Raw genomic sequence first — 53,953 nt, 5'->3', positions numbered from 1 at the left:
TGATCCGCTGGCCTTGCAGGCCTGCCGCGCCAATGCCCGGCTCAACGACGTAACTCTGGGTTACAGCGAGGATTTTTTCGCCGAGGCCAACCGCTTCGATCTGATCCTGGTGGCCGACGTGCTCTACGACCGTGCCAACCTGCCGCTGCTCGACCAGTTCCTCGGCCGCGGGCGCCAGGCACTGGTCGCCGACTCGCGGGTGCGTGACTTCGACCACCCGCTATACCGTCCCCTCGGGGTGCTGCACGCCCTGACCCTGCCCGACCTGGCCGAACCCCACGAATTCCGCCGGGTCAGCCTGTACCACGCGACGCGCCAGCCTTTATAGTGGCGCCATACCGCCTTGCGAGAACCATGATGAGCGCTACCGACACGCCGTACATCTTCGATGCCACCGATGCCGACTTCCAGCAGTCGGTGATCGAGAACTCCTTCCACAAACCGGTACTGGTGGATTTCTGGGCCGAATGGTGCGCGCCCTGCAAGGCACTGATGCCGATGCTGGCGAAGATCGCCGAGGCGTATCAGGGCGAACTGCTATTGGCCAAGGTCAACTGCGACGTCGAGCAGCAGGTCGTCGCCCAATTCGGTATCCGCAGCCTGCCGACCGTGGTGCTGTTCAAAGACGGCCAGCCGGTCGACGGCTTCGCCGGCGCGCAACCGGAGTCGGCCATCCGCGCCCTGCTCGAACCGCATGTGCAATTGCCCGCGCCCGCCTCGGCGTCCCCGCTCGAACAAGCCGAGGCGCTGTTCGCCGAGAGCCGCTTCGGTGAGGCCGAGGCGCTGCTCAAACAAGTGCTGACCGAAGACAACGGCAATGCCGCGGCGCTGATTCTCTATGGGCGCTGCCTGGCCGAGCGCGGTGAGTTGGGCGAAGCCGAAACGGTGCTCGACGCGGTCAAGTCCGACGAGCACAAGGCCGCCCTGGCCGGTGCCAAGGCGCAATTGACCTTCCTGCGCCAGGCTGCCAGCCTGCCGGAGGCCGCTGAACTGAAAAGCCGCCTGGCGCAGAACCCGGGCGACGACGAAGCGGCCTACCAGCTGTGCATCCAGCAGCTGGCACGCCAGCAGTACGAAGCGGCGCTCGATGGCCTGCTGAAACTGTTCCAGCGCAACCGCAGCTACGGCGAAGGCTTGCCGCACAAGACCTTGCTGCAGGTGTTCGATTTGCTGGGCAATGCGCACCCCTTGGTGGGCATGTACCGCAGCAAGTTGTTCGCCGCGATGTACTGAGGTTCGGCGGGGCATGGGCACAAGCACCAGGCTTCGTCCCTGCCCCGCTCCATGGACGTCCCATGGGTTCCCCGCGCGGTGCTTCAACCGGTTCTTCACGATACCGCTGGCGTATCCCACACGTAGACCGGCGCATCGCCCTGGCTGACCACCCGCACCTGTGCGCTGTGACGCAAGCGCACCAGCAGACGCTTGGCAGCGGCGAAACTGCCGGTTAGGCCTTCCAGCCGCTCCAAGAGCTCCGGCCCTTCCAACTGCCCTGCCGCTTGCAGCAGATCACAGGCCGCACGCAAGGGCTCATCGTCCCGCACTGCGGCAACCAAAGGTTTCGCAGGTACTGGCACCGGGCTTTCGGCACTCGATGCCGCATCGACAGGGCGGCTCAAGTGCGCCCATTCTTCCGGCGTCAGTTCGATGCTCAGGTCCACCGGCCAGTCGCCAATCTGTCCACGAATTCTCACGCGCTACCCTCGCTCTCAAGTCAGTGTCGGCATGCTACCGCAACATGAAACCTGCGCCACGAAGACTGGCCTGGCAAATAAAATTTGTTATAACATTACCAAATCATTCAGCCTGGTCCCGGAGTCCACCCATGCGTCGTCTGTTGCTCGTCCTGCCCTTCGCCCTGCTGCCCCTGGCCGTGGCCCATGCCCACGACGAACATGACCATGACCACGCCCACGGCACCCTCGGTGCCCATGAGCACGGCGTCGCCAAGCTCAACGTGGTGCTTGACGGCAATACCCTGGAACTGGAACTGGACAGCCCGGCCATGAACGTCGTCGGTTTCGAACATGTTGCCGCCAGCGAAGCCGACAAGGCCAAGGTCGCCGCCGCCCGTCAGCAGTTGGAACAACCGCTGAAGCTGTTCGGCCCGGCTCAGGCCGCTGGTTGCGCGGTCGACAGCCAAGAACTGGAAAGCCCCCTGTTCGGCGATGCGGCCCACGCCGACGATGACGATGATGGCGACGAGCACGAGCACGGCCATCAGCACGCCGATGTGCACGCGCATTATCAGTTCACCTGCGCCACGCCGGCCAAGCTCACCCAGCTCGACCTCGGCCCGCTGTTCAAGACCTTCCCGCAAACCCAGAAGGTCAACGTGCAACTGATCGGCCCGAACGGCCAGAAAGGTGTGGAAACCACCCCTGGCAAGGCCGTGGTCGTCTTCTGAATGGGCCAGGCGCTGATCGAACTGAGCGACTTGCGTTTCGCCTGGCCGGGCCAACCGACGCTATTGGACATCCCGCACTTCCAACTGCAGGCCGGTGAGACGCTGTTCCTCAAAGGCCCAAGCGGTAGCGGCAAGACCACGTTGCTAGGCCTGCTCGGCGGCGTCAGCCGGCCGCAGCACGGCAGCGTGCGCCTGCTAGGCCAGGACCTGGGCGAGCTGGGCCAGGGCGCGCGCGATCGCTTTCGGGTGGACCACACCGGCTACATCTTCCAACAGTTCAACCTGCTGCCGTTCCTCTCGGTGCGGGAAAACGTCGAACTGCCCTGCCGCTTCTCCGCCAGCCGTGCGCAGCGCGCCAGCCAGCGCCACGGCAGCATCGCCCAGGCGGCAGCGGCGCTGCTAAACCACCTAGGCTTGGCCGATCCGGCCTTGCAGGCCCGCCGCGCCGACACCCTGTCGATCGGCCAGCAACAGCGTGTGGCGGCCGCCCGGGCCTTGATCGGCCAACCGGAGTTGGTGATCGCCGACGAACCCACCTCCGCGCTGGACGCCGACATCCGGGTAAGTTTCCTGCACCTGTTGTTCGAAGAGTGCCGCAGCGCCGGCGCCAGCCTGCTGTTCGTCAGCCACGACCAGAGCCTGGCCACGCTGTTCGACCGTCGCCTGTCGCTTGCCGACCTCAACCGCGCCAGCATGCCCCAGGAGGCTTGATGTACCTGCTCCGTCTTGCCCTGGCCAGCCTGGCCAACCGGCGCTTCACCGCCCTGCTCACCGCCTTCGCCATCGCCTTGTCGGTGTGCCTGCTGCTGGCTGTGGAACGGGTGCGCACCGAGGCGCGCGCCAGTTTCGCCAGCACCATCAGCGGCACCGACCTGATCGTCGGCGCCCGTTCCGGCTCGGTGAACCTGCTGCTGTATTCGGTGTTCCGCATCGGCAACGCCACCAACAACATTCGCTGGGACAGCTTCGCGCACTACGCCAACGACCGCCGGGTGAAGTGGGCCATCCCCATCTCGCTCGGTGACTCGCACCGCGGCTACCGGGTGATGGGCACCAGCGAGGCGTATTTCGAGCATTACCAGTACGGCCATCGCCAGCACCTGCAACTGGCCGACGGCCGCGCCTTCGCCGACGATCCGTTCGAGGTGGTGCTGGGCGCCGAAGTGGCCGAGGCGCTGCATTACAAGCTGGGCGACCAGTTGGTGCTGGCCCACGGCATCGCCGCGGTGAGCCTGGTCAAGCATGACGACAAGCCCTTCACCGTCGTCGGCATCCTCAAACGCACCGGCACCCCGGTCGATCGCACGCTGCACATCGGCCTAGCCGGTATGGAAGCCATTCACGTCGACTGGCACAACGGCGTACCGGCGCGCGGACGGGTCAGCGCCGAGCAGGCGCGTGGCATGGACTTGCAGCCCACGGCCATCACCGCCTTCATGCTCGGGCTGAACAACAAGATCGCCACCTTCAGCCTGCAACGGGAGATCAACGAGTTCCGTAGCGAGCCGTTGCTGGCGATTCTGCCGGGGGTGGCGTTGCAGGAGCTGTGGAGCCTGATGGGCACGGCCGAGCAGGCGTTGTTCGTGGTTTCGCTGTTCGTGGTGCTGACCGGGCTGATCGGCATGCTCACCGCCATCCTCACCAGCCTCAACGAGCGCCGCCGGGAAATGGCGATCCTGCGTTCGGTGGGCGCCCGCCCGTGGCACGTGGCGGGCCTGCTGGTACTCGAAGCGCTGGCCCTGGCCGTGGCGGGAATCGTGGCCGGGCTCGGCCTGCTGTACGCCGCCATCGCCCTGGCCCAGGGCTACGTGCAGGCCAACTACGGCCTGTACCTGCCGCTGGCCTGGCCCAGCGCGCACGAGTGGAACCTGCTGGCGATCATCCTCGGCGCCGCCCTGCTGATGGGCAGCGTGCCGGCCTGGCGCGCTTATCGGCAGTCGCTGGCCGACGGCCTGTCGATCCATCTATGAGGCGCTCGACCGCTGTATGTGCCAGGCCCTGTGGGCGGTTGCGGCTATCAGCTGCCCGCCTGTGCTTGTTGCTGCTGGTGTTGTTGGTCAGCACGGCCTGGGCGGGCGAGCCCCGCGAGCTGGACTGGCCCGCGTTGATTCCCGAAGGCGCGCCAGTGGTCGAACCGCAACTGGCGCCGCTGCACGACCTGTCGCAGCTGAGCGACGCGCTGTCGGCCGAATCGGCGCCCGCCGCCCAGCAACCGGCACCGGACGCGCCGGTGGTGCAAGCGCTCGACGGCCAGGCGATCAAGCTGCCGGGCTACATCGTGCCGCTGGAAGTCAACGAGGAAGGCCGCACCACCGAGTTTCTGCTGGTGCCCTACTACGGCGCGTGCATCCACGTGCCGCCACCGCCGGCGAACCAGATCGTGCACATTTTCAGCGAGATGGGCGTGCGTGTGGAGGACCTTTACCAGCCCTACTGGATCGAGGGCACGCTCAAGGTCGCCCACTCCACCAGCGAACTGGCGGCATCGGGCTACCAGATGGAGGCCGAGAAGATCTACGCGTACGAATTGAAGTGAGAAGGTTCCCGGACACCGCCGTTTCGTTGAGCTGTGTCAAACCTTGGGCTAGAGCCGCTCCGTAACATGGCGCCACTCTTTTCTCACGTCCTTTCGGAGCACCCATGAACAAGTCCTTGCTCGGCGCCTCGCTCGTTGCCCTGGCATTGGCAGCGCCGGTGGCCAACGCCCACCAGGCTGGCGATTTCATCCTGCGCGCCGGCGCCATCACCACCGCGCCCAACGAAGACAGCGGCGAAATCAAGCTCGACGGCGCCCGGGTCTCCGGCACCAAGGCCACCTTGAACAGCGACACCCAACTGGGTCTGGCCTTCGCCTACATGCTCACCGACCACGTCGGCGTCGAGCTGCTGGCCGCCACACCGTTCCAGCACACCGTGGGCGTCAAAGGCCTGGGCGCGGGCCTGGACGGCAAGCTGGCCGACATCAAGCAACTGCCACCGACCCTGTCGCTGCAGTACTACCCCATGGAACCCTCCTCGAAGTTCCAGCCCTACGCGGGCGTCGGCGTGAACTACACGCTGTTCTTCGACGAAGAGCTGAGCGGCACGCGCAAGCAGCAGGGCTTCAGCAACATGAAGCTGCAAGACTCCATCGGCCTGGCCGGGCAAGTGGGCATGGACTACATGCTGACCGACAACCTGCTGTTCAACGCCGCGGTCTGGTACGTCGATATCAACACCAAGGCCACCATCGACGGCCCGAGCGCCCTGGGCGTGGGCACCACCAAGGTCAACCTGGAAGTCGACCCTTGGGTGTACATGGTGGGCCTGGGCTACAAGTTCTGACCGACCCCTTACAGCACAACGCCCCACCCTGGTCTGCCAGGCGTGGGGCGTTGTCGTTTCGGCCAGGGCGCGTGTCAGGCCTTGCCGAGTAGCTGGCGCAGGCCGTCCACCAAGGTCGTGGGCCGGTCGAGGGTGAAGCGTTGCAGCAGGCGCGTGTTGTCTGCCCGTGAGTGGCGAATATCGCCTGCACGTGCCGCACGGTGGCTGACCGGCGGCAAGCTGCCGATGACCTCTTCGAGCGCTGCCAGCAACCGATTCAGCGACGTAGCTTGATTGAGGCCGATGTTCACCGCCCCTTCTTGCACCGCCGGCTGCATCAGCGCCTGCACCATCACCCGCACCAGGTCGCCCACGTAAAGGAAGTCGCGGGTCTGCTCGCCATCGCCGAACAGCGTGATGGGCTGCCGGTGCAGCGAACGCTCGGCGAAGATGCTGATGACGCCGGAATACGGCGAGGACGGATCCTGGCGCGGCCCGAAGATGTTGAAGAAACGCAGCACCACCGGTTCCAGACCATGCTGGCGGCGGTAGAAGTCCAGGTACTGCTCGCTCGCCAGCTTGTCCACGGCATAGGGCGTCAAAGGCGCCTTGGGCGTGTCTTCGCCGATGGCCTGGCCTTCGCCGTTGTTGCCGTACACCGCCGCGCTGGAGGCGTACAGCACACGGCGGATACCGTGCACGCGCATGGCTTCGCAGACGTTCAGGGTGCCGATGAAGTTGCTCTGGTGGGTCTTCACCGGATCGTCGACCGACGCCTGCACCGAGGCCACGGCGGCCAGGTGCACCACCGCGGCGCAACCGGCCGCAGCGCGCAGCAGCAACGCCGCATCGGCCACATCGCCTTCGATCAGTTCCAGGTGCGGGTGCTGTACTTGCAGGTTGCTGCGCTTGCCGGTGGAGAAGTCGTCGAGGATGCGCACGCGATGGCCGCCCTTGAGCAAGGCGTCGCACAGGTGCGAGCCGATGAAGCCGGCGCCGCCGGTAATCAGAATGGGAGCATCAGACATTTCGGTAGAAGCGCTCCAGTAGAGGTGGCAGACCGGAGCGCCAGGCGCGCGGTTTGATGCCGAAGGTATGCAGAATCTTCTTGCAGGCCAGCACCGCGTTTTGCGGCTCTTCGCTGGCGTCGGCGCTGGCGGCGTGGGCTTGGGCGGTGGGCGCCTGCACGGCGAGCGGGTGGCGCTGCGCCGCCTCGGCGAGGATGGCCTGGCCAAGCACCAGCGGCGTGGTGGCCTCGTTGCCGGCGTAGTGGTAGGTGCCCCACAGCGGCGATGCGCAATCGAGCTGCTTGAGCACCGAGAGGATCACCCGCGCCGCGTCGTCCACCGGGGTCGGATTGCCGCGGCGGTCGTCGGCCAGGAACAGTTCGCGGTGTTGCTCGGCGCGGGTCAGAAAACGCCCCAGCAGGCCATCGACACTTTCGTCCAGCAGCCAGCCGAAGCGCAGCAGCACGTGCTGCGGGCACGCCGCGCGCACGCTCTGTTCGATGCGCCACAGCGCCTGGCCACGTTGGCCCAAGGGGATGGGATCGTCCTTTTCGCTATAGGCCGTGGCCCGCGAGCCGTCGAAGACCCGGTAGCTGGACGGTTGCACCAAGGTGATCTGGTGGTGCTGGCACAGTTGCGCCAGGCGCTCCACGCCCCGCTCCTGCTGCGCCAAGCGTTCTTCGCTGACGGTCTCGGCCTGGAACCAGTCGAAGTAGTAGGCCAGGTTGACCAGCGCGTCGGGGCGGTGGTCGTCGAGCAGTTGCGTCAGGCTGGCGGCATCCCAGCCCTGATCCGGGGGACGCGGCGCCAGGAACCCGATGTTGTCCTCGGCCCCGAGACGAATCAACGCTTGCCCAAGGGCATTGCCACCACCCAACAGCATCAAGCGCATTCGCATAGAGTCAGCAGATCCGAACAGATGAAAGGAAAGCGAACATTGTGAGGCGTCCATCCAGGGAAGTACAACCCCCGGTGCCGGCGATTGCCGTCACGATCAAGGCCGATGCCCGCCACTGCTGGAAATTGCGCCTGTCGTGTCCAGCATGAGCGCCGATGTTTGATGCCGACGTGCTTGCTGCGGGTGCATCATTCGATTTCGAACAACCCATGGCTGATCGGCCCGACGCTGAGCCGTTCGCGCACGTCGTCGTCGATGCGAGGGTCGTCCGGCTGGTACAGCTTCACTTGCCGGTAGGCATTGATGCGGTTGATGTCTTCGCCCAGGTATTCCCAGACCACGCGGGTGCAGGCCGGATTGCGCCGGTCGCCGCTGGAAACGCCGGTCTTGAGGCCATTGAGGCGCGTCACCCGGCTCTTGAAGCTGGGGATCAGGATGGTCTGGCTGATTTCGTTGAAGGTGAGCGACTCGTAGTCGACCAGAAACAGCCGGTCTTGCAGCTGGAACGCCGCCCCCAGGTAGCGGCAACGTACCCAGTCTTCGGCCTGCACGTTGCTGCTGCTGGTGCGCTCCTGGCGCTCCTGGCGCTCGAACAGGAAACGCCCGCGTTCTTCGCGCAGGTGCACCAGCGACAGCAGGATCGTGCCCGGCACCGACATGCAGTTGGCGTATTCGAAGTAGTAGCCGCAATAGCGCGACAGGTTGCCGCCATGCTCGTGCAAAGGCTGGAACAGTTCGGCGATCGGGTCGCCCTGCGCACTTTCGGCGTCGGCGCCATTGCGTGCGCCGATCAGCCGGGCGAACTGGTCGGGCGGCAGGCCCAGCTCGTAGTCCTCGACACCGAAGAAGTCGCCGATGCGTTTGAGGTTGTAGCTCGTCGGATGGCTCTGCCCGCTGAGGTACTTGTTGAACTGTGCGCGATTCATCGCCAATTTCCGGCAAACCTCGGAAATAGAGCGGTAATGGCTGCACGCCAGCTTGAGATTGAGGGCGAAATGCTCACTCATGGCGGGTTCCATCTGATGCGAAGCGCGCCAGTATAGCATCAAGTCGCATCAATTCGGACCAAGCCGCGAAATTGTAACCCTTCTTGTCATAGCCAACCATGCGCCCCATTGAGTAGCGCTGCCCCTGGGCGGCCTGCTGGTGTCCAACGCGAAAAATAAGAATCGAGGTTCTTTTCATGCTCGAAGCACTCAACGATTTCCTCTCGGGGAAGCTTCTCATCGTGCTCATCGTCGGCCTGGGTAGTTACTTCACGATCCGCTCGCGGTTCGTGCAGTTCCGTCACTTCGGCCACATGTTCGGGGTCTTCAAGGAATCCCTTCGCGGCCAGGCAGGCCAACTCAGCTCGTTCCAGGCCCTGATGCTCAGCCTCGCCGGCCGCGTCGGCGCCGGCAACATCGCAGGCGTCGGTATCGCCGTGACCCTGGGCGGCCCAGGCGCGGTGTTCTGGATGTGGGTCACCGCTCTGGTGGGCATGGCCAGCAGCTTCTTCGAGTGCACCCTGGCCCAGGTCTACAAGCGCGCCGACGGCGATGGCCTGTACCGCGGCGGCCCGGCGTACTACATCCTGCACGGCCTGAAATTCAAGGGCATGGCGATCGTCTTCTCGCTGCTGCTGCTGGTCACCTACGGCTTCGCCTTCATCGGCCTGCAGTCCTACACCGTGACCCACTCGCTGCAAAACGCCTTCGCCTTCGAGCCGACCCACACCGGTATCGTGCTGGCCGTGCTGCTGGCCATCACCTTCATCGGCGGCATCAAGCGCATCGCCAAGGTGTCGGACCTGCTGGTACCGATCAAGACCATGGCCTACATCGGCGTGACCCTGTACGTGATCGGCACGCAGATCGAACATGTGCCAGCCATGCTGGAAACCATCTTCAAGAGCGCCTTCGGCCTGGACCCTGCCTTCGGCGGCCTGCTGGGCAGCGCCATCGTCATGGGCGTCAAGCGTGGCGTGTTCGCCAACGAAGCCGGCCTGGGCAGCGCCCCGAACGTGGCTGCTGTGGCCGCCGTCAAGCACCCTGGCGCGCAAGGCGTGGTACAGGCGTTCAGCGTGTTCCTCGACACCTTCGTGATCTGCACCTGCACCGCGTTGCTGATTCTGCTGTCGGGCTTCTACACCCCGGGCTTCGAAGGCGACGGCATCGTGCTGACGCAGAACTCGCTGGCCGCCGTGGTCGGTGACTGGGGGCGCATCTTCGTCAGCGTCGCGCTGTCGCTGTTCGTCTTCACCTGCATCCTCTACAACTACTACCTGGGCGAGAACAGCCTGCAGTTCCTGACCCGCAACCGCGTCGTGCTGATGGGCTTCCGCGTGCTGGTACTGGTGCTGGTGATCTGGGGCTCCACACAGGACCTGTCGACCGTGTTCGCCTTCGCCGACATCACCATGACCTGCCTGGCGTTCGTCAACCTGATCGCCCTGACCCTGCTGTTCAAGGTCGGCCTGCGGGTGATGCGCGACTACGACGCCCAGCGCCGCGCCGGCGTCAAGCAGCCGGTGTTCGACTCCAGCCAGTTCACCGATCTGGACCTGGACCGCGCCGCCTGGCCGGCCAACCCGCAGCAGACCGTCGCCACCGACGCCACGGTCGGCCAGGCGCAACCCCTGCGCTGAGCCCTGTGCCAGCCGCCCCGTCCGCGGGCGGCTGACGTAAGCTTCGTCCCCAATGCACCCGCCCGACGATCCAGCGCCTAGCCGCGCCGGGTCGCCGCCGGCATGGGCTGCGCTCGAGTCCGATCTCGCTAAGGAATGCGCCATGCGTGCAGTCAACAACCTTCTCGTCCTCTACACCGGCGGCACCATCGGCATGCTGGAAACCCCCGAGGGCCTGGCCCCGGCCGGCGGTTTCGAAGCGCGCATGCGCGATCATCTGGCGCAATGCAGCGATGCCCCGCAACTCCGCTGGGCGCTGCGCGAACTCGATCCGCTGATCGACAGCGCCAACATGCAGCAGGCCAATTGGCTGGCGATGCGCGAGGCCATCGTCGAAGCGGTCGAGCGCGACGGCCATGACGGTGTGCTGGTGCTGCACGGTACCGACACCTTGGCCTACAGCGCCGCTGCCCTGTCGTTCCTGCTGCTGGGCCTGCCGGTGCCGGTGCTGCTGACCGGCTCCATGCTGCCGGCCGGCACGCCGGACAGCGACGCCTGGGAGAACCTGATCGGCGCCCTGCGCCAGTTCGAGCAGGGTTTGCAGAATGGCGTACAGCTGTTCTTCCACGGCCAGTTGCTGCACGGCTGCCGGGCTTCGAAGCTGCGCAGCGAGGCGTTCGACGCGTTCACCGCGCCGGCCCGCCATCGCCAGGGCGAGCGCGCCGCCGAGCTGCCCGCCACGCTGACCTATCGCCAGGCGCGCCAGCCGGTGAAGCTTGCGGTACTGCCGGTGTTTCCCGGCCTTGGCGCCGAGCACCTGCACGGGCTGCTGGCCAGCGGCATCCGCGGGCTGGTGCTGGAGTGCTACGGCAGCGGCACCGGGCCGTCCGACGACCTGGCGCTGCTCGACGCGCTGCATACGGCGCGCCAGCAGGGTGTGTTGGTGGTCGCCATCAGCCAGTGCCCCGAAGGTTCGGTGGTGTTCGACACCTATGCGGCCGGCAGCCGCCTGCGCGATGCCGGGCTGCTCAGCGGTGGCGGCATGACCCGCGAAGCGGCGCTGGGCAAGTTGTTCGGGCTGCTGGGTGCGGGGTTGGACATGGAAGCGGCCGGGCATTGGTTCCAGTTGGATCTGTGCGGCGAGCGTGCCTGACCGGATGGGATGACCCTGCTTCGTGCATACGCGAAACGGCGCCCGCTCTCTCTGAGCAGGCGCCGTTTTTCATTGTCGGCCCATGACCTGAATGCGGTCGAAAAGACAGTTCAGAGCATGACTTAAAGGCCGTGGGTGACGCCACCGTCGACCTTGAGGTTCTGCCCGGTGATGTAGGTCGCCCCGTCGCTGGCCAGAAACGCAATGGTCGCTGCGACCTCCTCGCTCGTCCCATAGCGCTTGAGCGGCACGCTGTCGCGTCGTTCGTCGGTCGCCGGCAGGCTGTCGATCCAGCCGGGCAGCACGCTGTTGATGCGCACGTTATCGGCGGCGAAGTGATCGGCGAAGATCTTGCTGAAGGCCGCCAGGCCCGCGCGGAACACGGCCGAGGTCGGGAACAGGGCGTTGGGCTCGAAGGTCCAGGCGCTGGAGATGTTGATGATGGCGCCGCCCTTCTGCCGCTGCATGATCGGCGCCACCAGCCGCGTGGGGCGGATGACGTTGAGCAGGTAGGTGTCCATGCCGGCGTGCCAGTCCTCGTCGCTGATCTCCAGGATCGGCGCGCGCGGGCCGTGGCCGGCGCTGTTGACCAGCACATCGATGCGCCCCCATTCGGCCATCACTGCATCGACCAAGCGTTGCAGGTCGGCGGTCGATTGATTGCTGCCGGTGACGCCGATGCCGCCCAGTTCGTGGGCCAGCGCCTCGCCTTTGCCCGACGACGACAGGATGCCCACCTTGAAGCCATCGGCGGCCAGGCGCCGCGCCGCCGCTGCGCCCATGCCGCTACCGCCGGCTGTGATGATCGCCACTTTTTCTACCGTCATGTTGCCTCCAGGGCTGTGTTCGTTCAGATGCAGTGACGGTAGCAGCGCGGCACGGCGCGGGGGAGGCAGCCAGGCTTTGCCGAGACGATAGTTCAGCTACTGTCTGCCTGATCTTTGAGCCACTGCGCCACCTGCAGCAGCAGCGGCGCATTGCGCGACTTGTGCGGCCAGATCAGGTAGAAGCCTTGCTCAAGGCCGAGGCTTTGCTCGAACACCTGCACCAGCCGACCTGCCGCGATGTCCTGGGCCACGAAGGCCGCAGTGGCCAGGGCGATACCCTGCCCGCCGATGGCAGCCTCGATCGCCAGGGAGGTCTGGTTGAAACGCATGTGCTTGGTGATGAGCGACGCATGTTCCGGAAACAGCCTGGCGGTGAAGGCCGGCCAATGGTCGTGGGCGTCGTGCAGCAAGGCGAAGCGTTGCAGGTCTTCGAAACGGCCGGGCATGGCCTTGTCGTGGAACAGTATCGGGCTTGCCACCGCGACGATGCGCTGTTCGAACAACCGTTCCACGTGCAAGCCTGGGCCGAAGCCGGGCACCCCATAACGCACGGCGAGGTCCACCCCATCGGTCTGGAAGTGCGAAAGCCGTTCGGTCGCCAGCACCCGCAGGTCGATCTCGGGGTGGCAGTGGGCAAAGCTGCCTAGCCGCGGGATCAGCCATTTCGAAGCGAAGCTCGGGGTGACGCTGACCGTGACATGCAGTGGCTCGGGCTTGAGCAGGCGGGTGGCCTCGTCGATCATCGACAAGGCACTGCGCACGCTGCCGCTGTAGGCGCGCCCGGCATCGGTCAGCGCCAGGCCCCGTGGCAAGCGCTCGAACAGGCGCACCGCCAGCTTGGCCTCCAGCCCCCTGACCTGTTGGGCCACGGCCGCCTGGGTGACGCCGAGCTCTTCGGCGGCCAGGCGGAAGTTCAGGTGGCGGGCGACCACTTCGAAGATGCGCAGGGCGTTGAGCGGTGGGAGAGCTGGAAAACCTTCGGACATGGGGCGCATTCGTCAGTGTTTGGGCATGGCCGAGCGATACCCGGCGCTGTTGCAGGGAGGTTAGGCCAAAGCGTGGAGCATGACGCACCTGTTCGTCGGTGTTGGCCTGCACCTTGACGCGCTGACAGCAGCGTTGGCGGTGACCGGAGAGTGTCGCTGGGTCGCTTGCCATTGGCGAGGGTCGATGCCGAGCGGCCGAGCGGAACCTTTGCAGTTAAAACGCGAAACCCCCGCAGTGCGGGGGTTTCTGGACCTAAACCTTGCAAGAAGGTCCTGGGTAAGCCTTAGAACGGAATGTCGTCATCGAAGCTGTCGAAATCCGCCGCCGGCTGCTGTTGCTGCTGTTGCGCCGGCTGCTGCTGTTGCTGCTGCGGACGCTGCGTTGCCTGCTGCGGGCGCTGGGCCTGCTGACGTGGCGCTTGGTTGTATTGCTGCTGGCCGCCGTCCTGGTTGTACTGCTGCTGACCGCCACCCTGGTTGTAACCGTCGTTGCCGCCCTGCTGGTTCTGCGGACGGCCGCCCAACAGCTGCATGGTGCCGTTGATGTCGACGATGATTTCGGTGGTGTAGCGCTTGATGCCGTCCTTTTCCCACTCGCGGGTTTGCAGCTTGCCCTCGATGTAGCACTGCGAACCCTTGCGCAGGTATTCGCCAGCGATCTCGGCGACCTTGCCGAACAGCGACACACGGTGCCACTCGGTACGCTCGACCTTCTGCCCGGACTGCTTGTCGGTCCACTGCTCGCTGGTAGCCAGGCTCAGGTTGGTCACGGCGTTACCGTTGGGCAGGTAGCGGACTTCGGGATCCTGACCGCAGGTGCCGACCAGAATGACTTTGTTAACCCCACGGGCCATAACGTTCTCCTAGGCTTCGCACGCCGATGAAGCTGGGTTGACCAGCCGTTCCAAGGTCGTGCGATCCAAAATTTTCGTATCCAGTTTGATGTAGATGGCAGCTTCGTCTGCCACCACCACGGCGTCGGTCACACCCGGCACAGCCATGAGACGTTCAGCCAGCCCGGCGTTGCGCATCGCCTCGGGCATCAGCGGCAGGCGCAGGCTGGTCACATAGGGTGGCTCGTTCATGCCCACGGTGCCCACCAGCCAGACCACGCACAACGCTGCGCATCCGAGGAACACCACGCCCAAGCCGCCGTGCTGGTACAACCATCCACCGAGAATGCCGCCCAGCGCCGCACCGAGGAACTGGCTGGTGGAATACACCCCCATGGCCGTGCCTTTGCCGCCCGCAGGCGACACCTTGCTGACCAGGGAAGGCAGCGACGCCTCGAGCAGGTTGAACGCCGTAAAGAATATCACGGTGCCGATGACCAGTCCGCGCAAGTTGTCAGCCCATTGCCAGAAGAACACCTCCACCAGCAACAGCACGCCGACCGCCCCAAGCAACACGCGCTTCATCTTGCGCTTCTTCTCGCCGTAGATGATGAACGGCACCATTGCGAAAAATGAAATGAGCAAGGCGGTCAGGTATACCCACCAGTGCTCTTCCTTGGGTAGCCCCGCACCGACGTAGGCCAACGGCAAGGCGATGAAACTGGCCATGAGGATGGCGTGCAGGACGAAGATGCTCAGGTCCAGCCGCAGCAGGTCCGGATGGCGCAGCGTGGGGCCTAGGGCCTGGCGGGCGACGCCCGATTCGCGGTGCGACAGCGTGCTGTGCGCACTGGGCACGACGAAGGCCACGATGGCCAGCCCCACCACCGCCAGCGCCCCTGTGGCGAGGAAAAGGCCTGACAGGCCGAAGGCACTTGTCAGCAGCGGGCCGACGACCATCGCCACGGCGAACGACAGGCCGATGCTCATGCCGATCATGGCCATGGCCTTGGTGCGGTGCTGCTCGCGGGTCAGGTCGGACAATAGCGCCATGACCGCTGCGGAAATCGCGCCCGCCCCTTGCAGCACCCGCCCCAGGATCACGCCCCAGATGGAGTCGGCCTGCGCCGCCAGCACGCTGCCCAGGGCGAACACCAGCAGGCCGAGGTAGATCACCGGGCGGCGGCCGATGCGGTCGGAAATCATCCCGAACGGGATCTGCAGCACCGCCTGGGTTAGGCCGTAGGCGCCGATGGCCAGGCCAATCAGCGCCGGCGTGGCGCCCGCCAGGTCCATCCCGTAGGTCGCCAGCACCGGCAGCACCATGAACATGCCCAGCATGCGAAAGGCGAAGACCAGGGCAAGCCCGCCTGCGGCGCGCGTTTCAGTGCCACTCATGCGTTCGCTATGGGTGTCGTGCATGGATAAACCTCGTGTGAACCGGCGGCGATTCTATCAGTCGGACCGCTTATGGGCATATACGCGACGCTTTGCCGCGTGATGGCAGAGGGCCGTATACTTTTTCGTTTATGCCCGCCAAGCGAGGCTGCAGTGGACAAAATCCTGATCCGTGGGGCACGTACCCACAACCTGAAAAATATTGATCTGACCCTTCCACGGGACAAGCTCATCGTCATTACCGGGCTGTCCGGTTCCGGCAAGTCCTCACTGGCCTTCGACACCCTCTACGCCGAGGGGCAACGCCGCTACGTGGAGTCGCTTTCGGCCTACGCGCGGCAGTTCCTGTCGATGATGGAAAAGCCCGACGTCGACACCATCGAAGGTCTGTCGCCGGCCATTTCCATCGAACAGAAATCCACCTCGCACAACCCTCGCTCCACCGTCGGCACGATCACCGAGATCTACGACTACCTGCGCCTGCTCTACGCCCGCGTCGGTACGCCGCGCTGCCCGGACCACGACATCCCGCTGGAAGCCCAGACCGTCAGCCAGATGGTCGACCTGGTGCTCGAGCAACCCGAAGGCACCAAGTTGATGCTGCTCGCCCCCGTGGTGCGCGAGCGCAAGGGCGAGCACCTGGCCGTGTTCGACGAGCTGCGGGCGCAAGGCTTCGTGCGCGCCCGCATCAACGGCAAGCTGTACGAGCTCGACGAAGTGCCCAAGCTCGACAAGCAGAAGAAGCACAGCATCGATGTGGTGATCGACCGCTTCAAGGTGCGCAGCGACCTGCAACAGCGTCTGGCCGAGTCCTTCGAGACGGCGCTGCGGATGGCCGACGGCATCGCTTTGATCGCGCCCATGGACGAAGAAGGCGGCGAAGAGACCATCTTCTCGGCGCGCTTCGCCTGCCCGATCTGCGGCCATGCCATCAGCGAGCTGGAGCCCAAGCTGTTCTCCTTCAACAACCCGGCCGGCGCCTGCCCGACCTGCGACGGCTTGGGGGTCAAGCAGTTCTTCGACATCAAGCGCCTGGTCAATGGCGAGCTGACCCTGGCCGAAGGCGCGATCCGCGGCTGGGACAGGCGCAACGTCTATTACTTCCAGATGCTCGGATCGTTGTCCAAGCAGTACGGCTTCAGCCTGGACAAGCCGTTCGGCGAGCTGTCGGCCGACCACCAGAAGGTCATCCTGCAAGGCAGCGGCAAGCAGAACGTCGACTTCAAGTACCTCAACGACCGGGGCGACATCGTCAAGCGCTCGCACCCCTTCGAAGGCATCGTGCCGAACCTGGAGCGGCGCTACCGCGAGACCGAGTCGTCGACCGTGCGCGAAGAGCTGGCCAAGTTCCTCGGCACCCAGCCCTGCCCCGATTGCCGCGGCACGCGTCTGCGCCGTGAGGCGCGGCACGTCTGGGTGGGCGAAAAGACCTTGCCTGCGGTCACCAACATGCCGATCGGCGATGCCAGTGGCTATTTCTCCGACCTGACCCTGACCGGACGTCGCGGCGAGATCGCCTCGAAGATCCTCAAGGAAATCTGCGAACGCTTGCAGTTCCTGGTCAACGTCGGCCTCGACTACCTGACCCTGGACCGCAGCGCCGAGACTCTGTCCGGTGGCGAGGCGCAGCGTATCCGTCTGGCCAGCCAGATCGGCGCGGGCTTGGTGGGGGTGATGTACATTCTCGACGAACCGTCCATCGGCCTGCACCAGCGCGACAACGACCGTCTGTTGGGCACGCTCAACCACCTGCGCGACCTGGGTAACACCGTGATCGTGGTCGAACACGACGAAGACGCCATCCGCCTGGCGGACTACGTGGTCGATATCGGCCCGGGTGCCGGTGTCCACGGTGGCGCCATCGTCGCCGAGGGCACGCCGGCCGAGGTCATGGCGCATCCGGATTCGCTGACGGGCAAGTACCTGTCCGGGCGCAAGAAGATCGTCGTGCCGGCCAAGCGTACGCCGCGCAACAAGAAGCTGTCGCTCAAGCTCAAGGGCGCGCGCGGCAACAACTTGCAGAACGTCGATCTGGAGTTGCCGATCGGTTTGCTGACCTGCGTGACCGGGGTCTCGGGGTCGGGCAAATCGACGTTGATCAACAACACCCTCTACCCGCTCGCCGCCGCCGCGCTCAACGGCACCACCAGCCTGGAGGCCGCTGCGCACACCAGCATGGACGGCTTGCAGCACCTGGACAAAGTGGTCGATATCGACCAGAGCCCTATCGGCCGCACGCCTCGCTCCAACCCCGCTACCTATACCGGGCTGTTCACACCCATTCGCGAGCTGTTCTCGGGCGTACCGGAATCGCGCTCGCGCGGCTATGGGCCAGGGCGCTTCTCCTTCAACGTCAAGGGCGGTCGCTGCGAGGCTTGTCAGGGCGACGGTCTGATCAAGGTGGAGATGCACTTCCTGCCTGACGTCTACGTGCCGTGCGACGTGTGCAAGAGCAAGCGCTACAACCGCGAGACGCTGGAAGTGAAGTACAAGGGCAAGAACATCCACGAGGTGCTGGAGATGACCATCGAGGAAGCCCGGGGCTTCTTCGACGCCGTCCCTGCCTTGGCGCGCAAGCTACAGACCCTAATGGACGTAGGCTTGTCCTACATCAAGCTCGGGCAGTCGGCCACGACGCTTTCAGGCGGTGAGGCGCAGCGGGTGAAGTTGTCGCGTGAGCTGTCCAAGCGCGACACCGGCAAGACCCTGTACATCCTCGACGAACCCACCACCGGCCTGCACTTCGCCGACATCCAGCAACTGCTGGACGTACTGCACCGTCTGCGCGACCACGGCAATACCGTGGTGGTGATCGAGCACAACCTGGATGTGATCAAGACAGCCGACTGGCTGGTGGACCTGGGTCCCGAAGGGGGTTCCAAAGGTGGGCAGATCATTGCCAGCGGTACACCGGAAGAGCTGGCCAAGGCGAAACAGTCCTATACGGGGCATTATTTGAAACCCTTGCTGGAACGCGATAAGGCATAAGTTTCAAGCAGCCAAACAAAAAGCCCCGCCAGGTCGACCTGGCGGGGCTTTTTCATGTTTGCGCAATGGCCATCACATCTGCGATTGCAGGTAGTTCTGCAAGCCAATGGATTTGATCAGGCCTTGCTGCTTTTCCAACCAGTAGGTGTGGTCTTCTTCAGTATCGGCCAACTGCACGCGCAGGATGTCGCGACTGATGTAATCCTGATGCAGTTCGCACAGCTCGATGCCTTTGCACAATGCGGCGCGGACTTTGTACTCCAGGCGCAGGTCGGCTGCGATCATCTCCGGTACCGTGGTACCCACGTCGAGATCGTCGGGGCGCATGCGCGGCGTGCCTTCGAGCATCAGGATACGACGCATGAGCGCGTCGGCGTGTTGTGCCTCTTCTTCCATCTCATGGTTGATGCGCTCGTAGAGCTTGGACAAGCCCCAGTCTTCGTACATGCGCGAGTGGATGAAATACTGATCGCGTGCTGCCAGTTCGCCCGTCAGCAACGTGTTGAGATAATCGATTACGTCCGGGTGACCTAACATCGACGTGATACTCCCTGAGTCATAGCGGTATGCACATAGTGTGAACCACGATCCGTCGGAGGTCACTGAAAAAGAGGAAGATCCTTGCAAAAAAGTCGGCAAACAGTAGTGATATTCATTGAAAAACCGCCCAAATGAGGGCGGTTCTTCTTAGCATTAAGAGTTAGGCGAGATTGCGCCCCAAGGCTCTGACGATCCCTTCGCCATAGTGCGGGTCCGCTTCGTAGAAGTAGCCCAGTTGGCGTTCGACGACATCGTCGCTCACACCGGCCATGCTGCCGGCGATGTTGTTGACCAACAGCGCCTGCTGCTCGCTGCTCATCAAGCGGAACAGCGCACCGGCCTGGCTGAAGTAATCGCCATCTATGCGGTGGTCGTGGCGATCAGCCGCACCGCTAAGCGGCAGGGCTGGTTCCGCATGGCGCGCAGACTGCTTGGGTGCGTCGCTGTAGCTGTTGGGCTCGTAGTTCGGTGCCGCTCCATACGTGCCTTGGGCCATGGCGCCATCACGCTGGTAGCTGTGGACGGCGCAGCGTGGGGCATTGACCGGCAATTGCTGGTGGTTGGTCCCTACACGGTAGCGATGGGCATCGGCATAGGCGAACACGCGACCTTGCAGCATGCGGTCAGGTGAGAGCCCTACCCCAGGCACCATGTTGCTCGGCCCGAATGTGGCTTGTTCGACTTCGGCAAAGTAGTTGAGCGGGTTGCGGTTGAGCTCCAGCACACCGACTTCGATCAGGGGGAATTCTTTTTGCGACCAGGTCTTGGTCACGTCGAACGGATTCTCTTCGCGGTTGGCCGCTTGCGCTTCGCTCATGACCTGGATGCAAGCGGTCCACTTTGGATAGTCGCCGCGCGCGATGGCTTCGAACAGATCACGCTGGGCATAGTCCGGGTCGGTACCGGCCAAACGCGCGGCATCGGCCACGGACAGGTTCTTGATGCCTTGCTGGGTCTTGAAGTGCCACTTGACCCAAGTACGTTGACCCGCAGCGTTCACCAGGCTGTAGGTGTGGCTGCCAAAACCGTGCATGTGCCGGTAGCCGTCCGGGATGCCACGATCCGAGAACAGGATGGTGACCTGGTGCAGGGCTTCGGGCGAGTGCGACCAGAAATCCCACATCATTTGCGCATTCTTCAGGTTGGTCTGCGGATGACGTTTTTGGGTGTGGATGAAATCGGGAAACTTCAGTGGGTCACGGATGAAGAACACGGGTGTGTTATTGCCGACGATGTCCCAGTTGCCTTCTTCGGTATAGAACTTGAGGGCGAAGCCGCGAGGGTCGCGCTCGGTGTCGGCCGAGCCCCGCTCGCCACCCACGGTGGAGAAGCGCAGGAAGGTTTCGGTCTGCTTGCCGACCTGTTCGAACATACGTGCGCTGGTGTAAGCACTGATATCGCGGGTCACCGTAAAGGTGCCAAAGGCGCCCGAACCCTTGGCGTGTACACGGCGCTCGGGAATGTTCTCGCGGTTGAAGTGGGCGAGCTTTTCGATCAGGTGGAAGTCGTCCAGCATCAATGGCCCACGTGGGCCAGCGGAGCGGGAGTTCTGATTGTCGGCGACGGGGGCGCCGCTGGCGGTAGTGAGGATCGTGGTCATGGGCTCTCCTGAACGAATGGCATTGCCAACTGTGTGGCTTGGCGAGGAGTATGCCGACCAGCGGTCTATTGCTCTAATTGATTGATGCTTTGATATCGATAGCCTTCGACAATATTCCAGGCACAAAAAAACCGGACACTGGGTCCGGTTCTTTCGTGATCAGACTGACGTCTTATTCAGCAGCTTCTACAGCGCCGCCGACAGGACGATCAACCAGCTCGACGTACGCCATTGGCGCGTTGTCGCCAGCGCGGAAACCGCACTTGAGGATGCGCAGATAGCCGCCTTGACGGGTGGCGTAGCGCTTGCCCAGATCGTTGAACAGTTTGCCAACGATGGCTTTCGAACGAGTACGGTCGAAGGCCAGACGACGGTTGGCAACGCTGTCTTCCTTGGCCAGGGTGATCAGCGGCTCGGCAACGCGACGCAGTTCTTTGGCTTTCGGCAGGGTAGTTTTGATCAGCTCGTGCTCGAACAGCGACACCGCCATGTTCTGGAACATAGCTTTACGGTGAGAGCTGGTACGGCTCAGGTGACGTCCACTTTTACGATGACGCATGATTCATTCCTTACCAAACACTACGTTCGGTGGTTACGACGATCAGGCAGTCGCCTTGTCGTCTTTCTTAAGACTTGCAGGCGGCCAGTTGTCGAGGCGCATGCCGAGAGACAGACCACGCGAAGCCAGCACGTCCTTGATTTCAGTCAGGGACTTCTTGCCGAGGTTAGGAGTTTTCAACAGCTCTACTTCGGTACGCTGAATCAGGTCGCCGATGTAATAGATGTTCTCCGCCTTCAGGCAGTTGGCCGAACGTACGGTCAGTTCAAGGTCGTCTACCGGGCGCAGCAGGATCGGATCGATCTCGTCTTCCTGCTCAACCACTACCGGCTCACTGTCACCTTTGAGGTCGACGAACGCAGCCAACTGCTGTTGCAGGATGGTTGCAGCGCGGCGAATGGCCTCTTCAGGATCCAGGGTACCGTTGGTTTCCAGATCGATGACCAGCTTGTCCAAGTTGGTACGCTGTTCAACACGGGCGTTCTCGACCACGTAGGCGATACGACGCACCGGGCTGAACGAAGCGTCCAGCTGCAAACGGCCAATGCTGCGGCTTTCGTCTTCGTCGGTTTGACGGGAGTCGGCCGGCTCGTAACCGCGACCACGAGCTACGGTGAGCTTCATGTTCAAGGCGCCGTTGGACGCCAGGTTCGCGATTACGTGATCGGGATTGACGATCTCGACATCATGATCCAGCTGAATATCGGCAGCGGTAACCACCCCCGAACCCTTTTTCGACAAGGTCAGCGTAACTTCGTCACGACCGTGCAGTTTGATAGCCAGGCCTTTCAGGTTCAACAGGATTTCAATGACATCTTCCTGTACACCTTCGATCGCGGAGTACTCATGGAGTACGCCCTCGATCTCGGCCTCGACTACTGCACAGCCAGGCATGGAGGACAACAGGATGCGGCGCAGCGCGTTGCCCAGGGTATGGCCGAAACCACGCTCGAGAGGCTCGAGCGTAATCTTGGCGCGGGTAGGACTGACAACCTGCACATCGATGTGGCGGGGTGTCAGGAACTCATTTACCGAAATCTGCATGGATGCACCTATTTTCTAGCCCTTACTTGGAGTAGAGCTCGACAATCAGGTTTTCGTTGATGTCGGCGGACAGGTCGCTGCGAGCAGGAACGTTCTTGAAAACGCCCGACTTTTTAGCAGCATCCACGTCGACCCACTCAACTCGGCCACGCTGGGCGCACAGTTCAAGGGCTTGAACAATGCGCAGCTGGCTCAGCGATTTCTCGCGAACCGAGACCACGTCACCCGGACGAACTTGGTAGGATGGAATGTTCACAGTCTTACCGTTGACGCTGATCGCTTTGTGCGAAACCAGCTGACGGGACTCGGAACGGGTAGAACCGAAGCCCATACGGTAGACGACGTTATCCAGACGGCACTCGAGCAGTTGCAGCAGGTTCTCACCGGTGGCGCCTTTTTTCGAGGCTGCCGCTTGGTAGTAACCGCGGAACTGACGCTCCAGAACACCGTAGATACGACGGACTTTTTGTTTCTCGCGCAGCTGGGTACCGTAGTCGGACTGACGGCCACGGCGCTGGCCGTGGATACCTGGGGCTGCTTCGATGTTGCACTTCGATTCCAGAGCGCGAACGCCGCTCTTCAGGAACAGGTCAGTGCCTTCACGGCGAGACAGTTTGCATTTTGGACCAATGTAACGTGCCATTTATCTGTCTCCTGATTACACGCGGCGCTTCTTCGGCGGACGGCACCCGTTATGCGGGATTGGCGTCACGTCGGTGATGCTGGCGATCTTGTAGCCGCAGCTGTTCAAAGCACGAACGGCGGACTCACGACCTGGACCTGGACCCTTGACGTTGACGTCAAGGTTCTTAAGACCGTATTCCAGCGCAGCTTGACCAGCACGTTCGGCAGCGATCTGAGCTGCGAACGGAGTGGATTTGCGCGAACCACGGAAACCGGAACCACCGGAGGTCGCCCAGGACAAAGCATTGCCCTGACGGTCGGTGATGGTCACGATAGTGTTGTTGAAAGACGCATGGATGTGGGCGATGCCATCAACCACTGTCTTTTTGACTTTCTTACGAGGACGAGCAGCAGGTTTTGCCATGTCTATATTCCCGGGCGGTTACTTGCGGATCGGCTTACGCGGGCCCTTACGGGTGCGTGCGTTGGTCTTGGTGCGCTGACCGCGAACCGGCAGACCTTTACGATGGCGCAGACCGCGGTAGCAGCCCAGGTCCATCAAGCGCTTGATCTTCATGTTGATGTCACGACGCAGGTCACCTTCAGTGGTGAACTTCGCGACTTCGCCACGCAGGGTTTCGATTTGCTCGTCGCTCAGATCCTTGATCTTTGCGGCTGGATTTACGCCAGCGTCTACGCAGATTTTCTGCGCAGTGGTGCGACCAACACCATAGATGTAGGTCAGCGAGATAACAGTATGCTTGTTATCTGGAATGTTTACGCCTGCAATACGGGCCATTCAGTGGGACTCCAATTGACAGCTACCTACGCCCCGGAAGCCAAGAAATAGGGCGCGAGATAATATCGCTGTAGAAACGATTAATCAACCCAGCAGCGCACTAGCTGCTGGGCTTAAAGCACAATCACACTCAGCCTTGGCGCTGTTTGTGACGCGGTTCCGCGCTGCAGATCACGCGCACGACACCTTCGCGGCGAATAATCTTGCAGTTACGGCACAGCTTTTTCACCGATGCACGAACTTTCATTACCGACTCCTCGACCTTAGGGGCGTATCAGCGCAGCAGGCTGCTGCCACCGTAGCCTTTCAGGTTGGCTTTCTTCATCAGGGATTCGTACTGGTGCGAAACGAGGTGCGATTGTACTTGGGACATGAAGTCCATCACAACCACTACCACAATCAGCAACGAGGTCCCGCCAAGGTAGAACGGCACGTTTGCAGCCACCACCAGGAACTGGGGCAGAAGGCATACGGCCATCATGTATAGAGCACCGAACATGGTCAAACGGGTCAGAACGCCATCAATGTAGCGAGCCGACTGTTCACCAGGACGGATGCCCGGAATAAAGGCACCGGACTTCTTCAGGTTTTCCGCTACGTCTTTCGGATTGAACATCAGCGCTGTGTAGAAGAAGCAGAAGAAAATGATCCCTGCACTAAACAGCAAGATGTTCAACGGCTGACCAGGAGCGATCGACTGCGAGATGTCCTGCAGCCAGCCCATACCTTCGGACTGACCGAACCAGGCACCCAGCGAAGCCGGGAACAGCAGAATGCTGCTGGCGAAAATGGCTGGGATGACCCCTGCCATGTTCACCTTGAGCGGCAAGTGGCTGGTCTGCGCAGCGAAGACCTTGCGGCCCTGCTGACGCTTGGCGTAGTGAACGGCGATACGACGCTGACCACGCTCAATGAACACCACAAAACCGATGATCGCTACTGCCAGCAACCCGATTGCGACCAAGGCGAAAATGTTGATATCGCCGGTACGCGCAGACTCGAAAGACTGCCCGATTGCTCTCGGAAGACCGGCAACGATACCTGCGAAGATCAACATCGAGATACCGTTGCCCACACCGCGCTCGGTGATCTGCTCACCCAGCCACATCATGAACATCGCGCCTGCCACGAAGGTGGAGACGGCGACGACATGGAAGCCGAGGCCAACAGAAAACGCCACGCCCTGGTTGGCCAGGCCAATGGACATGCCAATCGCTTGAACCAATGCCAGGATTACAGTGAGGTAGCGGGTGTACTGGCTGATCTTGCGACGGCCAGCTTCACCTTCCTTCTTCAACTGTTCCAGCTGTGGGCTGACAGCGGTCATGAGCTGCATGATGATCGATGCCGAAATGTACGGCATGATCCCCAGTGCAAAAATGCTCATGCGCTCCAGCGCACCACCGGAAAACATGTTGAACAAGCTAAGAATGGTCCCCTCATTCTGCCGAAACAGATCCGCCAGACGGTCGGGATTGATGCCAGGCACCGGGATATGCGCGCCGATCCGGTAGACGATGATCGCCAGAAACAGAAAGCGCAGACGAGCCCAGAGTTCCGACATCCCGCCCTTACCGAGCGAAGAGAGAGCACCTTGCTTAGCCATTTATTCCTCGAACTTGCCGCCAGCTGCTTCGATAGCCGCACGCGCACCTTTGGTGGCTGCGATACCCTTGATGGTGACTGCACGGGTGACTTCGCCAGACAGCATGATTTTCACACGCTGTACGTTCTGGTTGATCACGTTGGCATCCTTCAAAGATTGCACGGAGACGATGTCGCCTTCCACTTTGGCCAGCTCGGACAGACGCACTTCGGCGCGGTCCATGGCTTTCAGGGAAACGAAACCGAACTTCGGCAGGCGACGGTGCAGCGGCTGTTGGCCACCCTCGAAGCCTGGAGCAATGGTGCCACCGGAACGGGAGGTCTGACCTTTGTGGCCGCGGCCGCCAGTCTTACCCAGACCGCTACCGATACCACGACCCGGACGATGCTTCTCGCGACGGGAACCCGGCGCTGGACTCAGATCATTGAGTTTCATCGATTAACCCTCAACGCGCAGCATGTAGTAAGCCTTGTTGATCATCCCGCGGTTCTCGGGAGTATCTTGGACTTCTACGGTGTGACCGATGCGACGCAGACCCAGACCTTTAACGCACAGAATGTGGTTAGGCAGGCGGCCGGCGGTGCTTTTGATCAGCGTTACTTTAACGGTAGCCATGATCAGAAGATCTCCTCGACGCTCTTGCCGCGCTTGGCAGCAATGGATTCAGGAGATTGCATGGCTTTCAGACCCTTGAAGGTGGCGTAAACCACGTTCACTGGGTTGGTCGAACCGTAGCACTTGGCCAGAACGTTCTGAACGCCAGCAACTTCCAGGACGGCACGCATGGCGCCGCCGGCGATGATACCGGTACCTTCCGAGGCAGGCTGCATGTAGACCTTCGAGGCGCCGTGGGCGGCCTTGGTGGCGTACTGCAGGGTGGTGCCTTTCAGGTCAACCTGAATCATGTTGCGACGAGCAGCTTCCATGGCTTTCTGGATCGCAGCCGGTACTTCGCGCGATTTGCCACGGCCGAAACCAACACGGCCCTTGCCATCACCTACCACGGTCAGCGCGGTGAAGGTGAAGATACGGCCGCCTTTGACGGTTTTGGCTACGCGGTTAACTTGAACCAGCTTCTCGATGTAGCCTTCGTCGCGCTTTTGATCGTTATTTGCCATAACTTAGAACTCCAGCCCGCCTTCACGAGCAGCATCAGCCAGCGCTTTGACGCGGCCATGGTACTTGAAGCCGGAACGGTCAAAGGCAACTTGAGATACACCAGCGGCTTTCGCACGCTCAGCGACCAGCTTGCCAACCTTAGTGGCCGCGTCGATGTTGCCAGTGGCGCCATCACGCAGGTCTTTGTCCAAGGTCGAGGCGCTTGCCAGAACCTTGCTGCCGTCTGCCGAAATGACTTGGGCATAGATGTGCTGCGACGAACGGAACACGCAGAGGCGCACGACTTCGAGTTCGTGCATTTTCAGGCGTGCTTTGCGAGCGCGACGCAGTCGAATAACTTTTTTGTCGGTCATTTGCTAGGCCCTACTTCTTCTTGGCTTCTTTACGACGGACTACTTCGTCCGCGTAACGCACACCTTTGCCTTTGTACGGCTCTGGCGGACGGAAACCGCGGATTTCAGCGGCCACCTGACCCACCAGCTGCTTGTCGATACCCTTGATCAGGATGTCGGTCTGGCTTGGGGTTTCAGCGGTGATGCCGGCTGGAAGTTCGTAGTCCACTGGGTGCGAGAAGCCCAGGGCCAGGTTCAGGACGGTGCCTTTTGCCTGGGCCTTGTAACCAACACCGACCAGCTGGAGCTTACGCTCGAAGCCTTGGCTTACGCCTTGGACCATGTTGTTCACCAGAGCACGGGTAGTACCGGCCATGGCGCGAGCTTGCTGATCACCGTTGCGAGCGACGAAACGCAGCTCACCAGACTCTTCGGTAACTTCAACAGACGAGTGAACGTTCAGTTCGAGAGTGCCCTTGGCACCCTTCACCGAAAGCTGCTGACCGGCGAATTTGACTTCGACGCCCGATGGCAGCTTAACGGGGTTCTTAGCGACGCGAGACATGCCTATCCCCCCTTAGAACACAGTGCAGAGCACTTCGCCGCCGACACCGGCAGCCCGCGCAGCACGATCCGTCATCACACCCTTGTTGGTGGAGACGATGGATACGCCCAGACCGCCACGAACTTTCGGCAGATCAGAAACGGATTTGTACTGGCGCAGGCCTGGACGGCTGGAGCGCTTCAGTTCCTCGATGACCGGACGGCCTTCGAAGTACTTCAGTTCAAGGGAGAGAGAAGGCTTGGCTTCAGCGCTGACTTCGTAGCCAGCAATGTAACCTTCGTCCTTCAGAACTTTGGCAACCGCAACCTTCAACGTCGAAGAAGGCATGCTCACGACTGACTTCTCAGCCATCTGGGCATTACGGATGCGAGTTAGCATGTCCGCTAACGGGTCCTGCATACTCATGGGCTAGATGCTCCTGATACAAGAATTATTAGCCTTGCGGCTATCACAACCACCTGAGCAGGCAGGGCAAAAGGCCCGGACCCAGGTGAGCCGGTCATTCTAGACACAAGACAAAAACGAAACAAGCCCCATGAAGGGGCTTGTTTCGTTGCAGAGTCACCGGCGGTCGGAAGGTTCCCCTTCCGACGCGGCGTCCTGACTTGCCGAGCTTACCAGCTGGCCTTGACCAGACCCGGTACGTCACCGCGCATTGCAGCTTCGCGCAGTTTGTTACGGGACAGGCCGAACTTACGGTATACACCGTGCGGACGACCGGTCAGGCGGCAGCGGTTGCGCAGGCGCGCAGCGCTTGCGTCGCGTGGCTGCTTCTGCAGAGCGACAACGGCGGCGAAACGGTCTTCCGGAGAAGCGTTCAGGTCGACGATGGTCGCTTTCAGCTCAGCACGCTTTTTGGCGAACTTAGCTACCGTGAGCTGACGCTTCAGCTCGCGGTTTTTCATGCTCTTCTTGGCCATTTTCCTACTCCAATCAGTTGCGGAACGGGAATTTGAATGCACGCAGCAGAGCGCGGCCTTCGTCATCCGAACGAGCAGTGGTGGTCAGGGTAATGTCCAAACCGCGCAGAGCATCGATCTTGTCGTAATCGATTTCCGGGAAGATGATCTGCTCTTTCACGCCCATGCTGTAGTTGCCACGACCATCGAAGGACTTGGCATTGAGGCCGCGGAAGTCGCGGACACGTGGCAGGGAGATCGCCAGCAGGCGGTCCAGGAACTCGTACATACGGTCGCTACGCAGAGTCACCTTGACACCGATCGGCCATCCTTCGCGGACTTTGAAGCCAGCGATGGATTTGCGAGCGAACGTCACGACTGGCTTTTGACCAGTGATCTTTTCCAGGTCGGCAACCGCGTGCTCGATGACTTTCTTGTCACCGACCGCTTCGCCAAGACCCATGTTCAGGGTGATTTTGGTAACGCGTGGAACTTCCATCACGTTCGAAAGCTTAAGTTCATCCTTAAGCTTGGGAGCGATTTCGTTCCGGTAAATCTCTTTCAGTCGTGCCATGGTCTTCTACCTAGCAGTGTTCAAGCATCAACCGCTTTTTGGGTCGACTTGAAGACACGAATTTTCTTACCGTCTTCAACCTTGAAACCAACGCGGTCAGCTTTGTTGGTTTCGCCATTGAAGATGGCAACGTTGGAAGCGTGCAGAGGCGCTTCTTTCTCGACGATACCGCCTTGTACGCCCGCCATCGGGTTAGGCTTGGTATGGCGCTTGACCAGGTTCACACCACCGATGACCAGACGGTCGTCAGCGAGCACCTTCAGCACCTTACCGCGCTTACCTTTGTCTTTGCCGGCGATCACGATGATCTCGTCGTCACGACGAATCTTTTGCATGTCGGATCTCCTTAGAGCACTTCAGGGGCGAGCGAGACGATCTTCATGAACTTCTCGTTGCGAAGTTCACGGGTCACTGGCCCGAAGATGCGAGTGCCGATCGGCTCTTGCTTGTTGTTCAGCAGAACAGCAGCGTTACCGTCGAAACGAATGATGGAACCGTCAGCGCGACGTACACCGTGACGGGTACGGACAACAACGGCGGTCATCACTTGGCCTTTTTTGACCTTACCGCGAGGAATCGCTTCCTTGACGGTAACCTTGATGATGTCACCGATGCCGGCGTAACGGCGGTGGGAACCGCCGAGCACCTTGATGCACATGACGCGACGAGCGCCGCTGTTATCGGCCACATCGAGCATGGATTGAGTCTGAATCATAAAATTTCTCCGACCCCTAGCCCTTAGACTTCAACAGCGCGTTCGAGGACTTCAACCAGTGCCCAGGACTTGGTCTTGGCCAGCGGACGCGTTTCGGTGATCGAAACCTTGTCGCCGATCTTGCACTGGTTGGTTTCGTCGTGCGCGTGCAGCTTAGTCGAACGCTTAACGTATTTACCGTAGATCGGGTGCTTGACGCGACGCTCGATCAATACGGTGATGGTCTTGTCCATTTTGTCGCTGACGACACGGCCAGTCAGCGTACGGACGGTTTTTTCAGCTTCAGCCATGATCACTTACCTGCCTGCTGGTTGAGCACAGTTTTCACGCGAGCGATGTCACGCTTAACTTGCGAGAGCAGGTGCGACTGCCCCAACTGGCCAGTTGCTTTCTGCATACGCAGATTGAACTGGTCGCGCAGCAGGCCGAGCAGTTGCTCGTTCAGCTGCTGTGCCGATTTTTCACGAAGTTCATTCGCTTTCATCACATCACCGTCCGCTTAACAAAGGAGGTGGCGAGAGGCAGCTTTGCAGCAGCCAGGGCGAAAGCTTCGCGCGCCAGCTCTTCAGAAACACCCTCGATCTCGTACAGGACTTTGCCTGGCTGGATCTGGGCAACCCAGTACTCCACGGAACCTTTACCTTTACCCATACGAACCTCGAGAGGCTTCTTGGTAACCGGCTTGTCCGGGAAGACACGGATCCAGATCTTGCCGCCACGTTTTACGTGACGGGTCAGCGCACGACGCGCGGACTCGATCTGACGGGCGGTAAGACGACCGCGAGCAACAGCTTTCAGGGCGAACTCGCCGAAGCTGACTTTGCTACCGCGCAGTGCCAGACCACGGTTGTGGCCAGTCATCTGCTTGCGGAATTTTGTACGCTTAGGTTGCAACATTTGGCGTACCCCTTACTTAGCAGCTTTTTTACGAGGCGCTGGTGCTTGTGGTTTCAGCTCTTCTTGGCGACCACCAATAACTTCGCCTTTGAAGATCCAAACCTTCACACCGATCACACCGTAAGTGGTGTGAGCTTCGTAGGTGTTGTAGTCGATATCGGCACGCAGGGTGTGCAGAGGCACACGACCTTCGCGATACCACTCGGTACGTGCGATCTCGGCACCGCCGAGACGACCGCTCACCTGGATCTTGATGCCCTTGGCACCAATACGCATGGCGTTCTGAACGGCGCGCTTCATGGCGCGACGGAACATAACGCGGCGCTCCAGCTGCTGAGCTACGCTTTGCGCAACCAGCATGGCGTCGAGTTCCGGCTTGCGGATCTCTTCGATGTTGATGTGCACAGGCACACCCATCTGCTTGGTCAGGTCCTGACGCAGCTTCTCGACATCCTCACCCTTCTTACCGATAACGATACCGGGACGAGCGGTGTGGATGGTGATGCGTGCAGTTTGGGCCGGACGATGGATATCGATACGGCTTACGGACGCGCTTTTTAATTTGTCTTGGAGGTACTCACGTGTTTTCAGATCCTTCAACAGGTAATCTGCGTAAGTAGCACCGTCTGCGTACCAGACGGAGGTGTGCTCCTTGACGATTCCCAGGCGAATGCCAGTGGGATGTACTTTCTGACCCATCTGATCGACTCCGTTACTTGTCCGCAACCTTGACAGTGATATGGCAAGACCGCTTGACGATGCGATCAGCGCGGCCTTTGGCACGCGGCATGATGCGCTTCAGCGAACGCCCTTCGTTGACGAAAACGGTGGAGACCTTCAGGTCATCAACGTCTGCGCCTTCGTTGTGTTCGGCGTTGGCTACGGCCGACTCGAGGACTTTCTTCATGATTTCAGCGGCTTTTTTGCTGCTGAAGGCCAACAGGTTGAGCGCTTCGCCCACCTTCTTCCCGCGGATCTGGTCGGCGACCAAGCGGGCTTTCTGGGCGGAGATTCGAGCGCCCGACAACTTAGCGGCTACTTCCATTTCCTAACCCCTTAACGCTTGGCTTTCTTGTCAGCCACGTGCCCACGATAAGTGCGGGTACCGGCGAACTCGCCCAGTTTGTGGCCGACCATGTCTTCGTTCACCAGAACGGGGACGTGTTGACGACCGTTGTGTACAGCGATGGTCAGACCGACCATTTGTGGCAGGATCATCGAACGGCGCGACCAGGTTTTCACCGGTTTGCGATCGTTCTTTTCCGCCGCCACTTCGACCTTCTTCAACAGGTGAAGATCGATGAAAGGACCTTTTTTCAGAGAACGTGGCACTGTCGTATCCCTCTAGTTACTTGCGACGACGGACGATCATATTGTCGGTACGCTTATTACCACGGGTTTTCGCACCCTTGGTTGGGAAGCCCCATGGCGATACCGGATGACGACCACCGGAGGTACGACCTTCACCACCACCATGCGGGTGGTCAACCGGGTTCATGGCAACACCACGAACGGTTGGGCGAACGCCACGCCAGCGTTTGGCACCAGCTTTACCCAGCGAACGCAGGCTGTGCTCGGAGTTCGAGACTTCGCCCAGGGTCGCACGGCACTCGGCCAGTACTTTACGCATCTCACCAGAACGAAGACGCAGGGTCACGTAGACACCGTCACGAGCGATCAGCTGTGCCGAAGCACCTGCGGAACGAGCGATCTGGGCACCTTTGCCAGGCTTCAGTTCGACACCATGAATGGTGCTACCAACTGGAATGTTGCGCAGCTGCAGCGAGTTGCCGGCCTTGATTGGGGCCAGGGCACCTGCGATCAGCTGGTCGCCTGCACTCACACCTTTCGGCGCGATGATGTAGCGACGCTCGCCATCTGCGTAGCACAGAAGGGCGATGTGAGCAGTACGGTTTGGATCGTATTCGATACGCTCGACAGTGGCAGGGATGCCATCTTTGTCGTTGCGACGGAAGTCGACCATACGGTAGTGCTGCTTATGACCACCACCGACGTGACGCGTGGTGATGCGGCCATTGTTGTTACGACCACCAGACTTCGATTTCTTCTCGAGCAGCGGTGCGTGAGGAGCGCCTTTATGCAGCTCCTTGTTGACCACCTTGACCACGAAACGGCGGCCAGGGGAAGTCGGTTTGCATTTAACGATTGCCATGATGCACCCCTTCCTTACTCAGCACTGCTGCTGAAATCGAGATCTTGGCCGGCTTGAAGGGAGACGATCGCCTTCTTCCAGTCATTACGCTTGCCCAGACCACGTGCGGTACGCTTGGTTTTACCCAGAACGTTGACAGTCGACACGTTTTCAACTTTTACGTTGAACAGGCCTTCGACAGCTTTCTTGATTTCCAGCTTGGTTGCGTCAGTAGCAACCTTGAATACGAACTGGCCTTTCTTCTCAGCCAGAACGGTAGCCTTCTCGGAAACGTGCGGGCCAAGGAGGACTTTGAATACGCGTTCCTGGTTCATCCCAGCAGCTCCTCGAATTTCTTCACGGCCGAGACAGTGATCAACACTTTCTCGTATGCGATCAGACTGACCGGATCGGAACCTTGAACGTCACGAACGTCGACGTGCGGCAGGTTGCGGGCAGCCAGGTACAGGTTCTGATCAACATCATCGGAAACGATCAGTACGTCGTTCAGACCCATGCCGTTCAGCTTGTTCAGCAGGTCTTTGGTTTTCGGGGCTTCAACAGCGAAGTCCTGAACCACGACCAGACGATCGCTACGCACCAGCTCAGCGAGGATGGAGCGCAGAGCTGCGCGGTACATCTTCTTGTTGAGCTTTTGCGAGTGATCTTGAGGGCGAGCTGCGAAGGTGACACCACCGCCGCGCCAGATTGGACCACGCGAAGTACCGGCACGAGCACGGCCAGTACCCTTCTGACGCCATGGGCGCTTACCGCCACCGGAAACGTCGGAACGAGTCTTCTGCTGCTTGGTGCCCTGACGGCCGCCGGCCATGTAGGCCACGACTGCTTGGTGTACCAGCGTCTCGTTGAATTCGCCACCGAAGGTCAGTTCGGAAACTTCGATCGCCTGAGCGTCATTTACATTGAGTTGCATGTCAGTTTCCCCTTAACCGCGAGCCTTGACAGCCGAACGTACAACCACGTCGCCGCCAGTAGCGCCTGGAACGGCACCTTTGACGAGCAGCAGGTTGCGCTCAACGTCTACGCGAACAACTTCCAGGGACTGCACAGTCACGCGCTCGGCGCCCATGTGACCGGACATTTTCTTGCCCTTGAACACACGACCAGGAGTCTGGCACTGGCCGATGGAACCTGGGACACGGTGCGACACGGAGTTACCGTGGGTGTTGTCCTGACCACGGAAGTTCCAGCGCTTGATGGTACCGGCAAAGCCTTTACCTTTGGACTGACCGGTCACGTCTACCAGCTGGCCTGCAGTGAAGAGTTCAGCTTTGATCGAGTCGCCAGCCTGGAACTCGCCTTCTTCAAGACGGAACTCCCAGACACCGCGACCAGCGGCAACGTTTGCTTTGGCGAAGTGACCCGCTTGAGCTGCGGTCACGCGCGAGGCGCGACGCTCGCCGACAGTGACTTGCACTGCACGGTAGCCATCGGTTTCTTCGGTTTTGAACTGGGTGACGCGATTCGGTTCGATCTCAATGACCGTGACCGGAATGGAGACACCTTCTTCGGTGAAAACGCGGGTCATGCCGCATTTACGACCGACTACACCAATAGTCATGTTGTAACCTCATGAGTGTACGGGGCTTTCACCCGCTATGGCCGCCCATTTCAGAGCGTTACACGGACAAGACCGAAGTCTTAGCCGAGGCTGATCTGTACTTCCACACCTGCCGCAAGATCAAGCTTCATCAGCGCGTCAACGGTTTTATCCGTTGGCTGGACAATGTCCAGAACACGCTTATGAGTGCGAATCTCGTACTGGTCACGCGCGTCTTTGTTGACGTGCGGGGAAACCAGAACGGTGAAACGCTCTTTACGGGTAGGCAGTGGAATTGGACCACGCACTTGTGCACCAGTACGTTTCGCGGTTTCCACGATTTCCTGGGTGGATTGGTCGATCAGGCGATGGTCGAAAGCCTTCAACCTGATACGGATTTGCTGATTTTGCATTGGATTTCAGACTCCAGGCTGTTCCCAACGGGCGCAATAGGCCCGCTAAAAGGAGGCGTGATTCTATAGACGCCCCCATTTAGTGTCAACCCAATAAAAAAAGCCCCCGCTGAGCGGGGGCTTTTTCAATCGGTCGAGTGATTACTCGATGATTTTGGCTACGACGCCGGCGCCGACGGTACGACCGCCTTCACGGATGGCGAAACGCAGACCGTCTTCCATTGCGATGGTCTTGATCAGAGTGACAGTCATCTGGATGTTGTCACCTGGCATTACCATTTCAACGCCTTCCGGCAGTTCGCAGTTACCGGTCACGTCAGTGGTACGGAAGTAGAACTGAGGACGGTAGCCTTTGAAGAACGGAGTGTGACGACCGCCTTCTTCTTTCGACAGAACGTAGACTTCTGCGGTGAACTTGGTGTGCGGCTTGACCGAACCTGGCTTGACCAGAACCTGGCCACGCTCAACGTCGTCACGCTTGGTACCACGCAGCAGAACGCCGCAGTTCTCGCCAGCACGACCTTCGTCCAGCAGCTTGCGGAACATCTCAACACCGGTGCAGGTGGTGGTGGTGGTGTCACGCAGACCAACGATTTCCAGCGAATCTTGAACGCGGACGATACCACGCTCGATACGGCCGGTTACCACGGTGCCACGACCCGAGATCGAGAACACGTCTTCGATCGGCATCAGGAACGGCTTGTCGATAGCACGCTCTGGCTCTGGGATGTAGCTGTCCAGGGTCTCGACCAGCTTCTTGACAGCGGTGGTGCCCATTTCGTTGTCGTCTTTGCCTTCCAGCGCCATACGAGCCGAACCGATGATGATCGGGGTATCGTCGCCTGGGAAGTCATAGGTGGACAGCAGGTCGCGAACTTCCATCTCGACCAGTTCCAGCAGCTCAGCGTCGTCTACCAGGTCAGCCTTGTTCAGGAAGACCACGATGTACGGAACGCCAACCTGACGGGACAGCAGGATGTGCTCACGGGTTTGTGGCATCGGACCATCGGCGGCCGAGCAAACCAGGATCGCGCCGTCCATCTGGGCAGCACCGGTGATCATGTTCTTCACGTAGTCAGCGTGACCTGGGCAGTCGACGTGAGCGTAGTGACGAATGGTCGAGTTGTATTCGACGTGAGCGGTGTTGATGGTGATACCGCGCGCTTTTTCTTCTGGAGCCGAGTCGATTTTGTCGAACTCAACGGCGGCCGAACCGAAAACTTCGGAGCAGACGCGGGTCAGAGCTGCGGTCAGGGTAGTTTTACCGTGGTCAACGTGGCCGATGGTGCCAACGTTAACGTGCGGAAGGGAACGATCAAATTTTTCTTTAGCCACGACAGTGAACCTCTTGCCTAAAGGGGATTAGCCTTGTTTTTTAACGAGTGCTTCGACGATGTTCGACGGAGCTTCGGCGTATTTGGAGAATTCCATGGAGTAGCTTGCGCGACCCTGAGACATGGAACGAACGTCGGTCGCGTAACCGAACATCTCTCCGAGCGGAACTTCAGCGCGGACGACGCGGCCGGAGACCGACTCATCCATACCCTGTACCAGACCACGACGACGGTTCAGGTCACCCATCACGTCACCCAGGTAGTCTTCCGGGGTTACAACTTCGACCTTCATGATCGGCTCCAGCACCACGCCACCGCCTTTTTGGGCCAGTTGCTTGGTTGCCATGGAAGCAGCGATTTTGAACGCCATTTCGTTGGAGTCGACGTCGTGGTACGAACCGTCGAATACCGTGGCCTTGAGGCCGATCAGAGGATAACCGGCAACGACGCCGTTTTTCATCTGCTCTTCGATACCTTTCTGGATCGGGGCGATGAATTCCTTAGGAATCACACCACCAACGACTTCGTTCTTGAATTCCAGACCTTCGGTGATGTTGCCTTTCGCATCGACTTCCGGCTCCGAGAAACGGATCCAGCAGTGACCGAACTGACCACGACCACCCGACTGACGAACGAACTTGCCTTCGATCTCGACGTTGGACTTGGTGATCTTCTCGCGGTACGAAACCTGCGGCTTACCGATGTTGGCTTCGACGTTGAATTCGCGCTTCATGCGGTCAACGAGGATGTCCAGGTGCAGCTCACCCATACCGGAAATGATGGTCTGGCCGGTTTCTTCGTCGGTCTTGACGCGGAACGACGGGTCTTCCTGGGCCAGCTTACCGAGAGCGATACCCATCTTCTCTTGGTCGGCCTTGGTTTTCGGCTCGACGGACAAGGAGATGACCGGCTCTGGGAAGTCCATACGCTCGAGGATGATTGGCTTGTCGGCGTTGCACAGGGTTTCGCCCGTGGTCACGTCTTTCATGCCGATCAGGGCGGCGATGTCGCCAGCGCGCACTTCCTTGATCTCTTCACGCTGGTTGGCGTGCATCTGCACCATACGACCAACGCGCTCTTTCTTGCCTTTGACCGAGTTGATGACCGAGTCACCGGAGCTCAGAACGCCGGAGTAGACGCGAACGAAGGTCAGCGTGCCGACGAACGGGTCGGTCGCGATCTTGAACGCCAGGGCCGAGAACGGCTCGTCGTCGTCAGCGTGACGCTCGTCTTTACGGATGGCCGGATCTTCTTTGTCCAGGTCCTTGTCGTCCGGGTTGATGCCCTGGATTGCAGGGATCTCGGTCGGCGCAGGCAGGAACTCGATGACGGCGTCGAGAACCAAGGGAACACCCTTGTTCTTGAACGACGAACCGCAGACAGCCGGAACGATTTCGCTGGCCAGGGTGCGCGCGCGCAGGCCTGCCTTGATTTCGTCGACGGTCAGCTCACCACCTTCGAGGTACTTGTTCATCAGTTCTTCGTTGGCTTCGGCGGCGGCTTCAACCATGTTGTTGCGCCACTCTTCAGCCAGCTCCAGCATATCGGCAGGAATTTCTTCCTCGCGATAGGTGGTGCCTTTGTCGTCGTCGTTCCAGTAGATAGCCTTCATCTTGATCAGGTCGACCTGACCTTGGAAGTTATCTTCCGAACCGATGGCCAGCTGGATCGGAACCGGGGTGTGACCCAGACGGTTCTTGATCTGACCTACGACGCGCAGGAAGTTGGCACCGGCACGGTCCATCTTGTTCACGTAGACGATACGTGGAACGCCGTACTTGTTGGCCTGACGCCATACGGTTTCGGACTGCGGCTCAACGCCGGAGGTGCCGCAGAATACGACGACCGCGCCGTCGAGTACACGCAGCGAACGCTCTACTTCAATGGTGAAGTCAACGTGGCCGGGGGTATCGATGACGTTGACACGGTAGTTGTCGTACTGACCAACGGAGCCTTTCCAGAAGGTGGTAACCGCAGCGGAGGTAATGGTGATACCCCGCTCCTGCTCCTGCACCATCCAGTCGGTGGTCGCGGCGCCATCATGCACCTCGCCCATCTTGTGGCTCAAACCTGTGTAGAACAGGATCCGCTCGGTAGTGGTAGTTTTGCCCGCATCGACGTGCGCGCAAATACCAATGTTACGGTAGCGGTTGATTGCTGTAGTACGAGCCATAAAGCCCTCGCAAAAAGTGTAATGCTTGAATTAGAAGCGGTAGTGCGAGAACGCCTTGTTGGCTTCGGCCATGCGGTGCACGTCTTCACGCTTCTTGACTGCAGCACCTTTGCCTTCAGCGGCATCCAGCAGCTCACCGGCCAAACGCAGGGCCATGGACTTCTCGCCGCGCTTGCGGGCGTAGTCTACGAGCCAGCGCATTGCCAGCGCGTTACGACGGGACGGACGAACTTCAACCGGGACCTGGTAAGTGGCACCGCCTACACGGCGGGACTTTACTTCGACCAGCGGAGCGATGGCGTCGAGAGCTTTCTCGAAGATTTCCAGGGGGTCGCTGTTCTTGCGTGCTTTGACGGTATCCAGAGCGCCGTAAACGATGCGCTCGGCTACAGCCTTCTTGCCGCTTTCCATCACGTGGTTCATGAACTTGGCGAGGATTTGGGATCCGTATTTAGGATCGTCCAGAATCTCACGTTTTGCTGCTACACGACGTCTTGGCATGATAAGCCCTCAAACGGTCTTCAGGTTAGCCCGGGACGTGGGTCTTCGACCCCTGCCCGACCTTACTCTTATCGACTCAAAAAAATGATTGTCTGCAAACGGCCGATTACTTCGGACGCTTGGTACCGTACTTCGAACGACCCTGGTTACGACCTTTAACGCCGGAAGTGTCCAGAGAGCCGCGAACGGTGTGGTAACGCACACCTGGCAAGTCTTTTACACGGCCGCCACGGATCAGGACGACGCTGTGCTCTTGCAGGTTGTGGCCTTCACCGCCGATGTACGAGGAAACCTCGAAACCGTTGGTCAGGCGCACACGGCATACTTTACGCAGTGCCGAGTTAGGTTTTTTCGGCGTGGTGGTGTACACACGGGTGCACACGCCACGACGCTGCGGGCAGTTCTGCAGCGCAGGTACGTCGGATTTCTCGACGGTACGCTTACGCGGCTGACGTACCAGCTGGTTGATAGTTGCCATCTACTAGCTCCACTGATTGTCTTGCGACGCTATTGTCTTGCAAGAAAGCCAAAAATTGGCGAGACGGAGCCTCACCAAATTTAAGGGTACAAAAGTCTAAAGAGGATCTTGCGGCCAGTCAAGACAAAGGCCTCGCCCCTCCTGCCCGATCATCGGTGACATTTGGTGTCACCGCGATGCGGGAAGGAGGGCCGAGGCCCCGCCTTCGACTTAGTTGCCGCTGGAATTCAGCGCTTCGGTCAGAGCTGCTTCCACTTCACTGGCGCTTACGCGCAGTGGCTTGTCGGCATCACGGCGACGCTTACGCTCGCTGTGGTAGGCAAGGCCGGTACCCGCCGGGATCAGACGACCCACGACCACGTTCTCTTTCAGACCGCGCAGGTAGTCACGCTTGCCAGTGACGGCCGCTTCGGTCAGCACGCGCGTGGTTTCCTGGAAGGAAGCCGCGGAGATGAACGATTCGGTCGACAGCGAGGCCTTGGTGATACCCAGCAGTACGCGCGAGAACTTGGAGATGAACTTGTCTTCGCCAGCCAGACGCTCGTTCTCTACCAGTACCTGGGTCAACTCCATCTGGTCGCCTTTGATGAAGGTCGAATCACCCGACTCGGCGATCTCAACTTTACGCAGCATCTGACGCAGGATCGTCTCGATGTGCTTGTCGTTGATCTTCACGCCTTGCAGGCGGTAGACGTCCTGGATCTCGTTGACGATGTACTTGGCCAGTGCGCTGACGCCCAGCAGACGCAGGATGTCGTGCGGGTCGCTCGGGCCGTCCGAGATGACTTCGCCGCGGTTGACCTGTTCGCCTTCGAAGACGTTCAGGTGGCGCCACTTCGGAATCAGCTCTTCGTATGGATCGCTACCGTCGGTCGGGGTGATGACCAGGCGACGCTTGCCCTTGGTCTCTTTACCGAACGCGATGGTACCGCTGACCTCTGCGAGGATCGACGCTTCCTTCGGACGACGTGCTTCGAACAAGTCGGCAACACGTGGCAGACCACCGGTGATGTCACGGGTCTTCGACGTTTCCTGAGGAATACGTGCCAGAACGTCACCCACCGCGATTTGCGCACCGTCAGCCACACCGACCAAGGCGTTGGCCGGCAGGAAGTACTGTGCCGGTACGTCGGTACCTGGCAGGTACAGGTCCTTGCCGTTGGCATCGACCATCTTGATCGCTGGACGGATTTCCTTGCCGGAGGCAGGGCGATCCTTGACGTCCAGAACTTCGATGTTGGTCAGGCCGGTCAGTTCGTCGGTCTGACGCTTGATGGTGATGTTTTCTTCCATGCCCACGAAGGTCACGGTACCTTTCAGCTCGGTCACGATCGGGTGGGTGTGCGGGTCCCACTTGGCGACGATTGCGCCAGCATCGACCTTGTCACCTTCCTTGACCGAAATCACAGCACCGTAAGGCAGCTTGTAGCGCTCACGCTCACGGCCGAATTCGTCGGCAATGGCCAGCTCGCCGGAACGCGATACGGCAACCAGGTTGCCATCGGCGCGCTCGACCTGCTTGAGGTTGTGCAGACGTACCACACCACCGTTCTTCACCTGGACGCTGTCGGCAGCCGAGGTCCGGCTTGCAGCACCACCGATGTGGAAGGTACGCATGGTCAGCTGGGTACCCGGCTCACCGATCGACTGTGCGGCGATGACGCCCACGGCCTCACCGATGTTCACCTGGTGACCACGGGCCAGATCGCGACCGTAGCACTTGGCGCAGATGCCGTAGCGGGTTTCGCAGCTGATCGGCGAACGCACGATCACTTCGTCGATGCTGTTGAGTTCGATGAATTCGACCCACTGCTCGTCGACCAAGGTGCCTGCCGGCACGACCACGTCTTCGGTGCCTGGCTTGAACACGTCACGGGCGATGACACGGCCCAATACGCGCTCACCCAACGGCTCGACGACGTCACCGCCTTCGATGTGCGGGGTCATCAGCAGACCGTGCTCGGTACCGCAGTCGATCTCGGTCACAACCAGATCCTGGGCGACGTCGACCAGACGACGGGTCAGGTAACCCGAGTTCGCCGTCTTCAAGGCGGTATCCGCCAGACCTTTACGAGCACCGTGAGTCGAGATGAAGTACTGCAGTACGCTCAGACCTTCACGGAAGTTCGCGGTGATCGGCGTTTCGATGATCGAGCCGTCGGGCTTGGCCATCAGACCACGCATACCGGCCAACTGACGGATCTGTGCAGCGGAACCCCGCGCACCCGAGTCAGCCATCATGTACATGGAGTTGAAGGACTCCTGATCGACTTCGTCGCCATGGCGGTCGATGACCTTCTCTTTCGAGAGGTTGGCCATCATCGCCTTGGACACTTCGTCGTTCGCCTTCGACCACAAGTCGATGACCTTGTTGTACTTCTCGCCCTGGGTAACCAGGCCGGAGGCGTACTGGCTCTCGATTTCCTTCACTTCGTCGGTAGCGGTACCGATGATGCGGGCCTTCTCGTCCGGGATAACGAAGTCGTTAACGCCGATGGAGACGCCGGAAATGGTCGAGTAGGCGAAACCGGTGTACATCAACTGGTCAGCGAAGATCACCGTCTCTTTCAGACCAACCACGCGGTAGCACTGGTTGATCAGCTTGGAGATGGCCTTCTTCTTCATCGGCTGGTTGACCACATCGTACGGCAGACCTGCCGGGACGACCTGGAACAGCAGCGCACGGCCGACGGTGGTGTCGACGATACGGGTGTTCTTGACCTCGGAACCGTCGCGCTCACGTACGGTTTCGTTGATACGCACCTTGATCTTGGCATGCAGGGCAGCTTCGCCGGCGCGGAACACGCGGTCGACTTCCTGCAGGTCGGCGAATACGCGACCTTCGCCCTTGGCGTTGATGGCTTCACGGGTCATGTAGTACAGACCCAGTACAACGTCCTGCGACGGCACGATGATCGGCTCACCGTTGGCGGGCGACAGGATGTTGTTGGTCGACATCATCAACGCGCGCGCTTCGAGCTGGGCTTCCAGGGTCAGCGGCACGTGAACGGCCATCTGGTCACCGTCGAAGTCGGCGTTGTACGCCGCACAGACCAACGGGTGCAGCTGGATCGCCTTGCCTTCGATCAGCACGGGCTCGAACGCCTGGATGCCGAGACGGTGCAGGGTCGGTGCACGGTTGAGCAGTACGGGGTGTTCGCGGATCACCTCGGCGAGCACGTCCCAGACCTCTGGCAGCTCGCGCTCGACCATCTTCTTGGCGGCCTTGATGGTAGTCGCCAGACCGCGCATTTCCAGCTTGCCGAAAATGAACGGCTTGAACAGCTCGAGAGCCATCTTCTTCGGCAGACCGCACTGGTGCAGGCGCAGGGTCGGACCTACGGTAATTACCGAACGGCCGGAGTAGTCCACGCGCTTGCCGAGCAAGTTCTGACGGAAACGACCTTGCTTACCTTTGATCATGTCGGCCAGGGACTTCAGCGGACGCTTGTTCGAGCCGGTGATGGCGCGACCGCGACGGCCGTTGTCCAGCAGGGCGTCGACCGCCTCCTGCAGCATGCGCTTTTCGTTGCGCACGATGATGTCCGGCGCCGACAGATCGAGCAGGCGCTTGAGACGGTTGTTACGGTTGATCACCCGACGATACAGGTCGTTCAGGTCGGAGGTCGCGAAGCGGCCGCCATCCAGCGGTACCAGCGGACGCAGGTCCGGCGGCAGCACGGGCAGCACGGTCAGGACCATCCACTCAGGCAGGTTGCCCGAGCCCTGGAAGGCTTCCATCAGCTTCAGACGCTTGGACAGCTTCTTGATCTTGGTTTCCGAGTTGGTCTGCGGAATCTCTTCGCGCAGGCGGCCGATCTCGTGCTCCAGGTCAATGGCGTGCAGCAGCTCGCGGACAGCCTCGGCACCCATGCGGGCATCGAAGTCATCACCGAACTCTTCCAGTGCTTCGAAGTATTGCTCGTCGTTGAGCAGCTGACCTTTTTCCAGCGTGGTCATGCCCGGATCGATGACGACGTAGCTCTCGAAATAGAGCACGCGCTCGATGTCACGCAGGGTCATGTCCATCAGCAGGCCGATACGGGACGGCAGCGACTTCAGGAACCAGATGTGGGCGACCGGCGAAGCCAGTTCGATGTGCGCCATGCGCTCACGACGAACCTTGGCCAGCGCGACTTCGACGCCGCACTTCTCGCAGATCACACCGCGGTGCTTGAGGCGCTTGTACTTACCGCACAGGCACTCGTAGTCCTTGACTGGGCCAAAGATCTTGGCGCAGAACAGGCCGTCACGCTCGGGTTTGAACGTACGGTAGTTGATGGTTTCCGGCTTTTTGACTTCACCGAACGACCACGAACGGATCATTTCAGGCGACGCCAGACCGATACGGATGGCGTCGAACTCTTCGACTTGACCCTGGTTTTTCAGCAAATTCAGTAGGTCTTTCAAGGCCTTTCCTCCTGGCGGAGCAGGAAGCGGGCGATTACCAGCCCCGCTCCCCTCGCGTCACGTGTTATTCGGTTTCCAGATCGATATCGATACCGAGCGAACGGATCTCTTTGATCAACACGTTGAAGGACTCGGGCATGCCCGGCTCCATACGGTGATCGCCATCCACGATGTTCTTGTACATCTTGGTACGGCCGTTCACGTCGTCCGACTTCACTGTGAGCATTTCTTGCAGGGTGTAGGCGGCGCCATAGGCTTCCAGCGCCCAGACCTCCATCTCCCCGAAACGCTGACCACCGAACTGCGCCTTACCACCGAGCGGCTGCTGGGTGACCAGGCTATAGGAACCAGTGGAACGCGCGTGCATCTTGTCGTCCACCAAGTGGTTCAGCTTGAGCATGTACATGTAACCAACGGTCACCGGACGCTCGAACTTGTTACCGGTACGGCCGTCGAACAGCTGCATCTGGCCACTTTCCGGCAGGTCTGCCAGTTTCAGCATGGCCTTGATCTCGCTTTCCTTGGCACCGTCGAAGACTGGCGTGGCCATTGGCACACCTTTCTTCAGGTTGTTCGCCAGGGCGATGATCTCTTCGTCCGAGAACTCGTCGAGGTTTTCCTGACGACCGCCGATCTCGTTGTAGATCTCGGTCAGGAAGCCACGCAGTTCGGCGGCCTTGCGCTGTTCTTCGAGCATGCGGTCGATCTTCTCGCCCAGTCCCTTGGCTGCGAGGCCCAGGTGGGTTTCGAGGATCTGCCCGACGTTCATACGCGAAGGTACGCCCAACGGGTTGAGCACGACGTCGACCGGCGTACCGTTGGCGTCATGCGGCATGTCTTCGACCGGCATGATGACCGAGACTACACCTTTGTTACCGTGACGACCGGCCATCTTGTCGCCTGGCTGGATGCGACGACGGATGGCCAGGTAAACCTTGACGATCTTCAGCACGCCTGGAGCCAGGTCATCGCCTTGCTGCAGTTTGCGCTTCTTGTCTTCGAACTTGTCGTCCAGCAGACGGCGGCGGTCGACGATGTAAGCCTGGGCTTTCTCGAGCTGCTCGTTCAGGGCGTCTTCTGCCATGCGCAGCTTGAACCACTGACCGCGCTCGAGGCCGTCGAGGACTTCGTCGCTGATCACGGTGCCTTTCTTCAGACCAGCACCGCCATCGACGGACTGACCATTGAGGGCCGAGCGCAGACGCTCGAAGGTCGCGCCTTCGACGATGCGGAACTCTTCGTTGAGGTCCTTGCGGATCTCGTCGAGCTGCATCTTCTCGATCGACAGCGCACGGCTGTCACGCTCGACGCCATCACGGGTGAAGACCTGTACGTCGATGACCGTACCTTTGGTGCCGGTCGGCACGCGCAGGGAGGTGTCTTTGACGTCGCTGGCCTTCTCACCGAAGATTGCGCGCAGCAGTTTTTCTTCCGGCGTCAGTTGGGTCTCGCCTTTCGGCGTGACCTTGCCGACCAGAATGTCGCCGGCGCCGACTTCGGCACCCACGTAGACGATACCGGCTTCGTCCAGCTTGTTCAGTGCGGCTTCACCCACGTTCGGGATGTCCGCAGTGATTTCCTCTGGGCCAAGCTTGGTGTCACGCGCCACACAGGTCAGTTCCTGGATGTGGATCGTGGTGAAACGGTCTTCTTGAACGACGCGCTCGGACAGGCAGATGGAGTCTTCGAAGTTGAAGCCGTTCCACGCCATGAAGGCGATACGCATGTTCTGACCCAGTGCCAGCTCACCCATGTCGGTGGACGGGCCATCGGCCATGATGTCGCTGCGACGGACCCGATCACCTTTGCTCACCAGCGGACGCTGGTTGATGCAGGTGTTCTGGTTCGAGCGGGTGTACTTGGTCAGGTTGTAGATGTCGACACCGGCTTCGCCCGGCTCGACTTCGTCGTCCGCCACACGGACCACGATACGGCTGGCATCGACCGAGTCGATCACACCGCCACGACGTGCCACGACGCAAACGCCGGAGTCACGCGCAACGTTGCGCTCCATGCCGGTACCTACCAGCGGCTTGTCGGCGCGCAGGGTCGGTACGGCCTGACGCTGCATGTTCGAACCCATCAACGCACGGTTGGCGTCGTCGTGCTCGAGGAACGGAATCAGCGACGCGGCGACCGAGACGACCTGCTTGGGCGAGACGTCCATCAGGGTGACGTCTTCTGGCGCCTTGACGGTGAACTCGTTCAAGTGACGCACAGCGACCAGTTCGTCGATCAGCTGCTTGTTCTCGTTCATCGCGGCCGAAGCCTGAGCAATCACGTGGTCAGCTTCTTCGATGGCCGACAGGAACACGATGTCATCGCTGACCACGCCTTCCTTCACCACACGGTACGGGCTTTCCAGGAAGCCGTACTGGTTGGTGCGGGCATACGCCGCCAGGGAGTTGATCAGACCGATGTTCGGACCTTCCGGGGTCTCGATCGGGCACACGCGGCCGTAGTGGGTCGGGTGTACGTCACGGACTTCGAAGCCTGCACGCTCACGGGTAAGACCGCCCGGGCCAAGCGCGGAGACGCGGCGCTTGTGGGTGATCTCGGAGAGCGGGTTGTTCTGGTCCATGAACTGCGACAGCTGGCTGGAACCGAAGAACTCTTTCACCGCGGCCGCGACCGGCTTGGCGTTGATCAGGTCCTGCGGCATCAAGCCTTCGCTTTCAGCCATCGACAGACGTTCCTTGACCGCACGCTCGACGCGCACCAGGCCAACACGGAACTGGTTCTCGGCCATCTCGCCTACGCAGCGGACGCGACGGTTACCCAGGTGGTCGATGTCATCGACGATGCCTTTGCCGTTACGGATGTCGACGAGGGTCTTGAGCACCTCGACGATGTCTTCCTTGCTCAGCACGCCCGAACCTTCGATCTCGGTACGACCGATACGACGGTTGAACTTCATGCGGCCTACGCCAGACAGGTCGTAGCGCTCGGCACTGAAGAACAGGTTGTTGAACAGGGTTTCGGCGGCATCCTTGGTTGGCGGTTCGCCAGGACGCATCATCCGGTAGATCTCGACCAGCGCTTCCAGTTGGTTGCCAGTGGTGTCGATCTTCAGGGTGTCGGCGATGAACGGACCGCAGTCGATGTCGTTGGTGTACAGCGTCTCGATGCGTACCACCTGAGCCTTGGCGATCTTGACCAGCAGGTCGGTGGTCAGCTCGGTGTTGCACTCGGCGATGATCTCACCGGTAGCCGGATGCACGATGGCCTTGGCCGTGGTGCGGCCCAGGACGTATTCCATCGGAACAGCCAGCTCTTTCACGCCAGCCTTTTCCAGCTGGTTGACGTGACGGGCGGTGATGCGACGCCCCTGCTCGACGATGACTTTGCCGTTCTCGTCGTGGATGTCCATCGCGGCGACTTCACCACGCAGGCGCTGAGGCACCAGTTCCAGGCTGAGCTGTTCGCCCGAGACGTGGAAGACGTTGGTGGTGTAGAAGGTATCGAGGATTTCCTCGGTGCCGTAACCCAGCGCGCGCAGCAGGACCGATGCCGGCAGTTTGCGGCGACGGTCGATCCGGACGAATACGCAGTCTTTCGGATCGAACTCGAAGTCCAGCCACGAACCGCGGTAAGGAATGATACGAGCGGAGTACAGCAGTTTGCCGGAGCTGTGGGTCTTGCCACGGTCGTGGTCGAAGAACACGCCAGGCGAACGGTGCAGCTGGGAAACGATCACACGCTCGGTACCGTTGATAACGAAGGTACCGTTCTCAGTCATCAGGGGAATTTCACCCATGTAGACTTCTTGCTCTTTGATGTCCTTGATCGCTTTGTTCGACGATTCTTTGTCGAAGATGATCAGGCGCACCTTGACCCGCAGTGGCACTGCGAAGGTCACACCGCGAAGCACGCATTCCTTGACATCGAAGGCTGGTTCGCCCAGGCGATAGCCTACGTACTCCAGGGCAGCATTGCCGGAGTAGCTGATGATCGGGAATACCGATTTGAAAGCCGCGTGCAAGCCTATGTCGCGGAACTGATCCTTGGATGCTCCCGCTTGCAGGAATTCGCGATACGAATCCAGCTGGATGGCCAGGAGGTAAGGCACATCCATGACGTCCGGCAACTTGCTAAAGTCCTTGCGGATACGTTTTTTCTCAGTATATGAGTAAGCCATCAGCGTTCCCCAGCTTGGTCACCTGCTTGTTTGGCTTCTCCCGGCGGGAGCAGCCAGAAAATCGTGCAAACCCCGTGGTTTGCGCCACCCACTATGGGTGTTTACCGCGCGTTACCGGGGTCGAAAACAATCGACCACCAATAACGGAAAAAGGCCGGTGGCCTAAGCCACCAGCCATCAGCCTTCGCTTAACGCTCAGGCTGGAGTCGCACAGTCGAAATTACTTCAGCTCGACTTTAGCGCCAGCTTCTTCCAGCTTCTTCTTGGCGTCTTCAGCAGCTTCTTTCGAAACGCCTTCAGCAACGACCTGAGGAGCGGTGTCTACTTTCTCTTTGGCTTCTTTCAGGCCCAGACCGGTCAGTTCACGAACTGCCTTGATCACGTTGACCTTCTTGTCGCCAGCTTCCAGCAGAACGACGTTGAACTCGGTTTGCTCTTCAACGACAGCAGCGGCAGCAGCTGGGCCAGCAGCGGCGACAGCAGCGGTAACGCCGAAGGTTTCTTCCATTGCTTTGATCAGCTCGACAACTTCCAGAACGGTTTTCTGGCCGATTGCTTCGATGATTTGCTCGTTAGTCAGGGACATGACTTAAATCCTGTATTGGGGTGACAGCCTACGCAGCCATCAAATTAAACGTATGATTTTGAAAGCAGATGCGCAGGCTTAGGCCGCAGCAGCTTCTTTCTGGTCGCGAACGGCTGCCAATGTACGAGCCAGCTTGCTGGTAGCGCCTTGGATCACGCTCATCAGCTTAGCGATAGCTTCGTCACGGGTCGGCAAGGTAGCCAACACGTCGATCTGGTTGGCGGCAATGAAATTGCCGTCAAACGCAGCTGCCTTGATCTCGAACTTGTCCTGACCCTTGGCGAATTCTTTGAACAGACGAGCAGCAGCGCCCGGGTGTTCGTTGGAGAATGCGATCAGGGTAGGGCCAGTGAAGGCGTCGTTGAGGATGCTGAATTCAGTATCGGCAACGGCGCGCTTGAGCAGGGTGTTACGTACGACACGTACGTAGACGCCGGCTTCACGGGCCTCTTTACGGAGTCCGGTCATTGCGCTTACAGTCACGCCACGGGCATCAGCCACGACAGCAGACAGAGCGACTTTGGCAGCCTCGTTGACTTCAGCGACGATGGCCTTCTTGTCTTCGAGTTTAATTGCCACGGGTTTACTCCTGGTTTTAACCGTTTCATCTGGCCGGAGCCGGATGTCGTTTTGGTGTCTGATTCGATAACGAACCGGGAGCACCATCTGCGTAGGCTGGAGGTTTAAGACTTGCGTCGCCTACGGTCTTGGATAGCCCCCGCCAGGCAGGGACCCCAATCTCTTGCTACCGGCACGGTCAAACCGTGCCGGCATTGTCGCTTATACGTCGAGCGAACCTTGGTCGATGACCAGGCCTGGACCCATGGTGGTGCTCAGGGTAACGCGCTTGACGTAGATACCTTTCGAAGAAGCTGGCTTGATACGCTTCAGGTCAGCGATCAGGGCTTCAACGTTTTCCTTCAGCTTGATGGCTTCGAAGCCAACCTTGCCAACGGAAGTGTGGATGATACCGTTCTTGTCGGTACGGTAGCGAACCTGACCAGCCTTGGCGTTTTTAACCGCGGTGGCTACGTCTGGGGTCACGGTACCGACTTTCGGGTTAGGCATCAGGCCGCGAGGACCCAGAACCTGACCCAGCTGACCTACGACACGCATGGCATCAGGCGATGCGATGACGACGTCATAGTTCAGGTCGCCGCCTTTCATTTCGGCAGCCAGATCGTCCATACCTACACGGTCAGCGCCGGCAGCCAGAGCGGCCTCGGCAGCTGGACCCTGGGTGAAGACGGCAACGCGTACGGTCTTGCCAGTGCCGTGCGGGAGCACGGTAGCGCTACGAACGACCTGGTCGGATTTACGCGGGTCGACGCCGAGGTTGACAGCGATGTCGAACGACTCGGTGAACTTGACAGCAGACAGCTCAGCCAGCAGAGCGGCGGCGTCTTCGAAGCTGTAGCTCTTGCCAGCTTCGACTTTCGAAGCGATAGCTTTTTGGCGCTTGGTCAGCTTAGCCATTACACACCCTCCACGTTCAGGCCCATGCTGCGGGCAGAGCCGGCGATGGTGCGCACGGCAGCGTCCAAGTCAGCAGAAGTCAGATCGGCCTGTTTCGTTTTGGCGATCTCTTCCAGCTGAGCACGGGTCACGGTACCGACTTTGACGGTGTTCGGACGAGCCGAACCGCTGGTCAGGCCGGCAGCTTTCTTCAGAAGAACCGAGGCAGGGGTGCTCTTGGTTTCGAAGGTGAAGCTACGGTCGCTGTAGACGGTGATGATCACGGGAGTCGGCAGGCCGGCTTCTTGACCCTGAGTACGGGCGTTGAAGGCCTTGCAGAATTCCATGATGTTCACGCCGTGCTGACCCAGAGCTGGACCAACGGGCGGGCTTGGGTTGGCCTGGCCGGCCTTTACTTGCAGCTTGATGTAAGCCTGAATCTTCTTAGCCATGAGCTACTCCAAAATCGGGTACGAACGCCAAATGGCTCCCCGGATGACTTGCGTTTTATCCCAGTGACGACAAAACCCCGCAGCACATAGGGCTGCGGGGTATGGGATGCGTCGTTCTGCTAGACCTTCTCGACCTGGCCGAACTCGAGCTCTACCGGAGTAGAGCGACCGAAAATGAGCACTGCAACCTGCAGCCTGCTCTTTTCGTAGTTAACTTCTTCGACGTTACCGGTGAAGTCGGCAAACGGGCCATCGGTGACACGCACGGTCTCACCTGGCTCGAACAACGTCTTGGGCTTGGGCTTGGCGCTACCATCCGCAACGCGGCGCAGGATCGCTTCAGCCTCTTTATCGGTGATAGGCGCAGGCTTGTCTGCGGTACCGCCGATGAAACCCATTACGCGAGGCGTGTCTTTGACAAGGTGCCAAGTGCCTTCGCTCATCTCCATCTGGACCAATACATACCCAGGGAAGAATTTTCGTTCGCTCTTGCGCTTCTGGCCATTGCGCATTTCGACGACTTCCTCGGTAGGAACCAGGATTTCGCCAAAAACGTCTTCCATGCCAGCAAGCTTTACACGCTCAATCAGGGAGCGCATTACATGCTTCTCGTAACCCGAGTAAGCATGCACGACGTACCAACGCTTAGCCACGGGACACCCTTAACCAACAATCAAGGAAACCAACCAGCCGAGCAGGGAATCGAGACCCCACAGCAGCAACGCCATGACCAGCACTACGACCACAACGATCAACGTGGTCTGCATGGTTTCTTGGCGGGTTGGCCACACGACTTTACGGATCTCGGTGCGAGCTTCCTTCGCGAGCGCAAAGAACGACTTGCCCTTCGCCGTCTGCAGGGCAACGAAGCCTGCTACAGCAGCCAGAGCGAGCAATGCGAGTACGCGATACAGGATTGGCGCTGCGGAGTAATACTGGTTACCCACTACACCAACGACAACCAAAGCCACGACAGCCAGCCACTTGAACAGATCGAAACGTGTTTCTTGGGCTTCAGTTTTGGGAGTCATCGAGGAGGATCCTGTAAGAAGAAAGCCAATCACGCCGAGGTGAATGGCAGGTCAGGAGGGAATCGAACCCCCAACCTACGGTTTTGGAGACCGTCGCTCTGCCAATTGAGCTACTGACCTTTAACGCTGTATCAGGCGGCGCATTATGCCGATCTGACCTTGGGAAATCAACCACTTGTTAGAGCGTTTTTACTACTCGCCCTGCGCAGTGCCAACCTTGCGAATCGTTGGCTGCTGGCGCCTTACCAGAAAGCGAATTCGATCTTCCTGATAAAACAAAGGCAGATATTTTCATATCTGCCTTCGTCTATATGGAGCTCTTGAGCGGACTTGAACCGCTGACCTCACCCTTACCAAGGGTGTGCTCTACCAACTGAGCTACAAGAGCAAACACATTGAAAACAGCAAACTTGGAGCGGGTAGCGGGAATCGAACCCGCATCATCAGCTTGGAAGGCTGAGGTTCTACCACTAAACTATACCCGCGGAGCTTGCAGCTCTCGCAAAATGGTGGAGGGGGAAGGATTCGAACCTTCGAAGTCGAAGACGTCAGATTTACAGTCTGATCCCTTTGGCCGCTCGGGAACCCCTCCTGAGCGTGGGCGGCATTTTCAACTCTTGCCGTCCTACTGTCAAGCTTTTTCTCATTTAAATCTTGAGGTTAGCTCATTCGACAGCAGCTTCCGGTTCAACCACCTGAGTGGCGTTCCCTGCGAAGCGGGCGCCATTCTATCAAGCTAACCAGCACTTGCAACCCCCCCGCATAAAATAATTTTATGTTTTAAGTCTTTGAAATCCTTGGAAAGACTCGTGAGCACCGGCTGATCCAGCAAACGCTCGCTCTGGGCATCCACTTGCAACCAATACCCGGCCTCTCCTGGCAGTCTGTAAGCCAAGCTTTCGGTGGATATGTCCAAGCTGATCAAACGCTGGCGCAACGACTGCAGCTGCTCTTCGCTTTGCAATCCACCGACCACCAAGCATTCGTCACGCTTGCGCACTGCCCGTCCTGCTCCGGCTTCGCGTATCAAGCGAATTTCTTCCTGCCCACCTTTGTACAGCGATACCGGCGTTACATCCTTGGCCATCAGCGGTGCCTCATGTCGATGCCAAGCGAAGTAACCGATGTTGAGCACGAGTAGCAGCATGAATAACCAGCGCATAGAGACCTCAATGCATAGGGCAGGCGAGCGCGAGCCCGACGAATACCAAGTCCGGCACGGTGCGCGCTTGTGGCGCTGCGCTTTTTGCCAAGGGCGCGTCACCACCCGTGAGAAATACGGTGAAGTCATCCCCCCACAGCATTTTTGCCTGGTCGATCTGTGAGCGGGCAAACCCCTGCAACATCATCACGCAACCACGCTCTACGGCTTCCACTGTCGACGTGCCGGGCGTCAAGCTGGCCATCGCGCGCTCTGCCGAAGCGTCGTCATAGCGGATTCGACGTGTATGGGTGCGTAACTGGCTGCGCATCAATGGCATGCCTGGGCATATGTAACCACCCAAGTGATTGCCGTCTGCGCCCACGAAATCGGCTTTGGCTGCGGTCCCGAAATCGATGATCAGGCACGCCCCGTTAGCCAGGTGGAACCCGCCCAGAATTGCAAGCCAACGATCCATGCCTAGACGCTGGTAATCTTCATAACCATTGCGCACCCCTGCGAGCATTCTCGCCGGCGCTGCGACCTGCACGCCCACCTTGAAGGCTTCGTGTAGCGCCGCGCATAGTGTCGACGTTTCTTCCTCGCTGCGCACACTGACCATTCGGCAAGCCACCAACCGCACTTCTGGGTGACAGTTGGCGAGATCCTGCAACAGTTGCTCATCGGCGTCAGCGATACCACCGGCTATGATCGATGCATCCGCAGCGGCTATGACTCGCCACTTTATGAAGCTGTTACCGCAATCGAGCTCAAGAATCATCACGCAACCTCAGGCTGAGCTCACCACCGCTAAAGCTCTTTTCAACACCTTCAATTTCCAGGCGCAGGCCACCTTGCGCATCGATACCGCGTACAACCCCGTCTATCCGGGTATTACCCGCTATCAGCGAAGCCTCTCGGCCCTGCCAGGCATGCGCTTGCTCCCACTCATCCCGAAATACGGTGAATCCGTGCTGACGGTGCCTTTCCAGCTCATGTCCCAGCTGCCTACCCAGCGCGACCACCAGGTGATTGCGATCGACCTCTTTGCCTGTTTCACGCCTTAGGGAAGTCCATGCCTGGTCTACCTGGGCGTTGGCTTGCATGTTCACATTGATGCCGATACCTATGACCACATGGCAGATGTCCGCCGGATCGCCCACCAGCTCGAGCAGGATTCCGGCGACCTTATGATCACGAACTAGAACGTCGTTGGGCCATTTCAGGCCAACGCCTTTTACGCCTAAGGCCTGTAGCACTCGCATCACTGCAAGACCGACTACCAGGCTCAGCCCCTCGAGCTGACGCATACCGCCTTCTACACGCAATACCAGGCTGTAGTAGAGGTTTTCGGCAAAGGGGCTGATCCATTGCCGGCCACGCCGGCCACGCCCTGCGGTCTGGCTTTCCGCCAGGACCAAGAATGGTGTGGACCGTCCTTGCCCGATCAGTCGCAAGGCTTCGGCATTGGTCGAATCAATGGTTTCGTACACGAGCACCGGCCATTGCGGTGTGTGACCGTGTTCGCCTATGGCTTGGGTATCAAGCAGTTGTAGCGGAGTCGAAAGCTGATAGCCCCGGCCGCGCACTTTATGGATGGTCAGGCTGCATTCGGACTGCAGGTTCTGCAATTGCTTCCACACAGCGCTGCGACTCACCCCCAAGGCGGCGCCCAGTTCTTCGCCTGAGTGAAAACGGCCATCCTTTAGGAGGTTCAACAACTTCAGCATGCCAGTCTCGATTTTGAATGAGGCTGGCATGATAGCCACGCCCCGAAAAAATGGATAGGAACAACGGCATTGGAACGGGTGTACGCTTGCACGCGTAGAAAAGACAAAACCCCTACCTGC

The 53,953-nt window shown here is 60.1% G+C and carries 64 protein-coding genes and 4 tRNA genes (1 of these 68 cut by a window edge); 10 read left to right on the top strand and 58 right to left on the bottom strand.

All coding sequences use genetic code 11. The features are described from left to right. Together B4M43_RS20185 and trxA are read left to right on the top strand one after the other, a co-directional pair. Window positions 1-328: the end of a class I SAM-dependent methyltransferase gene (locus tag B4M43_RS20185; RefSeq protein WP_296269228.1), read on the top strand. 332 nt of this gene lie to the left of the window's left edge; only the last 328 of its 660 coding nucleotides appear in the window; its start codon lies beyond the left edge, outside the window; the stop codon is at window positions 326-328. 29 nt (window positions 329-357) lie between these two features. Then, window positions 358-1,233: a thioredoxin gene (gene trxA / locus B4M43_RS20180; protein WP_296269227.1), complete on the top strand. Its 876-nt coding sequence runs from the start codon at window positions 358-360 to the stop codon at window positions 1,231-1,233. A 95-nt stretch (window positions 1,234-1,328) separates the two neighbouring features. Here the strand turns inward: trxA and B4M43_RS20175 are convergent, their stop codons facing one another. Next, the gene (locus B4M43_RS20175; protein WP_296269226.1) at window positions 1,329-1,694 is read right to left on the bottom strand and encodes a hypothetical protein; all 366 of its coding nucleotides are present in this window, start codon (window positions 1,692-1,694) and stop codon (window positions 1,329-1,331) included. A gap of 131 nt (window positions 1,695-1,825) precedes the next feature. Between B4M43_RS20175 and B4M43_RS20170 the strand changes: the two genes are divergently transcribed. From B4M43_RS20170 to B4M43_RS20150, 5 genes are all read left to right on the top strand, one after another. After that, window positions 1,826-2,407, top strand: coding sequence for a DUF2796 domain-containing protein (locus tag B4M43_RS20170; protein ID WP_296269225.1), 582 nt, complete (start codon window positions 1,826-1,828; stop codon window positions 2,405-2,407). After that, a complete protein-coding gene (locus tag B4M43_RS20165; protein ID WP_296269224.1) occupies window positions 2,408-3,118 on the top strand; it encodes an ABC transporter ATP-binding protein in 711 nt (236 codons plus the stop codon). Continuing rightward, the gene (locus B4M43_RS20160) at window positions 3,118-4,377 is read left to right on the top strand and encodes an ABC transporter permease (protein ID WP_296269223.1); all 1,260 of its coding nucleotides are present in this window, start codon (window positions 3,118-3,120) and stop codon (window positions 4,375-4,377) included. The genes B4M43_RS20165 and B4M43_RS20160 overlap by 1 nt, the downstream gene beginning before the upstream one ends. Beyond that, window positions 4,374-4,943 carry a DUF3299 domain-containing protein gene (locus B4M43_RS20155; protein ID WP_414707887.1) on the top strand — a complete coding sequence of 190 codons (570 nt, stop codon included), beginning with the start codon at window positions 4,374-4,376 and terminating at the stop codon, window positions 4,941-4,943. The genes B4M43_RS20160 and B4M43_RS20155 overlap by 4 nt, the downstream gene beginning before the upstream one ends. A 104-nt stretch (window positions 4,944-5,047) precedes the next feature. Next, window positions 5,048-5,731, top strand: a complete 684-nt coding sequence (locus tag B4M43_RS20150) for an OmpW/AlkL family protein (protein WP_296269221.1) — start codon at window positions 5,048-5,050, stop codon at window positions 5,729-5,731. Between the two features lie 74 nt (window positions 5,732-5,805). Here B4M43_RS20150 and B4M43_RS20145 read toward each other — a convergent pair whose 3' ends face one another. From B4M43_RS20145 to B4M43_RS20130, 4 genes are all read right to left on the bottom strand, one after another. Beyond that, window positions 5,806-6,738 carry an NAD-dependent epimerase/dehydratase family protein gene (locus tag B4M43_RS20145; RefSeq protein WP_296269220.1) on the bottom strand — a complete coding sequence of 311 codons (933 nt, stop codon included), beginning with the start codon at window positions 6,736-6,738 and terminating at the stop codon, window positions 5,806-5,808. Next, window positions 6,731-7,615: a sugar nucleotide-binding protein gene (locus B4M43_RS20140; RefSeq protein WP_296269219.1), complete on the bottom strand. Its 885-nt coding sequence runs from the start codon at window positions 7,613-7,615 to the stop codon at window positions 6,731-6,733. Before B4M43_RS20140 ends, B4M43_RS20145 begins: the two co-directional genes overlap by 8 nt. A 188-nt stretch (window positions 7,616-7,803) precedes the next feature. Next, window positions 7,804-8,622: an XRE family transcriptional regulator gene (locus B4M43_RS20135; protein ID WP_296269218.1), complete on the bottom strand. Its 819-nt coding sequence runs from the start codon at window positions 8,620-8,622 to the stop codon at window positions 7,804-7,806. Beyond that, window positions 8,615-8,800: a hypothetical protein gene (locus tag B4M43_RS20130; RefSeq protein ID WP_296269217.1), complete on the bottom strand. Its 186-nt coding sequence runs from the start codon at window positions 8,798-8,800 to the stop codon at window positions 8,615-8,617. The genes B4M43_RS20135 and B4M43_RS20130 overlap by 8 nt, the downstream gene beginning before the upstream one ends. Between B4M43_RS20130 and B4M43_RS20125 the strand changes: the two genes are divergently transcribed. After that, window positions 8,799-10,241, top strand: a complete 1,443-nt coding sequence (locus tag B4M43_RS20125; RefSeq protein WP_296269216.1) for an alanine/glycine:cation symporter family protein — start codon at window positions 8,799-8,801, stop codon at window positions 10,239-10,241. The genes B4M43_RS20130 and B4M43_RS20125 overlap by 2 nt on opposite strands. Window positions 10,242-10,383: 142 nt before the next feature. After that, window positions 10,384-11,373, top strand: coding sequence for an asparaginase (locus tag B4M43_RS20120; RefSeq protein WP_296269215.1), 990 nt, complete (start codon window positions 10,384-10,386; stop codon window positions 11,371-11,373). 122 nt (window positions 11,374-11,495) lie between these two features. On the opposite strand, the gene B4M43_RS20115 is transcribed toward B4M43_RS20120, so the two are convergent. The 4 genes from B4M43_RS20115 to B4M43_RS20100 all read right to left on the bottom strand — a co-directional run bounded on the left by B4M43_RS20115 (window position 11,496) and on the right by B4M43_RS20100 (window position 15,441). Beyond that, window positions 11,496-12,200 carry an SDR family oxidoreductase gene (locus B4M43_RS20115; protein WP_296269214.1) on the bottom strand — a complete coding sequence of 235 codons (705 nt, stop codon included), beginning with the start codon at window positions 12,198-12,200 and terminating at the stop codon, window positions 11,496-11,498. 92 nt (window positions 12,201-12,292) lie between these two features. Then, window positions 12,293-13,186 (bottom strand): LysR substrate-binding domain-containing protein, encoded by an 894-nt coding sequence (locus B4M43_RS20110; protein ID WP_296269213.1) that lies wholly within the window; start codon window positions 13,184-13,186, stop codon window positions 12,293-12,295. 284 nt (window positions 13,187-13,470) lie between these two features. Beyond that, the gene (locus tag B4M43_RS20105; protein ID WP_296269212.1) at window positions 13,471-14,040 is read right to left on the bottom strand and encodes a single-stranded DNA-binding protein; all 570 of its coding nucleotides are present in this window, start codon (window positions 14,038-14,040) and stop codon (window positions 13,471-13,473) included. Window positions 14,041-14,049: 9 nt separating this feature from the next. Next, complete coding sequence (locus B4M43_RS20100; protein WP_296269211.1) at window positions 14,050-15,441, bottom strand: MFS transporter; 1,392 nt, start codon at window positions 15,439-15,441, stop codon at window positions 14,050-14,052. A gap of 129 nt (window positions 15,442-15,570) precedes the next feature. Here B4M43_RS20100 and uvrA point away from each other — a divergent pair, with 129 nt between their 5' ends. Continuing rightward, window positions 15,571-18,405, top strand: a complete 2,835-nt coding sequence (gene uvrA, locus B4M43_RS20095) for an excinuclease ABC subunit UvrA (protein ID WP_296269210.1) — start codon at window positions 15,571-15,573, stop codon at window positions 18,403-18,405. 72 nt (window positions 18,406-18,477) lie between these two features. Here uvrA and bfr read toward each other — a convergent pair whose 3' ends face one another. From bfr to birA, 49 genes are all read right to left on the bottom strand, one after another. After that, on the bottom strand, window positions 18,478-18,942 hold the full coding sequence (gene bfr / locus B4M43_RS20090; RefSeq protein ID WP_296269209.1) for a bacterioferritin: 465 nt from the start codon (window positions 18,940-18,942) through the stop codon (window positions 18,478-18,480). Between the two features lie 163 nt (window positions 18,943-19,105). After that, entirely contained in the window at window positions 19,106-20,545 is a 1,440-nt protein-coding gene (locus B4M43_RS20085) for a catalase (RefSeq protein WP_296269208.1), read from the bottom strand. 172 nt (window positions 20,546-20,717) lie between these two features. Next, the gene (gene rplQ / locus B4M43_RS20080; protein ID WP_028695417.1) at window positions 20,718-21,104 is read right to left on the bottom strand and encodes a 50S ribosomal protein L17; all 387 of its coding nucleotides are present in this window, start codon (window positions 21,102-21,104) and stop codon (window positions 20,718-20,720) included. 42 nt (window positions 21,105-21,146) lie between these two features. Further along, window positions 21,147-22,148, bottom strand: coding sequence for a DNA-directed RNA polymerase subunit alpha (locus B4M43_RS20075; RefSeq protein WP_296269207.1), 1,002 nt, complete (start codon window positions 22,146-22,148; stop codon window positions 21,147-21,149). A gap of 22 nt (window positions 22,149-22,170) precedes the next feature. Continuing rightward, the gene (gene rpsD / locus B4M43_RS20070) at window positions 22,171-22,791 is read right to left on the bottom strand and encodes a 30S ribosomal protein S4 (protein WP_028695415.1); all 621 of its coding nucleotides are present in this window, start codon (window positions 22,789-22,791) and stop codon (window positions 22,171-22,173) included. A gap of 15 nt (window positions 22,792-22,806) precedes the next feature. Next, window positions 22,807-23,196 carry a 30S ribosomal protein S11 gene (gene rpsK, locus B4M43_RS20065; RefSeq protein WP_003255454.1) on the bottom strand — a complete coding sequence of 130 codons (390 nt, stop codon included), beginning with the start codon at window positions 23,194-23,196 and terminating at the stop codon, window positions 22,807-22,809. A gap of 18 nt (window positions 23,197-23,214) precedes the next feature. After that, on the bottom strand, window positions 23,215-23,571 hold the full coding sequence (gene rpsM, locus B4M43_RS20060; protein ID WP_296269206.1) for a 30S ribosomal protein S13: 357 nt from the start codon (window positions 23,569-23,571) through the stop codon (window positions 23,215-23,217). Between the two features lie 130 nt (window positions 23,572-23,701). Continuing rightward, window positions 23,702-23,818: a 50S ribosomal protein L36 gene (rpmJ, locus tag B4M43_RS20055; RefSeq protein ID WP_002555468.1), complete on the bottom strand. Its 117-nt coding sequence runs from the start codon at window positions 23,816-23,818 to the stop codon at window positions 23,702-23,704. 27 nt (window positions 23,819-23,845) lie between these two features. Further along, the gene (secY, locus tag B4M43_RS20050) at window positions 23,846-25,177 is read right to left on the bottom strand and encodes a preprotein translocase subunit SecY (protein WP_028695413.1); all 1,332 of its coding nucleotides are present in this window, start codon (window positions 25,175-25,177) and stop codon (window positions 23,846-23,848) included. Beyond that, complete coding sequence (gene rplO, locus B4M43_RS20045) at window positions 25,178-25,612, bottom strand: 50S ribosomal protein L15 (RefSeq protein WP_043192539.1); 435 nt, start codon at window positions 25,610-25,612, stop codon at window positions 25,178-25,180. Between the two features lie 3 nt (window positions 25,613-25,615). Then, window positions 25,616-25,792 carry a 50S ribosomal protein L30 gene (gene rpmD, locus B4M43_RS20040; RefSeq protein WP_029614570.1) on the bottom strand — a complete coding sequence of 59 codons (177 nt, stop codon included), beginning with the start codon at window positions 25,790-25,792 and terminating at the stop codon, window positions 25,616-25,618. A gap of 2 nt (window positions 25,793-25,794) precedes the next feature. Continuing rightward, window positions 25,795-26,295: a 30S ribosomal protein S5 gene (gene rpsE, locus B4M43_RS20035; RefSeq protein WP_003255465.1), complete on the bottom strand. Its 501-nt coding sequence runs from the start codon at window positions 26,293-26,295 to the stop codon at window positions 25,795-25,797. Between the two features lie 3 nt (window positions 26,296-26,298). Further along, complete coding sequence (rplR, locus tag B4M43_RS20030) at window positions 26,299-26,649, bottom strand: 50S ribosomal protein L18 (protein ID WP_003255467.1); 351 nt, start codon at window positions 26,647-26,649, stop codon at window positions 26,299-26,301. A 10-nt stretch (window positions 26,650-26,659) separates the two neighbouring features. Further along, on the bottom strand, window positions 26,660-27,193 hold the full coding sequence (gene rplF / locus B4M43_RS20025) for a 50S ribosomal protein L6 (RefSeq protein WP_060478898.1): 534 nt from the start codon (window positions 27,191-27,193) through the stop codon (window positions 26,660-26,662). 12 nt (window positions 27,194-27,205) lie between these two features. Continuing rightward, window positions 27,206-27,598, bottom strand: a complete 393-nt coding sequence (gene rpsH / locus B4M43_RS20020) for a 30S ribosomal protein S8 (protein WP_296269205.1) — start codon at window positions 27,596-27,598, stop codon at window positions 27,206-27,208. Between the two features lie 209 nt (window positions 27,599-27,807). Then, window positions 27,808-28,113 (bottom strand): 30S ribosomal protein S14, encoded by a 306-nt coding sequence (gene rpsN / locus B4M43_RS20015; protein ID WP_296269204.1) that lies wholly within the window; start codon window positions 28,111-28,113, stop codon window positions 27,808-27,810. Between the two features lie 13 nt (window positions 28,114-28,126). Then, entirely contained in the window at window positions 28,127-28,666 is a 540-nt protein-coding gene (rplE, locus tag B4M43_RS20010) for a 50S ribosomal protein L5 (RefSeq protein WP_296269203.1), read from the bottom strand. A gap of 20 nt (window positions 28,667-28,686) precedes the next feature. Continuing rightward, window positions 28,687-29,001 (bottom strand): 50S ribosomal protein L24, encoded by a 315-nt coding sequence (gene rplX, locus B4M43_RS20005; RefSeq protein WP_003255476.1) that lies wholly within the window; start codon window positions 28,999-29,001, stop codon window positions 28,687-28,689. 11 nt (window positions 29,002-29,012) lie between these two features. Further along, window positions 29,013-29,381, bottom strand: a complete 369-nt coding sequence (gene rplN / locus B4M43_RS20000) for a 50S ribosomal protein L14 (RefSeq protein WP_011063774.1) — start codon at window positions 29,379-29,381, stop codon at window positions 29,013-29,015. A gap of 23 nt (window positions 29,382-29,404) precedes the next feature. Further along, the gene (gene rpsQ / locus B4M43_RS19995; protein ID WP_023534981.1) at window positions 29,405-29,671 is read right to left on the bottom strand and encodes a 30S ribosomal protein S17; all 267 of its coding nucleotides are present in this window, start codon (window positions 29,669-29,671) and stop codon (window positions 29,405-29,407) included. Window positions 29,672-29,673: 2 nt separating this feature from the next. Then, on the bottom strand, window positions 29,674-29,865 hold the full coding sequence (gene rpmC, locus B4M43_RS19990) for a 50S ribosomal protein L29 (protein ID WP_002555481.1): 192 nt from the start codon (window positions 29,863-29,865) through the stop codon (window positions 29,674-29,676). Continuing rightward, the gene (gene rplP, locus B4M43_RS19985) at window positions 29,865-30,278 is read right to left on the bottom strand and encodes a 50S ribosomal protein L16 (protein WP_009397508.1); all 414 of its coding nucleotides are present in this window, start codon (window positions 30,276-30,278) and stop codon (window positions 29,865-29,867) included. Before rplP ends, rpmC begins: the two co-directional genes overlap by 1 nt. 12 nt (window positions 30,279-30,290) lie before the next feature. Continuing rightward, window positions 30,291-30,977, bottom strand: coding sequence for a 30S ribosomal protein S3 (gene rpsC / locus B4M43_RS19980; protein WP_003255481.1), 687 nt, complete (start codon window positions 30,975-30,977; stop codon window positions 30,291-30,293). A 13-nt stretch (window positions 30,978-30,990) separates the two neighbouring features. Further along, on the bottom strand, window positions 30,991-31,323 hold the full coding sequence (gene rplV / locus B4M43_RS19975; protein WP_003103908.1) for a 50S ribosomal protein L22: 333 nt from the start codon (window positions 31,321-31,323) through the stop codon (window positions 30,991-30,993). Window positions 31,324-31,334: 11 nt separating this feature from the next. After that, entirely contained in the window at window positions 31,335-31,610 is a 276-nt protein-coding gene (gene rpsS, locus B4M43_RS19970) for a 30S ribosomal protein S19 (RefSeq protein WP_013789761.1), read from the bottom strand. A gap of 16 nt (window positions 31,611-31,626) precedes the next feature. Continuing rightward, window positions 31,627-32,451 (bottom strand): 50S ribosomal protein L2, encoded by an 825-nt coding sequence (rplB, locus tag B4M43_RS19965; protein ID WP_296269202.1) that lies wholly within the window; start codon window positions 32,449-32,451, stop codon window positions 31,627-31,629. Window positions 32,452-32,465: 14 nt separating this feature from the next. Then, on the bottom strand, window positions 32,466-32,765 hold the full coding sequence (gene rplW / locus B4M43_RS19960) for a 50S ribosomal protein L23 (protein WP_296269201.1): 300 nt from the start codon (window positions 32,763-32,765) through the stop codon (window positions 32,466-32,468). Further along, window positions 32,762-33,364: a 50S ribosomal protein L4 gene (rplD, locus tag B4M43_RS19955; RefSeq protein WP_296269200.1), complete on the bottom strand. Its 603-nt coding sequence runs from the start codon at window positions 33,362-33,364 to the stop codon at window positions 32,762-32,764. Before rplD ends, rplW begins: the two co-directional genes overlap by 4 nt. A 12-nt stretch (window positions 33,365-33,376) precedes the next feature. Then, window positions 33,377-34,012 carry a 50S ribosomal protein L3 gene (gene rplC / locus B4M43_RS19950; protein ID WP_296269199.1) on the bottom strand — a complete coding sequence of 212 codons (636 nt, stop codon included), beginning with the start codon at window positions 34,010-34,012 and terminating at the stop codon, window positions 33,377-33,379. 80 nt (window positions 34,013-34,092) lie between these two features. Beyond that, window positions 34,093-34,404 carry a 30S ribosomal protein S10 gene (gene rpsJ, locus B4M43_RS19945; RefSeq protein ID WP_003186070.1) on the bottom strand — a complete coding sequence of 104 codons (312 nt, stop codon included), beginning with the start codon at window positions 34,402-34,404 and terminating at the stop codon, window positions 34,093-34,095. 141 nt (window positions 34,405-34,545) lie between these two features. After that, entirely contained in the window at window positions 34,546-35,739 is a 1,194-nt protein-coding gene (gene tuf / locus B4M43_RS19940) for an elongation factor Tu (RefSeq protein WP_296269198.1), read from the bottom strand. Window positions 35,740-35,766: 27 nt separating this feature from the next. Next, the gene (fusA, locus tag B4M43_RS19935; protein ID WP_296269197.1) at window positions 35,767-37,911 is read right to left on the bottom strand and encodes an elongation factor G; all 2,145 of its coding nucleotides are present in this window, start codon (window positions 37,909-37,911) and stop codon (window positions 35,767-35,769) included. Window positions 37,912-37,941: 30 nt separating this feature from the next. Then, window positions 37,942-38,412 (bottom strand): 30S ribosomal protein S7, encoded by a 471-nt coding sequence (gene rpsG / locus B4M43_RS19930; protein ID WP_003246741.1) that lies wholly within the window; start codon window positions 38,410-38,412, stop codon window positions 37,942-37,944. A 106-nt stretch (window positions 38,413-38,518) separates the two neighbouring features. After that, window positions 38,519-38,890: a 30S ribosomal protein S12 gene (gene rpsL / locus B4M43_RS19925; RefSeq protein WP_003257088.1), complete on the bottom strand. Its 372-nt coding sequence runs from the start codon at window positions 38,888-38,890 to the stop codon at window positions 38,519-38,521. Between the two features lie 210 nt (window positions 38,891-39,100). After that, entirely contained in the window at window positions 39,101-43,300 is a 4,200-nt protein-coding gene (gene rpoC / locus B4M43_RS19920; RefSeq protein ID WP_296269196.1) for a DNA-directed RNA polymerase subunit beta', read from the bottom strand. 64 nt (window positions 43,301-43,364) lie between these two features. Then, the gene (gene rpoB, locus B4M43_RS19915) at window positions 43,365-47,438 is read right to left on the bottom strand and encodes a DNA-directed RNA polymerase subunit beta (protein WP_296269195.1); all 4,074 of its coding nucleotides are present in this window, start codon (window positions 47,436-47,438) and stop codon (window positions 43,365-43,367) included. A gap of 220 nt (window positions 47,439-47,658) precedes the next feature. Next, on the bottom strand, window positions 47,659-48,024 hold the full coding sequence (gene rplL, locus B4M43_RS19910; RefSeq protein ID WP_296269194.1) for a 50S ribosomal protein L7/L12: 366 nt from the start codon (window positions 48,022-48,024) through the stop codon (window positions 47,659-47,661). Window positions 48,025-48,102: 78 nt separating this feature from the next. Beyond that, entirely contained in the window at window positions 48,103-48,603 is a 501-nt protein-coding gene (gene rplJ / locus B4M43_RS19905; protein WP_296269193.1) for a 50S ribosomal protein L10, read from the bottom strand. 201 nt (window positions 48,604-48,804) lie between these two features. Continuing rightward, window positions 48,805-49,500, bottom strand: a complete 696-nt coding sequence (gene rplA, locus B4M43_RS19900; RefSeq protein ID WP_296269192.1) for a 50S ribosomal protein L1 — start codon at window positions 49,498-49,500, stop codon at window positions 48,805-48,807. Next, window positions 49,500-49,931, bottom strand: coding sequence for a 50S ribosomal protein L11 (gene rplK, locus B4M43_RS19895; protein WP_028633698.1), 432 nt, complete (start codon window positions 49,929-49,931; stop codon window positions 49,500-49,502). The genes rplA and rplK overlap by 1 nt, the downstream gene beginning before the upstream one ends. Window positions 49,932-50,050: 119 nt before the next feature. After that, window positions 50,051-50,584: a transcription termination/antitermination protein NusG gene (gene nusG / locus B4M43_RS19890; protein ID WP_296269191.1), complete on the bottom strand. Its 534-nt coding sequence runs from the start codon at window positions 50,582-50,584 to the stop codon at window positions 50,051-50,053. Window positions 50,585-50,593: 9 nt separating this feature from the next. Further along, window positions 50,594-50,962: a preprotein translocase subunit SecE gene (secE, locus tag B4M43_RS19885; protein WP_296269190.1), complete on the bottom strand. Its 369-nt coding sequence runs from the start codon at window positions 50,960-50,962 to the stop codon at window positions 50,594-50,596. Window positions 50,963-51,006: 44 nt separating this feature from the next. Then, a tRNA-Trp gene (locus tag B4M43_RS19880) sits at window positions 51,007-51,082 on the bottom strand. 192 nt (window positions 51,083-51,274) lie between these two features. After that, window positions 51,275-51,350 (bottom strand) — tRNA-Thr (locus tag B4M43_RS19875). 23 nt (window positions 51,351-51,373) lie between these two features. Beyond that, a tRNA-Gly gene (locus B4M43_RS19870) sits at window positions 51,374-51,447 on the bottom strand. Between the two features lie 22 nt (window positions 51,448-51,469). Next, window positions 51,470-51,554, bottom strand: a tRNA-Tyr gene (locus B4M43_RS19865). Window positions 51,555-51,698: 144 nt separating this feature from the next. Continuing rightward, on the bottom strand, window positions 51,699-52,124 hold the full coding sequence (locus B4M43_RS19860; RefSeq protein WP_296269189.1) for a hypothetical protein: 426 nt from the start codon (window positions 52,122-52,124) through the stop codon (window positions 51,699-51,701). A gap of 7 nt (window positions 52,125-52,131) precedes the next feature. Next, window positions 52,132-52,884, bottom strand: coding sequence for a pantothenate kinase (locus B4M43_RS19855; protein WP_296269188.1), 753 nt, complete (start codon window positions 52,882-52,884; stop codon window positions 52,132-52,134). Beyond that, window positions 52,874-53,833 (bottom strand): bifunctional biotin--[acetyl-CoA-carboxylase] ligase/biotin operon repressor BirA, encoded by a 960-nt coding sequence (gene birA / locus B4M43_RS19850; RefSeq protein ID WP_296269187.1) that lies wholly within the window; start codon window positions 53,831-53,833, stop codon window positions 52,874-52,876. Before birA ends, B4M43_RS19855 begins: the two co-directional genes overlap by 11 nt. Between the last annotated feature and the right edge of the window lie 120 nt (window positions 53,834-53,953).

Origin of the sequence: Pseudomonas sp. UBA6562 (assembly GCF_002434265.1) — a bacterium.
Lineage (GTDB): Bacteria > Pseudomonadota > Gammaproteobacteria > Pseudomonadales > Pseudomonadaceae > Aquipseudomonas.
The sequence above is the reverse complement of the archived record's forward strand: the minus strand, read 5'-3'. Positions and strand labels throughout refer to the sequence as shown.

Bases quoted from the DNA above. Each gene is read 5' to 3' on its own strand.
- trxA (WP_296269227.1), top strand. From the start codon at position 358: ATGAGCGCTACCGACACGCCGTACATCTTCGATGCCACCGATGCCGAC.
- B4M43_RS20170 (WP_296269225.1), top strand. From the start codon at position 1,826: ATGCGTCGTCTGTTGCTCGTCCTGCCCTTCGCCCTGCTGCCCCTGGCC.
- B4M43_RS20165 (WP_296269224.1), top strand. From the start codon at position 2,408: ATGGGCCAGGCGCTGATCGAACTGAGCGACTTGCGTTTCGCCTGGCCG.
- B4M43_RS20160 (WP_296269223.1), top strand. From the start codon at position 3,118: ATGTACCTGCTCCGTCTTGCCCTGGCCAGCCTGGCCAACCGGCGCTTC.
- B4M43_RS20155 (WP_414707887.1), top strand. From the start codon at position 4,374: ATGAGGCGCTCGACCGCTGTATGTGCCAGGCCCTGTGGGCGGTTGCGG.
- B4M43_RS20150 (WP_296269221.1), top strand. From the start codon at position 5,048: ATGAACAAGTCCTTGCTCGGCGCCTCGCTCGTTGCCCTGGCATTGGCA.
- B4M43_RS20145 (WP_296269220.1), bottom strand. From the start codon at position 6,738: ATGTCTGATGCTCCCATTCTGATTACCGGCGGCGCCGGCTTCATCGGC.
- B4M43_RS20140 (WP_296269219.1), bottom strand. From the start codon at position 7,615: ATGCGAATGCGCTTGATGCTGTTGGGTGGTGGCAATGCCCTTGGGCAA.
- B4M43_RS20135 (WP_296269218.1), bottom strand. From the start codon at position 8,622: ATGAGTGAGCATTTCGCCCTCAATCTCAAGCTGGCGTGCAGCCATTAC.
- B4M43_RS20125 (WP_296269216.1), top strand. From the start codon at position 8,799: ATGCTCGAAGCACTCAACGATTTCCTCTCGGGGAAGCTTCTCATCGTG.
- B4M43_RS20130 (WP_296269217.1), bottom strand. From the start codon at position 8,800: ATGAAAAGAACCTCGATTCTTATTTTTCGCGTTGGACACCAGCAGGCC.
- B4M43_RS20120 (WP_296269215.1), top strand. From the start codon at position 10,384: ATGCGTGCAGTCAACAACCTTCTCGTCCTCTACACCGGCGGCACCATC.
- B4M43_RS20115 (WP_296269214.1), bottom strand. From the start codon at position 12,200: ATGACGGTAGAAAAAGTGGCGATCATCACAGCCGGCGGTAGCGGCATG.
- B4M43_RS20110 (WP_296269213.1), bottom strand. From the start codon at position 13,186: ATGTCCGAAGGTTTTCCAGCTCTCCCACCGCTCAACGCCCTGCGCATC.
- B4M43_RS20105 (WP_296269212.1), bottom strand. From the start codon at position 14,040: ATGGCCCGTGGGGTTAACAAAGTCATTCTGGTCGGCACCTGCGGTCAG.
- B4M43_RS20100 (WP_296269211.1), bottom strand. From the start codon at position 15,441: ATGCACGACACCCATAGCGAACGCATGAGTGGCACTGAAACGCGCGCC.
- bfr (WP_296269209.1), bottom strand. From the start codon at position 18,942: ATGTTAGGTCACCCGGACGTAATCGATTATCTCAACACGTTGCTGACG.
- B4M43_RS20085 (WP_296269208.1), bottom strand. From the start codon at position 20,545: ATGACCACGATCCTCACTACCGCCAGCGGCGCCCCCGTCGCCGACAAT.
- rplQ (WP_028695417.1), bottom strand. From the start codon at position 21,104: ATGCGTCATCGTAAAAGTGGACGTCACCTGAGCCGTACCAGCTCTCAC.
- B4M43_RS20075 (WP_296269207.1), bottom strand. From the start codon at position 22,148: ATGCAGATTTCGGTAAATGAGTTCCTGACACCCCGCCACATCGATGTG.
- rpsD (WP_028695415.1), bottom strand. From the start codon at position 22,791: ATGGCACGTTACATTGGTCCAAAATGCAAACTGTCTCGCCGTGAAGGC.
- rpsK (WP_003255454.1), bottom strand. From the start codon at position 23,196: ATGGCAAAACCTGCTGCTCGTCCTCGTAAGAAAGTCAAAAAGACAGTG.
- rpsM (WP_296269206.1), bottom strand. From the start codon at position 23,571: ATGGCCCGTATTGCAGGCGTAAACATTCCAGATAACAAGCATACTGTT.
- rpmJ (WP_002555468.1), bottom strand. From the start codon at position 23,818: ATGAAAGTTCGTGCATCGGTGAAAAAGCTGTGCCGTAACTGCAAGATT.
- secY (WP_028695413.1), bottom strand. From the start codon at position 25,177: ATGGCTAAGCAAGGTGCTCTCTCTTCGCTCGGTAAGGGCGGGATGTCG.
- rplO (WP_043192539.1), bottom strand. From the start codon at position 25,612: ATGAAACTCAATGATCTGAGTCCAGCGCCGGGTTCCCGTCGCGAGAAG.
- rpmD (WP_029614570.1), bottom strand. From the start codon at position 25,792: ATGGCTACCGTTAAAGTAACGCTGATCAAAAGCACCGCCGGCCGCCTG.
- rpsE (WP_003255465.1), bottom strand. From the start codon at position 26,295: ATGGCAAATAACGATCAAAAGCGCGACGAAGGCTACATCGAGAAGCTG.
- rplR (WP_003255467.1), bottom strand. From the start codon at position 26,649: ATGACCGACAAAAAAGTTATTCGACTGCGTCGCGCTCGCAAAGCACGC.
- rplF (WP_060478898.1), bottom strand. From the start codon at position 27,193: ATGTCTCGCGTCGCTAAGAACCCCGTTAAGCTGCCATCGGGCGTCGAA.
- rpsH (WP_296269205.1), bottom strand. From the start codon at position 27,598: ATGAGTATGCAGGACCCGTTAGCGGACATGCTAACTCGCATCCGTAAT.
- rpsN (WP_296269204.1), bottom strand. From the start codon at position 28,113: ATGGCCAAGAAGAGCATGAAAAACCGCGAGCTGAAGCGTCAGCTCACG.
- rplE (WP_296269203.1), bottom strand. From the start codon at position 28,666: ATGGCACGACTGAAAGAGATTTACCGGAACGAAATCGCTCCCAAGCTT.
- rplX (WP_003255476.1), bottom strand. From the start codon at position 29,001: ATGCAAAAGATTCGTCGTGACGACGAGATCATCGTGATCGCCGGCAAA.
- rplN (WP_011063774.1), bottom strand. From the start codon at position 29,381: ATGATTCAGACTCAATCCATGCTCGATGTGGCCGATAACAGCGGCGCT.
- rpsQ (WP_023534981.1), bottom strand. From the start codon at position 29,671: ATGGCTGAAGCTGAAAAAACCGTCCGTACGCTGACTGGCCGTGTCGTC.
- rpmC (WP_002555481.1), bottom strand. From the start codon at position 29,865: ATGAAAGCGAATGAACTTCGTGAAAAATCGGCACAGCAGCTGAACGAG.
- rplP (WP_009397508.1), bottom strand. From the start codon at position 30,278: ATGTTGCAACCTAAGCGTACAAAATTCCGCAAGCAGATGACTGGCCAC.
- rpsC (WP_003255481.1), bottom strand. From the start codon at position 30,977: ATGGGTCAGAAAGTACATCCCACTGGCATTCGCCTGGGAATCGTCAAG.
- rplV (WP_003103908.1), bottom strand. From the start codon at position 31,323: ATGGAAGTAGCCGCTAAGTTGTCGGGCGCTCGAATCTCCGCCCAGAAA.
- rplB (WP_296269202.1), bottom strand. From the start codon at position 32,451: ATGGCAATCGTTAAATGCAAACCGACTTCCCCTGGCCGCCGTTTCGTG.
- rplW (WP_296269201.1), bottom strand. From the start codon at position 32,765: ATGAACCAGGAACGCGTATTCAAAGTCCTCCTTGGCCCGCACGTTTCC.
- rplD (WP_296269200.1), bottom strand. From the start codon at position 33,364: ATGCAACTCAATGTAAATGACGCTCAGGCGATCGAAGTTTCCGAACTG.
- rplC (WP_296269199.1), bottom strand. From the start codon at position 34,012: ATGACTATTGGTGTAGTCGGTCGTAAATGCGGCATGACCCGCGTTTTC.
- rpsJ (WP_003186070.1), bottom strand. From the start codon at position 34,404: ATGCAAAATCAGCAAATCCGTATCAGGTTGAAGGCTTTCGACCATCGC.
- fusA (WP_296269197.1), bottom strand. From the start codon at position 37,911: ATGGCTCGTACTACAGCAATCAACCGCTACCGTAACATTGGTATTTGC.
- rpsG (WP_003246741.1), bottom strand. From the start codon at position 38,412: ATGCCAAGACGTCGTGTAGCAGCAAAACGTGAGATTCTGGACGATCCT.
- rpsL (WP_003257088.1), bottom strand. From the start codon at position 38,890: ATGGCAACTATCAACCAGCTGGTACGTCAGCCGCGTAAGCGTACCGTC.
- rpoB (WP_296269195.1), bottom strand. From the start codon at position 47,438: ATGGCTTACTCATATACTGAGAAAAAACGTATCCGCAAGGACTTTAGC.
- rplL (WP_296269194.1), bottom strand. From the start codon at position 48,024: ATGTCCCTGACTAACGAGCAAATCATCGAAGCAATCGGCCAGAAAACC.
- rplA (WP_296269192.1), bottom strand. From the start codon at position 49,500: ATGGCTAAGCTGACCAAGCGCCAAAAAGCTATCGCTTCGAAAGTCGAA.
- rplK (WP_028633698.1), bottom strand. From the start codon at position 49,931: ATGGCTAAGAAGATTCAGGCTTACATCAAGCTGCAAGTAAAGGCCGGC.
- secE (WP_296269190.1), bottom strand. From the start codon at position 50,962: ATGACTCCCAAAACTGAAGCCCAAGAAACACGTTTCGATCTGTTCAAG.
- B4M43_RS19860 (WP_296269189.1), bottom strand. From the start codon at position 52,124: ATGCGCTGGTTATTCATGCTGCTACTCGTGCTCAACATCGGTTACTTC.
- B4M43_RS19855 (WP_296269188.1), bottom strand. From the start codon at position 52,884: ATGATTCTTGAGCTCGATTGCGGTAACAGCTTCATAAAGTGGCGAGTC.
- birA (WP_296269187.1), bottom strand. From the start codon at position 53,833: ATGCTGAAGTTGTTGAACCTCCTAAAGGATGGCCGTTTTCACTCAGGC.